Source organism: Enterobacter cloacae complex sp. 277I4, assembly GCF_050031465.1.
Lineage (GTDB): Bacteria > Pseudomonadota > Gammaproteobacteria > Enterobacterales > Enterobacteriaceae > Enterobacter > Enterobacter cloacae.
Genome location: NZ_JBLGWC010000001.1, coordinates 2,567,581 through 2,624,622, shown reverse-complemented (window position 1 = coordinate 2,624,622; position 57,042 = coordinate 2,567,581). Strand labels below are relative to the sequence as shown.

Annotated in this window: 53 protein-coding genes and 1 pseudogene (2 of these 54 cut by a window edge); 24 read left to right on the top strand and 30 right to left on the bottom strand. The window is 53.9% G+C overall.

Annotated features, from left to right (window positions below):
• From ACQG19_RS12815 to ACQG19_RS12805, 3 genes are all read right to left on the bottom strand, one after another.
• Positions 1–1,248, bottom strand: partial view of a glycoside hydrolase family 10 protein gene (locus ACQG19_RS12815; RefSeq protein ID WP_045294143.1) — the 5' portion only. It extends 45 nt beyond the left edge of the window; 1,248 of the gene's 1,293 nt are visible here — the first part of the coding sequence; its start codon is at positions 1,246–1,248; its stop codon lies off the left edge, out of view.
• 7 nt (positions 1,249–1,255) lie between these two features.
• Positions 1,256–1,543, bottom strand: coding sequence for a VF530 family DNA-binding protein (locus ACQG19_RS12810; protein ID WP_023619621.1), 288 nt, complete (start codon positions 1,541–1,543; stop codon positions 1,256–1,258).
• A 126-nt stretch (positions 1,544–1,669) separates the two neighbouring features.
• A complete protein-coding gene (locus ACQG19_RS12805; protein WP_426725921.1) occupies positions 1,670–3,157 on the bottom strand; it encodes a UbiD family decarboxylase in 1,488 nt (495 codons plus the stop codon).
• A 115-nt stretch (positions 3,158–3,272) separates the two neighbouring features.
• Between ACQG19_RS12805 and ACQG19_RS12800 the strand changes: the two genes are divergently transcribed.
• Positions 3,273–4,157: a LysR substrate-binding domain-containing protein gene (locus ACQG19_RS12800; protein WP_178328065.1), complete on the top strand. Its 885-nt coding sequence runs from the start codon at positions 3,273–3,275 to the stop codon at positions 4,155–4,157.
• Here ACQG19_RS12800 and ACQG19_RS12795 read toward each other — a convergent pair.
• The 3 genes from ACQG19_RS12795 to ACQG19_RS12785 all read right to left on the bottom strand — a co-directional run bounded on the left by ACQG19_RS12795 (position 4,148) and on the right by ACQG19_RS12785 (position 6,944).
• Positions 4,148–5,059 (bottom strand): LysR family transcriptional regulator, encoded by a 912-nt coding sequence (locus tag ACQG19_RS12795; protein ID WP_058682704.1) that lies wholly within the window; start codon positions 5,057–5,059, stop codon positions 4,148–4,150. The genes ACQG19_RS12800 and ACQG19_RS12795 overlap by 10 nt on opposite strands.
• 15 nt (positions 5,060–5,074) lie before the next feature.
• Complete coding sequence (locus tag ACQG19_RS12790; RefSeq protein ID WP_029883308.1) at positions 5,075–6,061, bottom strand: MBL fold metallo-hydrolase; 987 nt, start codon at positions 6,059–6,061, stop codon at positions 5,075–5,077.
• Positions 6,062–6,203: 142 nt separating this feature from the next.
• On the bottom strand, positions 6,204–6,944 hold the full coding sequence (locus ACQG19_RS12785) for a 5'-nucleotidase, lipoprotein e(P4) family (RefSeq protein WP_213381272.1): 741 nt from the start codon (positions 6,942–6,944) through the stop codon (positions 6,204–6,206).
• A gap of 162 nt (positions 6,945–7,106) precedes the next feature.
• On the opposite strand from ACQG19_RS12785, the gene treZ reads away from it, so the two are divergent.
• The 3 genes from treZ to glgX are packed head-to-tail and all read left to right on the top strand — an operon-like array spanning position 7,107 to position 13,447.
• Complete coding sequence (gene treZ, locus ACQG19_RS12780; RefSeq protein ID WP_246931736.1) at positions 7,107–8,891, top strand: malto-oligosyltrehalose trehalohydrolase; 1,785 nt, start codon at positions 7,107–7,109, stop codon at positions 8,889–8,891.
• Entirely contained in the window at positions 8,888–11,356 is a 2,469-nt protein-coding gene (gene treY, locus ACQG19_RS12775) for a malto-oligosyltrehalose synthase (RefSeq protein ID WP_246931739.1), read from the top strand. The genes treZ and treY overlap by 4 nt, the downstream gene beginning before the upstream one ends.
• A gap of 15 nt (positions 11,357–11,371) precedes the next feature.
• Positions 11,372–13,447 (top strand): glycogen debranching protein GlgX, encoded by a 2,076-nt coding sequence (gene glgX, locus ACQG19_RS12770; RefSeq protein ID WP_029883305.1) that lies wholly within the window; start codon positions 11,372–11,374, stop codon positions 13,445–13,447.
• 2 nt (positions 13,448–13,449) lie between these two features.
• On the opposite strand, the gene ACQG19_RS12765 is transcribed toward glgX, so the two are convergent.
• Positions 13,450–13,998: a winged helix DNA-binding protein gene (locus ACQG19_RS12765; RefSeq protein ID WP_013096572.1), complete on the bottom strand. Its 549-nt coding sequence runs from the start codon at positions 13,996–13,998 to the stop codon at positions 13,450–13,452.
• 215 nt (positions 13,999–14,213) lie between these two features.
• Here ACQG19_RS12765 and ACQG19_RS12760 point away from each other — a divergent pair, with 215 nt between their 5' ends.
• From ACQG19_RS12760 to ACQG19_RS12750, 3 genes are read left to right on the top strand one after another with little or no spacing between them, the layout of a single operon-like run.
• Positions 14,214–14,936, top strand: a complete 723-nt coding sequence (locus ACQG19_RS12760; RefSeq protein ID WP_013096573.1) for a DUF969 domain-containing protein — start codon at positions 14,214–14,216, stop codon at positions 14,934–14,936.
• Entirely contained in the window at positions 14,933–15,919 is a 987-nt protein-coding gene (locus ACQG19_RS12755) for a DUF979 domain-containing protein (protein WP_058684692.1), read from the top strand. The genes ACQG19_RS12760 and ACQG19_RS12755 overlap by 4 nt, the downstream gene beginning before the upstream one ends.
• 23 nt (positions 15,920–15,942) lie before the next feature.
• On the top strand, positions 15,943–16,938 hold the full coding sequence (locus ACQG19_RS12750) for a DUF2891 domain-containing protein (RefSeq protein ID WP_246931741.1): 996 nt from the start codon (positions 15,943–15,945) through the stop codon (positions 16,936–16,938).
• A gap of 36 nt (positions 16,939–16,974) precedes the next feature.
• Here ACQG19_RS12750 and ACQG19_RS12745 read toward each other — a convergent pair whose 3' ends face one another.
• Complete coding sequence (locus tag ACQG19_RS12745) at positions 16,975–18,384, bottom strand: MFS transporter (RefSeq protein WP_426725920.1); 1,410 nt, start codon at positions 18,382–18,384, stop codon at positions 16,975–16,977.
• Positions 18,385–18,501: 117 nt separating this feature from the next.
• Here ACQG19_RS12745 and ACQG19_RS12740 point away from each other — a divergent pair, with 117 nt between their 5' ends.
• Positions 18,502–19,413 carry a LysR family transcriptional regulator gene (locus tag ACQG19_RS12740; RefSeq protein ID WP_246931745.1) on the top strand — a complete coding sequence of 304 codons (912 nt, stop codon included), beginning with the start codon at positions 18,502–18,504 and terminating at the stop codon, positions 19,411–19,413.
• Here ACQG19_RS12740 and ACQG19_RS12735 read toward each other — a convergent pair.
• The gene (locus tag ACQG19_RS12735) at positions 19,399–20,838 is read right to left on the bottom strand and encodes a Cu(+)/Ag(+) sensor histidine kinase (protein WP_246931747.1); all 1,440 of its coding nucleotides are present in this window, start codon (positions 20,836–20,838) and stop codon (positions 19,399–19,401) included. The genes ACQG19_RS12740 and ACQG19_RS12735 overlap by 15 nt on opposite strands.
• Positions 20,828–21,511, bottom strand: coding sequence for a copper/silver response regulator transcription factor (locus ACQG19_RS12730; protein ID WP_029883300.1), 684 nt, complete (start codon positions 21,509–21,511; stop codon positions 20,828–20,830). The genes ACQG19_RS12735 and ACQG19_RS12730 overlap by 11 nt, the downstream gene beginning before the upstream one ends.
• A gap of 162 nt (positions 21,512–21,673) precedes the next feature.
• Between ACQG19_RS12730 and ACQG19_RS12725 the strand changes: the two genes are divergently transcribed.
• Genes ACQG19_RS12725 through silA form a run of 4 tightly spaced genes read left to right on the top strand, consistent with a single transcriptional unit; the run spans position 21,674 to position 27,832 of the window.
• Positions 21,674–23,059 carry an efflux transporter outer membrane subunit gene (locus ACQG19_RS12725; RefSeq protein WP_246931748.1) on the top strand — a complete coding sequence of 462 codons (1,386 nt, stop codon included), beginning with the start codon at positions 21,674–21,676 and terminating at the stop codon, positions 23,057–23,059.
• A gap of 27 nt (positions 23,060–23,086) precedes the next feature.
• Positions 23,087–23,428: a cation efflux system protein CusF gene (cusF, locus tag ACQG19_RS12720; RefSeq protein WP_246931750.1), complete on the top strand. Its 342-nt coding sequence runs from the start codon at positions 23,087–23,089 to the stop codon at positions 23,426–23,428.
• Between the two features lie 11 nt (positions 23,429–23,439).
• Positions 23,440–24,681 (top strand): efflux RND transporter periplasmic adaptor subunit, encoded by a 1,242-nt coding sequence (locus tag ACQG19_RS12715; protein ID WP_246931752.1) that lies wholly within the window; start codon positions 23,440–23,442, stop codon positions 24,679–24,681.
• A 10-nt stretch (positions 24,682–24,691) separates the two neighbouring features.
• Positions 24,692–27,832, top strand: coding sequence for a Cu(+)/Ag(+) efflux RND transporter permease subunit SilA (silA, locus tag ACQG19_RS12710; protein ID WP_246931753.1), 3,141 nt, complete (start codon positions 24,692–24,694; stop codon positions 27,830–27,832).
• A 27-nt stretch (positions 27,833–27,859) separates the two neighbouring features.
• On the opposite strand, the gene ACQG19_RS12705 is transcribed toward silA, so the two are convergent.
• The 3 genes and pseudogenes from ACQG19_RS12705 to ACQG19_RS12695 all read right to left on the bottom strand — a co-directional run bounded on the left by ACQG19_RS12705 (position 27,860) and on the right by ACQG19_RS12695 (position 30,241).
• Positions 27,860–28,420 carry a hypothetical protein gene (locus ACQG19_RS12705; protein WP_246931755.1) on the bottom strand — a complete coding sequence of 187 codons (561 nt, stop codon included), beginning with the start codon at positions 28,418–28,420 and terminating at the stop codon, positions 27,860–27,862.
• Positions 28,398–28,854 (bottom strand): annotated as a pseudogene (locus ACQG19_RS12700) (aldo/keto reductase); the annotation flags it as partial. The gene ACQG19_RS12705 and the pseudogene ACQG19_RS12700, both read right to left, overlap by 23 nt.
• 266 nt (positions 28,855–29,120) lie before the next feature.
• Positions 29,121–30,241 (bottom strand): IS3 family transposase gene (locus ACQG19_RS12695; protein ID WP_097432954.1). Its coding sequence is split into 2 segments (ribosomal slippage): positions 29,121–29,983 and positions 29,983–30,241, totalling 1,122 coding nucleotides; the frame shifts between segments, so codons are not numbered across the junction.
• 464 nt (positions 30,242–30,705) lie between these two features.
• Here ACQG19_RS12695 and ACQG19_RS12690 point away from each other — a divergent pair.
• From ACQG19_RS12690 to ACQG19_RS12655, 8 genes are all read left to right on the top strand, one after another.
• Positions 30,706–31,641, top strand: coding sequence for a hypothetical protein (locus tag ACQG19_RS12690; protein ID WP_426725919.1), 936 nt, complete (start codon positions 30,706–30,708; stop codon positions 31,639–31,641).
• Positions 31,642–31,648: 7 nt separating this feature from the next.
• The gene (locus ACQG19_RS12685) at positions 31,649–32,230 is read left to right on the top strand and encodes a hypothetical protein (protein ID WP_426725918.1); all 582 of its coding nucleotides are present in this window, start codon (positions 31,649–31,651) and stop codon (positions 32,228–32,230) included.
• Positions 32,122–33,069: a patatin-like phospholipase family protein gene (locus ACQG19_RS12680; protein WP_246931760.1), complete on the top strand. Its 948-nt coding sequence runs from the start codon at positions 32,122–32,124 to the stop codon at positions 33,067–33,069. The genes ACQG19_RS12685 and ACQG19_RS12680 overlap by 109 nt, the downstream gene beginning before the upstream one ends.
• Positions 33,070–33,609: 540 nt before the next feature.
• A complete protein-coding gene (locus ACQG19_RS12675) occupies positions 33,610–34,143 on the top strand; it encodes a hypothetical protein (RefSeq protein WP_038980719.1) in 534 nt (177 codons plus the stop codon).
• Between the two features lie 10 nt (positions 34,144–34,153).
• Positions 34,154–35,833: a hypothetical protein gene (locus ACQG19_RS12670; RefSeq protein ID WP_246931762.1), complete on the top strand. Its 1,680-nt coding sequence runs from the start codon at positions 34,154–34,156 to the stop codon at positions 35,831–35,833.
• Positions 35,834–35,874: 41 nt separating this feature from the next.
• Positions 35,875–36,408 (top strand): hypothetical protein, encoded by a 534-nt coding sequence (locus tag ACQG19_RS12665; RefSeq protein WP_246931763.1) that lies wholly within the window; start codon positions 35,875–35,877, stop codon positions 36,406–36,408.
• A 793-nt stretch (positions 36,409–37,201) separates the two neighbouring features.
• Positions 37,202–37,645, top strand: coding sequence for a PACE efflux transporter (locus ACQG19_RS12660; protein ID WP_246931770.1), 444 nt, complete (start codon positions 37,202–37,204; stop codon positions 37,643–37,645).
• Between the two features lie 31 nt (positions 37,646–37,676).
• A complete protein-coding gene (locus ACQG19_RS12655; protein ID WP_148790908.1) occupies positions 37,677–38,096 on the top strand; it encodes a DUF4354 family protein in 420 nt (139 codons plus the stop codon).
• 55 nt (positions 38,097–38,151) lie between these two features.
• Here ACQG19_RS12655 and ACQG19_RS12650 read toward each other — a convergent pair whose 3' ends face one another.
• Positions 38,152–39,756, bottom strand: a complete 1,605-nt coding sequence (locus ACQG19_RS12650) for a mechanosensitive ion channel family protein (protein ID WP_246931772.1) — start codon at positions 39,754–39,756, stop codon at positions 38,152–38,154.
• 227 nt (positions 39,757–39,983) lie between these two features.
• Between ACQG19_RS12650 and ACQG19_RS12645 the strand changes: the two genes are divergently transcribed.
• Complete coding sequence (locus tag ACQG19_RS12645) at positions 39,984–40,346, top strand: DUF4406 domain-containing protein (protein WP_023619585.1); 363 nt, start codon at positions 39,984–39,986, stop codon at positions 40,344–40,346.
• Positions 40,347–40,390: 44 nt separating this feature from the next.
• Here ACQG19_RS12645 and ACQG19_RS12640 read toward each other — a convergent pair whose 3' ends face one another.
• Positions 40,391–41,158 carry a DeoR/GlpR family DNA-binding transcription regulator gene (locus tag ACQG19_RS12640; protein ID WP_246931774.1) on the bottom strand — a complete coding sequence of 256 codons (768 nt, stop codon included), beginning with the start codon at positions 41,156–41,158 and terminating at the stop codon, positions 40,391–40,393.
• A gap of 86 nt (positions 41,159–41,244) precedes the next feature.
• On the opposite strand from ACQG19_RS12640, the gene ACQG19_RS12635 reads away from it, so the two are divergent.
• Together ACQG19_RS12635 and tam are read left to right on the top strand one after the other, a co-directional pair.
• A complete protein-coding gene (locus ACQG19_RS12635) occupies positions 41,245–41,829 on the top strand; it encodes an NUDIX domain-containing protein (protein WP_020688643.1) in 585 nt (194 codons plus the stop codon).
• 83 nt (positions 41,830–41,912) lie between these two features.
• A complete protein-coding gene (gene tam / locus ACQG19_RS12630) occupies positions 41,913–42,671 on the top strand; it encodes a trans-aconitate 2-methyltransferase (protein WP_062729532.1) in 759 nt (252 codons plus the stop codon).
• A gap of 6 nt (positions 42,672–42,677) precedes the next feature.
• Here the strand turns inward: tam and ACQG19_RS12625 are convergent, their stop codons facing one another.
• From ACQG19_RS12625 to ACQG19_RS12595, 7 genes are all read right to left on the bottom strand, one after another.
• Positions 42,678–43,868, bottom strand: a complete 1,191-nt coding sequence (locus ACQG19_RS12625; RefSeq protein WP_246931776.1) for a cytochrome c biogenesis protein/redoxin — start codon at positions 43,866–43,868, stop codon at positions 42,678–42,680.
• A 137-nt stretch (positions 43,869–44,005) separates the two neighbouring features.
• Positions 44,006–45,301: a sensor histidine kinase gene (locus ACQG19_RS12620; RefSeq protein ID WP_114518800.1), complete on the bottom strand. Its 1,296-nt coding sequence runs from the start codon at positions 45,299–45,301 to the stop codon at positions 44,006–44,008.
• The gene (locus tag ACQG19_RS12615; protein WP_246931777.1) at positions 45,298–46,038 is read right to left on the bottom strand and encodes a response regulator; all 741 of its coding nucleotides are present in this window, start codon (positions 46,036–46,038) and stop codon (positions 45,298–45,300) included. The genes ACQG19_RS12620 and ACQG19_RS12615 overlap by 4 nt, the downstream gene beginning before the upstream one ends.
• Before the next feature lie 44 nt (positions 46,039–46,082).
• Entirely contained in the window at positions 46,083–47,078 is a 996-nt protein-coding gene (locus ACQG19_RS12610) for an alpha/beta fold hydrolase (protein WP_013096598.1), read from the bottom strand.
• A gap of 145 nt (positions 47,079–47,223) precedes the next feature.
• Entirely contained in the window at positions 47,224–47,664 is a 441-nt protein-coding gene (locus ACQG19_RS12605; protein ID WP_038980697.1) for a GNAT family N-acetyltransferase, read from the bottom strand.
• Positions 47,665–47,676: 12 nt separating this feature from the next.
• Entirely contained in the window at positions 47,677–48,147 is a 471-nt protein-coding gene (locus tag ACQG19_RS12600) for a GNAT family N-acetyltransferase (protein ID WP_020688637.1), read from the bottom strand.
• A gap of 9 nt (positions 48,148–48,156) precedes the next feature.
• On the bottom strand, positions 48,157–48,744 hold the full coding sequence (locus tag ACQG19_RS12595) for a hypothetical protein (RefSeq protein WP_048972129.1): 588 nt from the start codon (positions 48,742–48,744) through the stop codon (positions 48,157–48,159).
• A 134-nt stretch (positions 48,745–48,878) separates the two neighbouring features.
• On the opposite strand from ACQG19_RS12595, the gene ACQG19_RS12590 reads away from it, so the two are divergent.
• Entirely contained in the window at positions 48,879–49,427 is a 549-nt protein-coding gene (locus ACQG19_RS12590; protein WP_013096602.1) for a GNAT family N-acetyltransferase, read from the top strand.
• Here the strand turns inward: ACQG19_RS12590 and ACQG19_RS12585 are convergent.
• The 8 genes from ACQG19_RS12585 to glsB all read right to left on the bottom strand — a co-directional run.
• A complete protein-coding gene (locus ACQG19_RS12585) occupies positions 49,415–50,329 on the bottom strand; it encodes a bestrophin family protein (protein WP_023619574.1) in 915 nt (304 codons plus the stop codon). The genes ACQG19_RS12590 and ACQG19_RS12585 overlap by 13 nt on opposite strands.
• 197 nt (positions 50,330–50,526) lie before the next feature.
• On the bottom strand, positions 50,527–51,978 hold the full coding sequence (locus ACQG19_RS12580) for a tagaturonate reductase (protein WP_246931779.1): 1,452 nt from the start codon (positions 51,976–51,978) through the stop codon (positions 50,527–50,529).
• A 117-nt stretch (positions 51,979–52,095) separates the two neighbouring features.
• A complete protein-coding gene (locus tag ACQG19_RS12575; protein WP_045294055.1) occupies positions 52,096–52,623 on the bottom strand; it encodes a GNAT family N-acetyltransferase in 528 nt (175 codons plus the stop codon).
• An 82-nt stretch (positions 52,624–52,705) separates the two neighbouring features.
• Complete coding sequence (locus ACQG19_RS12570) at positions 52,706–53,671, bottom strand: sensor domain-containing diguanylate cyclase (RefSeq protein ID WP_023619571.1); 966 nt, start codon at positions 53,669–53,671, stop codon at positions 52,706–52,708.
• 53 nt (positions 53,672–53,724) lie between these two features.
• Complete coding sequence (locus ACQG19_RS12565; RefSeq protein WP_013096607.1) at positions 53,725–54,717, bottom strand: sensor domain-containing diguanylate cyclase; 993 nt, start codon at positions 54,715–54,717, stop codon at positions 53,725–53,727.
• Positions 54,718–54,893: 176 nt separating this feature from the next.
• On the bottom strand, positions 54,894–56,333 hold the full coding sequence (locus tag ACQG19_RS12560; RefSeq protein ID WP_095439457.1) for a GGDEF domain-containing protein: 1,440 nt from the start codon (positions 56,331–56,333) through the stop codon (positions 54,894–54,896).
• A gap of 112 nt (positions 56,334–56,445) precedes the next feature.
• Positions 56,446–56,802 (bottom strand): DUF4186 domain-containing protein, encoded by a 357-nt coding sequence (locus tag ACQG19_RS12555; RefSeq protein ID WP_013096609.1) that lies wholly within the window; start codon positions 56,800–56,802, stop codon positions 56,446–56,448.
• Positions 56,802–57,042: the final stretch of a glutaminase B gene (glsB, locus tag ACQG19_RS12550; protein WP_013096610.1), read on the bottom strand. It continues 686 nt past the right edge of the window; 241 of the gene's 927 nt are visible here — the last part of the coding sequence; the start codon falls outside the window, past its right edge; it ends in the stop codon at positions 56,802–56,804. The genes ACQG19_RS12555 and glsB overlap by 1 nt, the downstream gene beginning before the upstream one ends.

Here is a 57,042-nt window from a genome sequence, read left to right as displayed (position 1 = left end):
CTGCGGCTGGTTGAGGTAATCTTCGCGGAACAGGATGGTGCCATTCACGTTCGGCAGGGAGTCGTTGAGATCGAGCTGTTTTTTCAGCTCCGGCACGCCGCCCTGAATCGTCCAGTCCGGCTCATTTCTCGACGGCTCGCCCACTTTATAGAACGCAATGCCGATGTACAGACGGGTATGGGTCGGTTTCACCACGTCGGCCCACCATTTGGTCAGCACGTCATAGCGTGCCGCATCGCGGGAGAAAGGCCAGTAGATTTGCGGGGCAATGTAGTCCAGCAGCCCCTGTTGCACCCACTGACGGGTGTCAGCGTAGGATTCATCATACGCCGCCGCGCCACGGGTGTCGGATCCTGCCGGGTCAAAGGAGCGGTTACGCCAGACGCCCGCCGGGCTGACGCCAAATTCAACCTGCGGTTTTGTCTGTTTGATCGCCCGAGAGACCTGCACAATCAGCTGCTGCGTATTGTGGCGACGCCAGTCGGCTTTGGAGCTAAACCCCTGGCCGTATTGTCTGTAGGTCTGCGCATCATTCAGCGTTGAGCGGGGCGATTCGGCATAAAAGTAGTCATCAAACTGCACGCCGTCTATCGGGTAGTTCGCCACCACCTCGGTCACCACCCGGGTTATCCAGTCACGCACCTCCGGGATGCCCGGGTCGAGCACAAACCGATCGCCTGCGATGCGAACCCACTCAGGGTGCTGCACATAGACGCTGGACGGTTGTTGGTATGAGGTGCGGTTCAGCGCGGCGATGGTTGACGGTTTGGTATTGGTTGAAACGCGATAGGGGTTGAACCAGGCGTGAACTTTCATCCCACGCTTGTGGGCTTCATCGAGCATAAACTGCAGCGGATCGTAGCCCGGATACTCGCCAATATTGCCGGTAAGCATATCTGACCACGGCAGGATTTTGGACGACCAGAGCGCGGTGCTGTCCGGTTTTACCTGGAAAAACACCGTGTTAATTCCCAGGCGTTTCAGATTGTCGAGTTTGTCGATCAGCGCCTGTTTTTGCATCGCAATACGCTGGTCAGCACTGCGGCCATTCACCGACGCGACCGGCGGCCAGTCGAGACGGGAGACAGTTGCCAGCCAGATCCCACGCATCGGCTCGTTTGCCTGCTGCGTCGGTTTGCCTGGGGTCGGGAGCGGTGTGACCAGCGACTTTGGGGGTTTTGAGGAGCAACTAACAAGTAAAAGCGCGCAGCCAAGCAGCGCACCAGTCCGTTTTACATGTCGCATCATTTGCGTATTAGCTCTTGGTTATCCGACTATTGGCCCAGGGGTTAAAGGCGGGCGCCTCGCGTTCAGCGGTCCCGTTATCATTGAGGGAATCAAGATACAGGGCCTCGACCTCCGCGCGTGCCCAGGGGGTACGGCGCAGGAATTTCAGGCTCGACTTCACGCTTGGGTCATTTCTGAAACAGTTAATTTTGATTCGATCGCCCAACTCGCGCCAGCCATATCGCGCCACCAGGGCGTTGACCATCATCTCCAGCGTAACGCCATGCAAAGGATCTTTGGAAATATGTGCAGTCATAGGCGTCCGGTGTCTCGATTTTCAGGGGATTGGGGTAAACGCTGAAAGGGTACAAGAAAGCAGGGGAAGCGGCAATTTAAGCTTGCGTTTCTTCACCCGGTGGGGCGAAGAAACGGCGACGACGGTCTATTTTTTATCGCTGAACAGCTCCGGCGCCCACGGTGTGGGATCAACCTCCATGAACGGCGCCCGTTCAAACCGCGCCTTCAGCGCCCACGGCACCGTGCAGTCGAAGATAGTCTTGCAGGAAATGCCGTTTCCACGGATCGAGGTGCTGTAGTCCGGCGACTGCGACGGATCCAGCTGGTGGCCGCGGATCCCCGGAAGCGTGGTAATGCTCACATCGCCCTGCATGCGGGTGGTCATTGCCCACAGGATATCGTCGCTGTCGAAGATATCCACGTCTTCATCCACGAGGATAATGTTTTTCAGCTCGGAATAGGTGGCCAGGGCGATAAGTGCCGCCTGGCCCTGACGTCCTTCGTCTGACGGCTGGCGTTTTTTTACCTGTAAAATGCCGAGGAATTTACCGCCCCCGGCGGTGTGCGCATAGACATTTTGCAAAAAGCCGGGAATGGCCTCTTCGACCGCGTTGCGAATGCTGGCCTCGGTCGGCAAACCGGCAAGCGTGGTGTGCTCTTCGCCCGGGCCCACCAGCGTCTGCAGGATCGCGTGGTTTCGCATCGTCACGGCTTTCACTTTGATCACCGGCAGAGATGGATTCGCCTCGCCGCAGTAGCCCGGGAACTCCGGCATGGCGTGGCCGGTGTTGGTGTGCTGATCTTCTCTTACGTGCACGCTGGGAAGCAGTTCGCCCTCGATGATGATTTCCGCCCGCGCGATCGCTTTTTCTTTTACCGCCACCCCCTGTACCAGCTCCACCGGTTGCTGGCGTAATGCCCCGGCGACGCCAAGCTCGTTGTAACCGAAGGGCGTGGTTGGCGCTTCAAAACAGGCCCCAATGTAGATAGCCGGGTCAAGTCCCATATTGATGGTTACCGGCAGCGGTTTGCCCGCCGCTTCGGCCTTCTTGCGAAAAACTTCGATATGGCGACCGGCGGCAAGGAACATAGAGAGTTCATCTCGCTCCTGCACACAGAGACGGTGAATGGTCACATCGGTCAGCGAGGTATCTTCCGGATCGCTTGCCAGTACCAGCCCCAGACAGAAGAACGGGCCTGCATCAATCGGCGTGTTGGTCGGGGCCGGAAGCAGCTTACGCAGGTCAAAGTCCGGATCGTCGGCGTAAAAGACCTGTTCCTGGCACGGTGCCTGCGAGGCCGGAATCACCACCGGTGCAACGGGGTTTTTCACCGCCTGACCAACGTGCTGCGCCAGCTTCGAGGGTTCACAACCCAGCAGAAGCGCCGCTCTTTCCCGGCTGGCGTGCATACCTACCAGGATGCGGGAGCCGGGGTAGCCCTTCACGCTATTGAACATCATGGCCGGGCCCGTGCGAGTGGGGCGTTTTACGGTACCGCCCGCGCCGATATGGCGGTAGACGCCCGCCAGTTCAGCATTGGGATCTACCGGGTGATCGGTTTCGATATAGTGACCTGGATGGCGTTGCAGCAACGCGATGGCGCTTCTGAGATCGTTGATGGGGTTTTGCATGTTTTTCTCCCTTAATGGCTGACCTCCATTGTTGGGCGAACGACAGATATCATCAATTGCATCATTGATGCTATTTTGATAAGCATTTTATTATCAATTTTCGCGGGACTTCATCATGCAATTTCGTCTGATGCGTAATTTTCTGGTGGTAGCCGAAGAGCTCCATATGCACCGCGCCGCGGAGCGCCTGAACATGGCGCAACCTGCGCTGAGCCAGCAGATTAAAGCGCTGGAGGCGCGTCTGGGCGTCACACTGTTTAGCCGGGCACATCGTCGCTTAACCCTGACGCCTGCCGGAGACGCGTTTCTGGTCAAAGCCCGGCTGGCAATTGCGATGACCGAGCAGGCCGTGCTGGACGCCAGACAAACCGCCCGTGGCGAACAGGGGGTGTTGAATCTGGGATGTGTATCAAGTGCGATGTTCGACGGTAAGCTGCCTGCAACGCTGCGCCAGCTGCACGAGAACTGGCCCGCAATTGCCATTTCGCTGATGACCGGGAACGTGCAGACGCTTTACGAAGCCGTGCAGACCAACCAGCTTGACGTGGCGATTATCCGGGCTCCGTTGCCTGCGTTACCTGACGATCTGCAATCTCGCCCCTTTACCTCAGAGAAAACGGTGCTGGCACTGCCTCGCCAACACCCCCTGGCCACGTCATCCGCACTGACACTTTCATCCATGAAGGACGAAAAGTGGATCTCGCTGCGCGATCCGCAAGGCATGGGGCTGGAACAATATTTCTATGACGCCTGTAACGGTGCGGGTTTCCAGCCGGAGGTGGTGCAGAATGCCACCGACGTGCCCACCGTCATCAGTCTTGTCGCGGCGGGATTTGGCATTGCGCTCTTGCCCGCCTCAGCAAGGGCGGTGTGCGTCGGGAATGTGGTTTACGTCGACATTATTGATCGGCTCAGGGAGAGCGAGCTGACGCTGGTTTGTCACCGAATCATTCGTTCTGAAGTCTTAAAAAAATTCCTCACCACCGTTGCTCAGGGTTGACGCCCGGCGGCCAGCAGCAGTTGTTCGCGCAGCCAGGCGTTCGCCGTGTCCTGACTGTTTTTAGGATGCCAGAACATGCTGATGGCGATCGGCTGGAGTGGCAGCGGGGGCGGGAAAATATCGAGCGTGGTGGCGAACTGCTGCAACATGCGTCCCGGTAAGGTGCAAATCAGGTCAGTCCCCGCCACCAGAGGCGGTGCCATGGCATAGCTTTGCGTGGACATCACTACGTTGCGCTGATATCCCAGCCCGGCCAGCGTCTGGTCGACAAAGCCGGTAAATGGATCGCCCTGGGAGGAGACCACCAGATGAGAGAGGGCGCAATACTGCGCCAGATCCAGCGGCCCCGTACCGCGAGGATGCCCTTTGCGCTGGGCGGTGGCAAACGCGTCTTCAAACAGTTTGCGTCTGACCCAGCCGTCATGCGCGCCCGCACTCACGCCGATGTAAATATCAACGTCGCCGCTTTCCAGCTGCTGGGGCAGGTTCACCCACTCCGGCAGGGCGAAACGCAGGCGGATCCCCGGCGCTTCACGTCTAATGTGATTCAGCAGTTCAGCCCCAAGCATCAGGGCCGGGTTTTCATGCAGGGCAATGACGAACGTGCGATTGCTCTCGCGGGGGTTAAACCCGGTGGGGGCAAGCATCGCGCTGATGCCACGCAGAACGGCCGCGATCTGAGGCCTCAGCGCCTCGGCACGGGGTGTGGGCAACACCCCACGTCCATGTGGGGAAGGGATAAACAACGGCTCGCCAAAAATGGCACGCAGGCGCGAAAGACGGGCTGACAGCGCGGGCTGGCTGACCCCCAGACGTGCGGCGGCGTGCGTGATGTTCCGGTCGGTGAGCAGTGCATCCAACGTCAATATCAAGTCAATATCCAGGTCTGAAAATGGCGTCATGTTGTTTTCCGTTGTTTATTTAGCTGTGCTGGCGTCCCGGTTGGTATAGGTAACGGGAACCCAGGCATAGCCCGCGCGTTCGCCTTTGGTGACATAACCGATACCGGGGAACGGCAGGTGTGGCGCGGCAACCAGATCTCTGTTTTTGACAAAGTCGTCAAAGGCCTGCTTGCGCACACGGGCTGCTCCGTCCTGATCTTCATCGTAGGCGATGGTCACATCAGGCTGCGGGAACTGTACCGCAGCGACGTGGATAATGTCGCCCACGAAGGTAATTTTCTCGCCTTTACTTTCCAGCGTATAGAAGGCCGAACCCGGTGTATGGCCGGGGTGAACCGTTCCGGTAATACCCGGCAGCAGCGCTGATGTACCGGTAAACGGCACCACTTTGCCGGCATCAAGATACGGTTTTAAGGTCTTCTGTGCCACGTCAAAGTAGTTCTGATCGTAACCGGTTTTTTTCTGATTCTCTTCATTGAAGAAAAAGTCGATATCCGGTTTCCCCACGAACACGCGGGCGTTGGTAAATACCGCCTTACCGTCCTTTATCAGGCCACCGGAATGATCGGAATGCGCGTGCGTCAGTAAGATTTCCGTGATGTCCTGCGGTTTGATCCCCTGCGTTGCCAGGCTCTCGATTAAACGCCCGCCGTTGCCCGGACCAAAAAGCTGGCCTGAACCGGTATCGACCAGAATTTTGTGTCCCGGCAGCGCAATCAGAAAGGCGTTAATGGAGACCTCAACCGGGTTCGCCTGGAAATTTTTCGCCAGTAACGCATCGGTTTTTTGCTCTGTGGTCCGGCGCAATAGCGTGTGCAGATCCTGCGCGACGCTGCCGTCCGTAAACGACGTAACCAGCACGTCGCCCACCTGAACGCTGTAACCGCCCGCCGGTTGTTTCACCACGTGCTGAGGCGTCTCTGCCAGGGAGTGCAGCGCAGGGTAGAAGAGCAGTGAACTGGTGATAAGCGTAGAGAGGGCAAGTTTCTTGACAGTAAGCATGATGATCTCCTTTAGAAAGTCCTCATCTTACTTATGCATCAGAATTTAAGAACCCGCTCAACAGTGATAGGACCTATAAATGGGATGGATAGCTCAGTGGGGTGGCCGGGCAACGGCAATACCGTGCCCGGCGGGCAGATTGTTACGGCTTCCAGCTGTCCGGCGTGGCTTTAGACCATGAGCCATAAGCGGCATTAGGCAGCACAATCCAGTCATTGCCAAAATGCTCTGCGCTTGCCTCAACCAGCTCGCGCTGCTGCTCACTCGGTTTTTTGTTTTTAAACTGCACGGCGAAATCCGGCAGACTGTCGCCAAACAACATAATGATCTGTTGCTTTTTAAGGATGCTCAGGCGGCGCTCTTCTTTACTCACCGTATCCAGAAGCACGCTGTCGTCCGAGACCTGCGGCAGGCCAAGGGATTTTAACGTGTTGATGGTATCTGCTTTATTTTCCTGCATGCGGTCAGAGACATAGTAGATACGCACCTTGCTTTGATTCACATGCTCAAGAAACGCCTTCGCGCCGGGGATCAGGCCGGGTTTTCCCTGTTTTTCCCAGTCGCTCCAGGTATCCCATTGGGTGTAGTCATGGCACTGTTCCATGTCGCGCACCAGCAGCGGGGTGTTGTCGAGCACGGTTTCATCCAGATCCATGACCACCGCGTAATTTTCTGGCGTTTTCAGATCTTTCACTTTCTCGTCAAAACGGCCGGTGGCAAAACGGTACGTCTGCAGCTGAAGCGCCATGATTTCAGCTGACTTCTGCTGATAGCGCAGCGCCATTTCGTAGGCTTTTGGTTCACACAGTTCATTATTTGCCGCGGTAGCGGTTGCGCTCAACATCGGTACTGCCACCAGTAATGCCTTAGCTATTGAATTCATTATTGTTTCCTTAACACCCTTGTCAAAATGACGAAAGCGTAATGAATTTAAGTGACAGAAAAATGACGGTTGCACGTTGGGGCTCTGTTGAAACGTGCTTTCGATCCTGAACTAAGCTTGTACTTCATTCCGCGTAAAATGTGGGTCATTCGAGGACAATGAATGGAATTCAGGACATTTCAAAAGCAGTGGGGTGCTGAGTTTATTTCCGGTGACGTTGTACGTTTTCGCGTCTGGGCTGAGGGACAACAACAACTTACGCTACGTCTGGCAGAACGCGATCTGCCCATGACGGCGGTCGGTAACGGCTGGTTCCAGATTGACGTACCTGGCGTGACACATGGCACCGAGTATCAGTTCGTTTTACAGGACGGCATGGCGGTACCTGACCCCGCATCGCGGGCGCAGAAAGGGGACGTTAATGGCCCCTCCGTGGTGATTGACCCCGGCCGCTATCAGCCCATCAATCCAGACTGGGCAGGGCGACCGTGGGAAGAGACGGTGATTTACGAACTGCATATTGGCACCTTTACACCGCAGGGCACCTTCCGGACGGCTATCGACAAGCTGCCGTATCTGGCTGAACTCGGCATCACTCAGCTTGAAGTTATGCCGGTTTCACAGTTCGGTGGCAGCCGCGGCTGGGGCTATGACGGCGTATTGCTGTATGCCCCGCATTCCGCCTATGGCACGCCGGAGGATTTTCACGCGTTCATCGATGCGGCGCACGGCCTGGGCCTTTCTGTCGTGCTGGATATCGTACTCAACCATTTCGGCCCGGAAGGAAACTACTTACCCTTGCTGTCACCCGCGTTTTTTGATGCGCAGAGAATGACGCCGTGGGGTAACGGTATCGCCTATGAACGGGAGCCGGTCAGACACTACATTCTTGACGCGCCCCTGTTCTGGCTGACCGAATACCGTCTGGATGGCTTACGGTTTGATGCCATCGACCAGATTAAAGATACGGCGTCGAAACATATTCTTCAGCAGATCGCGGAAACGATCCGCGAAGCGCTCCCGGATCGTCATATCCATCTCACCACCGAGGACAGCCGTAACGTGATTTTCCTGCATCCTCGGGATGAGAAGGGAGCCACGCCGCTGTTTACCGCCGAGTGGAATGATGACTTCCACAACGCCGCCCACGTCTTTGCCACCGGCGAAACGCATGCCTACTATCAGGATTTTGCCTTCGAACCGGAAAAAAAATTCGCCAGAGCACTCGCAGAAGGGTTTGTCTATCAGGGTGAGGTCTCTTTGCAGACCGGACACTCACGCGGGGTGGAATGCCACACCCAGCCGCCGACCTTCTTTGTCGATTTTATTCAAAACCACGATCAAACCGGTAACCGCGCCCAGGGCGAACGGCTTATTACCCTGGCGGGCGCGGATAAAACCCGCGTTCTGCTCGCCGCGCTGCTGCTGTCCCCCCATATCCCGCTGCTGTTTATGGGCGAAGAGTATGGCGAAACCAACCCGTTCCTGTTCTTTACGGATTTTCATGGCGATCTGGCGAAAGCCGTGCGGGAAGGGCGGGCAAAAGAGTTTACCGGCCACAGCGGACACGATGGTGATGTACCGGATCCGAATGACGAGCAGACTTTTGCCCGCTCAAAACTGGACTGGCACAACGTGACGACTGCGCAGGGTAAATCCTGGCTGCGCTTCACGCGAAGCCTGCTGGTCCTGCGGCATCGCTATCTTGTGCCGTTACTTCGCCCTGGCGGCACCGTTGAGGGCAAAATCGTTAAGACTGCTCCCGGTATGGTGGCGGTGAGCTGGTCTTTCCCGACGGGGACATTGTCGCTGGCGCTGAATATCGGTAATAAGCCCGTTGACGTTCCTGCGCTGGCAGGCGAAACGCTCTTTAGCTGGCCGGATGCCGCTGAGGTGTTAGTGCCAAACAGCATTGTCGTTCGTTTTGCAGATGGAGACGCATCATGATCCCTTGTGCCACATACCGAATACAGTTCCGCAATGGCATGACCTTTGACCGCATGGTGGAGCTGGTGCCATACCTTAAAGACCTCGGGATCAGCCATCTCTATGCCTCACCGATATTTACCGCCACCACCGGTTCAACCCACGGTTATGACGTCACCGATCCTAACGAAATCGATCCTGCCATTGGCGGGCGCGCCGGTTTCGACCGCATGACGGCGGCACTCAGGCAGGCGGGAATGGGGCTCATTCTTGACATCGTCCCTAACCATATGTCGACCTCGCTGGAAAACCGCTGGTGGCGGGACGTTATCGCGTTTGGTCAGCAAAGCCGTTACGCGCACTATTTTGATATTGACTGGTCGCGCCCGCTGACGCTGCCGTTCCTTGGCGACACCTTTGAGGCCGAGCTGGAGAAGGGGGCAATTACTCTGAAACGTGACAGTGTCACCGATGAGGCCGCGCTGGTCTACTATGACACAGCCTATCCGCTTAACCCCGGAACATGGGCTGCGGAGAAAAGCATCGAGGCGATCCACGAGGCGCAGAGCTGGCGGCTGATGTCCTGGCGGGAAGCGCCGAAACAGCTCTCATGGCGGCGCTTTTTTGAAATTACCGGCCTGGTGGGCGTCAGAGTGGAAGACGAGGGGGTGTTTCAGGATACGCATCGCCTGATCCTCGAGCTCGTGCATACCGGCATTGTCGACGGGTTGCGCATTGACCATATCGACGGGCTGGCCGACCCGCTGGGTTACCTGCAGCGGTTACGGCAGGCAACCGGTCCCGACTGTTATATCACGGTGGAAAAAATTCTCGCCAAAGGGGAACAACTGCCTGTGGAATGGCCGGTCTCCGGCACCACCGGATATGAGTTTATCGCCTCGCTGGCCGAAGTGCTGGTCGACGATAATAACCTCGGGCGGCTTGAAAAAATCCACGACGAGACGCTGGGCGTGACGGTCGATCGCCATGCGGAACTTCGCAACGCTAAAGGGCTGATGACCGATCGCAATTTTGAGGGTGAATTCACCACGCTGCTTAACATTGCCACCGACCTTGCCCGATGCAACGACATTGACGTGCCGCAGGACGACATACGCTACACGCTGCGCGAACTGCTGATTGCGTTTCCGGTCTACCGCACCTACGGCACCACCGACGGGTTAACCGCCCCGGATGTCGCGCTGTTGAACCGCGTTGTTGCCAGCGTCGACGCACCGGAACCGGCGTTAAGCCTGTTGGTGAGGATCCTCACCGGCGACCTGGACGCCAGCAGCCGCGATGCGGCCTCGCTGTTCAGAACCCGCTTCCAGCAGCTTACCGGGCCGCTGATGGCGAAATCGGTGGAAGATACGCTCTTTTTCCGCCATAACCTCGAGCTCGCCCTGAACGAAGTGGGGGCCGATCCCACCCCGCGCGCGTTCTCGTTATCCCGCTTTCACCAGGAGATGCGCATCCGTCTGGCCCGTCAGCCCGATGCGCTGCTGGGGACCTCCACGCACGACACCAAGCGCGGGGAAGACGCGCGGGCACGCCTCTACACCCTGACGGAAGCCCCGGAACAGTGGGGCGAAAATCTGGCGCGCTGGCGACAGATGAACCAGACCCAGGTGCGTTTTCTCAATGACGGTACCGCGCCAAACGCGGCCGATACCTGGATGATCTACCAGGCGCTGGCGGGCGTCTGGCCTGCAACGTTGTCGCCTGACGATAGTGAAGGGCTGAAGTCTCTCGAAGCGCGTTTCCTCGGGTTTATTGAGAAAGCGCTGCGCGAGGCCAAACAGCGTACCGACTGGATCGACAGCAATGAGAGCTATGAGAGCGTGGTGCTGAATTACGTCCGGCACTTGCTGTCCCCTGAGAACACGCTGTTCCTGCATGATTTCTCGTCCTCCCTGCAACCTTTTATCCGCGCCGGGCTGATGAACAGCCTGAGCCAGACGGTGATCAAACTGACGGCGCCGGGCGTACCAGACATCTATCAGGGAAGCGAGGCGCTTAATTTTAGCCTGGTCGACCCGGATAACCGGCTGGAGCCGGATTTCGCCACGCTGATGCAAAACCTGAGCAGCGCCGACGCAAAGCTCTTTGCCGACGAACAGCAGTGGCGAAACGGCAGGGTGAAGCAGTATGTCACCGCCACGCTGTTACGCGTCCGGCAGCACTATTTATCGCTCTTCCAGTACGGCGACTGGCTGCCGCTGAAGGTCAGCGGCGAGCGCGAGGAAAACCTGATTGTCTACGCGCGCGTGAAGGACGGGGAGGCGCTGATTGTTGCCGTACCGCGTCTGGTTTTTGCTACCCCCACAAACGAAACGCTGTGGGCCAACACTTCGGTCGTCATCCCCGAAGAGCTTTCCGGGAAACGCTACCGGGATCTGTTTACCGGTGAACGTCGGGCGCTGCGGGAGACGCTGGATTTAACGTCTGAAACAGGAAGTTTGTTAGTTCTGCTTACCTGCGAATAATCGTGGAGAACGAAAATGGCAAAGGAAAATACGTTTGACATACGGGCCGGTCATGGCCAGCAGCTGGGTGCAAATTATGACGGGAAAGGGGTTAACTTCGCGCTTTTTTCAGCTCACGCCGAGCGGGTGGAGCTCTGTCTGTTTGACCCCTCCGGTAAAACGGAAATCGCCCGTCTGGAGCTGCCTGAATATACCCACGAGATCTGGCATGGCTATGTGCCCGACCTCCAGCCCGGCGCGCTGTATGGCTATCGCGTCTACGGGCCTTATGATCCGGAAAACGGGCATCGCTTTAACCCGCATAAGCTGCTCATCGATCCCTATGCTCGTGAACTGGTGGGCGATATCGACTGGAATGATGCCCATTTTGGCTACGAACTGGGTCATGATGCGCTGGATCTGAGCTTTGACACGCGGGACAGCGCGCCGTTCACTCCAAAATGCAGGGTTATCGATCCGAATGCGTTTGACTGGCAGGACCATCAGCGGCCAGCGATCCCCTGGCCGCATACCGTGGTCTATGAGAGCCATGTGAAAGGTTTCACCCAGCTCAACCCGGCGATACCGCCCGAGCTGCGCGGCACCTTTGAAGGCATGGGGCATAAAGCCTCGGTCGATTACATCAAAAGTCTGGGTATCACCGCCGTCGAGCTGCTGCCGGTTCACTGGTTCCCGGACGATCAGCACCTGCTGGACCGCGGCCTGAAGAATTTCTGGGGCTATAACACGCTGGGCTTTTTTGCGCCCGCGTCACGTTATTACGGCCCGGCAGGGATCCAGGGTTTTCGCGATATGGTCCGCGCCTACCATGACGCGGGTATCGAGGTGATTCTGGATGTGGTCTATAACCACACGGCAGAGGGCAACGAGCTTGGCCCGACGCTCTCGTTCAAGGGTATCGATAACTACAGCTATTACCGCACCTTGCCGGATCAGCATCGCTATTACATCAATGACACCGGCACGGGGAATACGGTGAACACCTCACACCCGCGTGTGCTGCAGATGATCATGGATTCGCTGCGCTACTGGGCGGAATCGATGCATATCGACGGTTTTCGCTTCGATCTGGGTACGATACTGGGGCGCGAGCCAGAAGGGTTCGATCCGCGCGGCGGCTTCTTTGATGCCATGACCCAGGATCCGGTTTTATCAAAACTCAAGCTCATCGGTGAGCCCTGGGATATCGGCCCCGGCGGCTATCAGGTGGGCGGCTTCCCGCCCGGCTGGGGCGAGTGGAACGACAAATATCGCGATACCGTTCGCGAATACTGGCGGGGCGATAACGTTCCCACTGATTTTGCCGCCCGCCTGCTGGGCTCGGGCGATCTCTATGATTTACGCGGGCGTCGCCCGTGGGCCAGCGTCAACTTTATTACCGCGCATGACGGCTTCACGCTGAACGATCTGGTGTCGTACAACGAGAAACACAACGCCGATAATGGTGAAGAGAACAACGACGGGCATAACGATAACCGCGCGTATAACTATGGCGAGGAAGGCCCGACCGAGAACCCGGACATTATTGCCACCCGTGAACGGCAGAAACGGAACTTCCTCACTACGCTGTTGTTCTCCCATGGTACACCGATGCTGCTGGCCGGGGATGAGTTTGGCCGGACGCAAAAAGGGAACAACAACGGCTATTGCCAGGACAGCGAGATCTCCTGGATCAACTGGAAAGGGTTGTCAGAAAACGACGTCGCGCTGCGCGAGTTTACCCGGCACCTGATTGCGCTTCGCGCCAAACAGCCGCTGCTGCGCCGGGAGAGCTGGCGAGACGGTCTTGAGATCCGCTGGTTTAACGCCGGAGGAGGACCGCAGCAGTCTGAGCAATGGGAGGAAGGCTCGACAATCGGCGTCTCCATCAGCCGGCCCGATCTCATCCAGGAGGAGGGGATCTGGCACGACGTGCTGATGCTGTTCAACCCCTTCGAAGGCGCCGTGTCGTTCCAGATCCCGCAGTTTGGTGAAGGAGGCTGGGTGCTGGAACTCTCCACGGCGGGGGAAGTTGCCACGGGCGAGGTCATCACCCGGACCGTGGATTACGAACTGGCGGGGCGCAGTATTACTCTCTTCAGACGCCCGTGATGTCAAAGTGATGCCGCCGCCCGTGCGGCGGTGTCATACAGGGATGAAATGGTGCGCAGCAGCTGGGCGGTGTCACCGATAGCGGCACCCGAAATCCCGCTTTCGGCATGTATGTTGATCAGACACGCTTCGCGCACATCCCGGTATTTCATGCACAGTGCTTTTCCCGCCTCGGTGGTGGAGAAGAAAAGCTCTTTTCCTGCCTTTTCACTGGTGACGTAGCCCGCCTTGACCAGCTTTTTCAACGCGTAGGTCACCACGTGGGTGTCTTCCACGTTGAGCACAAAACAGATATCGGCCAGCTTCTTCTTGCGATTGCGGTGATTCACATGATGCAAAAGCGAGACGTCAAAGGCCCCCATATCCGGCTCACCGGCCGCGGTCATGCAGCGCACCATCCATTTATTGAACGCGTTACTGGTCATGATCAGCGCGTACTCCAGCTCCGATAGCTCCGCGCAGCGCTCGGAAACCAGATGGCGGGAGGAGACGATCCGGCCGTCGTTAATGTCGTCGTGATTCATTGATGCAGCACTTTTCTTCAGGGTCATAACGTTCCTTACGGGAGTGTGGCTGTTGCCCGGAAATGTAAACTCATCGATAAAATAAGAACATTTTATTGATAAATTGTTTACATGTTTTTGCGGTTCAGATATAGCTTTTTAACGCAGGTTTTCGAAGCCTGACGGAAAACACAACATCGCTCGCCGCAAATTAAAAAAATAGCCGTCGGCGCGCAACGCTCACTTTGGATAGGGTAACGTTTATGGACGGTTCTACACTGTTGCCGCTTATCGGGATCCCGGTGGTGGTTATTGGTTTTGCCCTGCGCTTCAACCCGCTACTGGTGGTCGTGGTAGCGGGGCTGACGACGGGTCTGCTGGTTGGGATGGATTTCGGCATGCTGCTGGAAACCTTCGGCGAGAAGTTCGTCAACAGCCGCTCTCTGGCTACATTCATTCTGATCCTGCCGGTTATTGGTCTGCTGGAATATTACGGTCTAAAAGAGCGCGCACAGGCGTGGGTGGCGAAGATCGCCAGCGCCACTTCGGCGCGTATTCTGATGATCTATTTTGTCGCCCGCGAGGGGACGGCCGCGCTGGGGCTGATGTCGCTGGGCGGTCATGCCCAGACGGTGCGTCCGCTGCTGGCACCGATGGCCGAAGGGGCGGCGCTGAACGAGTACGGCGAACTGCCCCAGCATATTCGCGACAAAATCAAAGCCCATGCCGCCGCGTGTGACAATATCGCGGTGTTCTTTGGCGAAGATATTTTTATCGCCTTCGGGGCGGTGCTGCTGATCGACGCCTTCCTGAAGGAGAACGGTATTCAGGGGATTGAACCGCTGCATATCGGCCTTTGGGCGATCCCGACGGCGATTGCGGCATTGATTATTCATATGACGCGTCTGCTGCGCCTGGATGCCAGCATCCGTCGTGACGTGATGGCCTGGAAAGCCGGGCAGGGAACGCAGGAGATCGCGCCATGATGACGCTGCTCACCATTAATCGCGTGTACTACCTGATCGGCTTCGTCGTAATGCTGCTGGTGGTCATGACCCTGCGCGATCGCGCCAACCCCAAACGTTTTACCACGGCACTGTTCTGGTTTCTGTTCGGTGGGATCTTCCTGTTCGGTGACCTGATGGTGCAGGAGCTGGGCCGCTCGCTGGCGTACCGGATCATTGGCGGCGCCGTGATTGTAATTGCCCTTCTGGCAGGCTTTGGGCTGGTCGGTAAAGGGCAGTACAAAATGGCCAGCGAGCCCGAGCGTGTTGCCTCCTCAAACCGGCTGAAAAACTGGCTGTTTTTACCGGCCCTGATGATCCCGGTGGTGACGGTTATCGGCACGCTGTTCCTGAAAGGGGTGTCGATTGGCGGAGTTTACCTGCTCGATCAAAAACAGCTCACGCTGGCGGCGCTGTGCGTGGCCTGTGTGGCGGCCATCCTTACCGGCTGGTGGCTGACAAAAGGTACGCCGCTGCATGCCGTCCGTCAGTCTCGCCGCCTGGTGGATACCATTGGCTGGGCGGTGATCCTGCCGCAGATGCTGGCCATGCTGGGCGGGGTTTTTGTGGTGGCCAATACCGGCAACTCCGTGCAGAAGGTGGTCAGCCTGTTTGTGAACCCGGACAGCCGCTTTATGCTGGTGGTGATTTACTGCGTCGGCATGGCGCTGTTCACCATGATCATGGGTAATGCCTTTGCGGCCTTCCCGGTGCTGAGCGCCGGTATCGCCTTACCGTTCCTGATCCACGTGCATCACGGTAATCCGGCACCGCTGCTGGCGATTGGTATGTACGCTGGCTATTGCGGCACGCTGATGACGCCGATGGCGGCGAACTTCAACATCGTTCCCGCCGCGTTACTGGAGCTGAAAGACAAATATCAGGTCATTAAGATCCAGATCCCGACCGCGTTAACCCTGCTGGTGGTCAACGTGTTCTTAATGTATTTCCTCGTGTTTCGCTAAGCGTGGCAACCTAAGGAGCTGTGATGGAATTAACGCAACACCAGGCTGATGCTTTTGCCAGAATGCCTTTGACCTATCTGCGCCAGGAATACCCGAACCACATTATGCATCTGCTCAATGATGACGGGGACGTCCTGCCGCCGCGCGAACTGCATCCCATTTTTTATGGCTGTTTTGACTGGCACTCGGCGGTACACGGCTACTGGCTGCTGCTGCGCTGCCTGCGCCTCTACCCGGAACTGTCGTGCCGGGATGACATTATCACGCTGTTTGCCGACCATCTCACGCCAGAAAACGTGGCGCAGGAGTTGGCCTATTTCAACGCGCCGTTCCGCGCCTCGTTCGAGCGTCCGTATGGTTACGGCTGGCTGCTGGCACTGGCCCAGGAGCTGAAACAGTCATCGCTGCCGCAGGCGGCAGGCTGGTATCAGACGCTTGCGCCGTTAACGCAGGACATTCGCAACCGTCTGGTGGATTACCTCAGTAAGCTGACGTACCCGATCCGGGTTGGCACGCATTACAACACCGCGTTTGCCCTCGCGCTGGGGATCGATTACGCCCGGGCGGTGGAAGATAACGCGCTGGAGAGTGCCATTCTGGAGGCGGCGACGCGGTTTTATCACGCGGATACCCAGTATCCGGCTCACTATGAACCGGGTGGTGATGAGTATGTGTCCGGCGCGCTGACAGAGGCTCTGCTGATGAGCAAGGTCGCGGAGAATTTCCCGGCCTGGTTCGACGCGTTTCTGCCGAATATCGGGGCTGTTTCAGCGCTGATGAACCCGGCAGAAGTGAGCGACCGTACCGACCCCAAAATTGCGCATCTGGACGGATTAAACCTCAGCCGCGCCTGGTGCATGAAGCATATTGCCAGTGCGCTGCCGGAGGATCATCCGGCGCAGCAGGCGCTGCGTGATGCGGTGGCGAAACACCTGACGGCGAGCGTCGAGCATGTTGTCGGCAGCCACTACAGCGGTGGGCACTGGCTGGCGAGTTTTGCGCTGCTGGCGCTGGAGTAAATATGGGGGCAGCGTCGCAGGACGCTGCCCTGGCATTTATGCCGTAGCCTGTCGAGCGCGACGCAGTCGGCTAACGCTAAATAATACTGACGCAGTTGACGCGATCACCGCGATCCACAGCGCAAGATGAACGGCACCGTCATCCAGCATTTGATGATCTGACCCTGCGGTCGCAGCCAGCAAAACTCCCACCACGGCGGCACCGAGACACTGGCCGAACGTTCTGACGATGGACAACACCCCGGATGCATAGCTGGCGTACTCCCGGGCAACGTTAGAGAGCATTTCACGGTTATTGGGACTCTGGAAACAGCCAAAGCCGATGCCGCACACCAGGCTCCTGAGGCAGATATCCCAGGCAGAAGGGCTGGCAGGCAGCGTCGCCAGCAAAATCAACCCAACGACAAAAATCATCAGTCCAAGCGTGGAGATCAACGGGGCGGAGATCGTGTCTGCCCAACGGCCCGCATGCGGCGCAATGAGTACGATACCTATCGGCCAGGGGGTGAACAGTAAAGCGGAGATCGCCGGGCTATAGCCGTACACGCTCTGAAACAGAAACGGCAGCGCGATAAAGGTAATGCCCTGACTCACAAACGAGGCCAGCGAGGTTAGCGCGGCGAGGGTAAACCGTCCGTTGCTGAATATCACCGGCGGCAGGATGGGGCTCCGGGCACGGCGGATATGCCAGACAAAAGCGATGAGGCTGACCGTGGCGACAAATGCCCAGCAAACGGTGCTGATGGCGTGCGCTCTATTCTCTACGCTGTTTGCCGCCATGATCATCGACCCCAGCAGGATCACGGACAACAGGGCACCGGGCACGTCGAACGGGGACCTATCAGAGGCCGTCGCCCGCGGCAGCGCTTTCCAGGCCAGCATCAGGGCAACGGTGCCGGGAATAATGTTGATCGCGAACAGCCATTGCCAGCTCAGTACGTCGAGTATTGTTCCACCCAGCACCGGCGCAATGGCGGTGCTGGCGGCGATAAGCAGGGCGTGTAACCCCAGAATGCGGCCAAGCAGCCGTCCCGGGAATACCGAGCGCAGGATCGCCGGGGCAATACTCAGCGTGGCCGCGCCGCCGATACCCTGCAAAATACGCATCCCGATCAGCATTTCCGGCGTTGTTGCCAGCGCGCAGCCGAGCGAGGTCAGGGTAAACGTAGCCAGTCCTGCCAGAAACACCGGGCGGTAACCCACGCGCGCGGCGAGTGCGGCGAAGATGGCTAACGTCATTGCCGCAGACAGCAGGTAACCGTTAGCGAACCAGACTGCGACATTTGCGGGCACCTGCATCGCGCTGGCCATTGATGGCAGGACAATGTTGATCATGGTGCCATCGAAGACGCCCATCAACGTGGTGGTCATCACCGCAGCCATCACCCGGGCGCGTTCATGTCCCGGTAACCCTTCGTCGCCGGGTTGGTTTGAAAAGAGCGTCATCGTGTTATCTCCAGGCAAGAATGTTGATGACGACACTATAGTAATGGGTTATACAGGGCGGAAGACGCAGCATTTGCACTTATACGTTGCATCAAACGCCCTGTATGAGGAGGTTTTGTGACCGATCCTGATTTCAACTTGCTTGTCGCGCTCGACATCCTGCTGGCTGAAGCCAGCGTGGCGGGGGCGGCGCGGCGTCTTAACCTGAGCACCTCAGCCATGAGCCGCACGCTGAGCAGACTTCGTGAGGTCACCGGCGATCCGATTCTGGTGCGGGCCGGGCGTCAGATGGTGCTGACTCCGTGGGCCGAAGCCACCCGGGATCGCGCCAGAAATGCGCTGCATGAGGCAAGGGCGGTGCTACAGCCTTCAACGGACACCTTCCGGGCAGAAAATCTTGAACGGGTGTTTACTGTCAGAGCCAATGATGGCTTTGTGGTGGCGTTTGGCCCATTGCTGATTGCGGCCGTTGCGGAAGCGGCGCCGGATGTCTGCATCCGCTTTGCCCCAAAACCGGAGAAAACGTCGCGTTATCTGCGGGAGGGGCTGGTTGACCTGGAAATTGGTGTGCAGAGCAACATGGGGCCCGAAATTCGTCTGCAGCGGCTCTTTGAGGACCGCTTTGTAGGCGCGGTGCGCAAAGGGCATCCACTGGCGGCGCTGCCAGCAGTCAGCCTTGAGGATTATGTCGCCTGGGGTCATGTGGTGACCGCGCCAAATGGCTCATCACACGGTTTTGTTGATGATGCCCTGGCCGCGCGGGGGATGAAACGCAAAATCGCCAGCGTAGTGCCCGGTTTTCCGACGGCCTTATCCGTGGCGCTGGCGTCCGATCTGATTGCGATGGTCCCGGCGTTGTATCTGCTCAATCAACCGATGAGCGAGAACGTGCACATCTTTGAACTGCCGTTCAACACCCGGACCATTACCGTATCGCAGATGTGGCACCCGCGGATGGAACAGGATCCGGGCCACCGGTGGCTCAGAGAGAAGGTGCTAGCGGTGTGCCATCAGTCACGGCACCGATAATATAAAACGGGTCGACACAGCATCGGATTCCACACGCACGTTGCCGTGATGCGCGGTGATGATGGATTTCACAATCGCCAGGCCGATCCCGCTGCCTTCGCCTTTTCGCTGTCTGGACGGATCCACCCGGTAAAAGCGGTCGAACAGCCGGGGCAAATGCGCCTCAGGGATCGGCTTGCCGGGGTTGGCAACGATCAGCTCGCACGCATTTTCCTTTTCGCTTACCGACACGGTCACCGTTTCTCCGTCCGGCGTATAGCGCAGGGCATTGGAGAGCAGGTTATTGATGGCTCTCCGGAACATCTGCGGATCGCCGTCTATCAGGCAGGGCGTGCCGTTAAAACGCAGCGTGATATGGCGTTCTTCCGCCCAGGCCTCGAAAAAATCAAAGACTTTCATCACTTCTGCGCTCAAATCAAAGGTTACCCTGTCAGGGATCAGCTGATTATTATCCGCCTGGGCCAGGAACAGCATATCGCTGACCATGCGGGTCATCCGGTTGTACTCTTCAAGGCTGGAGTACAGCACATCCTCCAGCTCTTTCGGCGAGCGGTTCTGGCTTAACGCAATTTCCGTTTGCGTTACCAGATTGGTGATCGGGGTTCTGATCTCATGGGCGATATCGGCAGAGAAATTTGCCTGACGGGTAAAGACATCCTCAATTTTTTCAATCATGTGGTTAAACGAGATCACCAGCTGCTCCAGCTCAACCGGCACCCGCGACGGCTCAAGCCTCGCATCCAGATTCTCTGAGGTGATATTTTTTATCGCATTGCTGACGTTACGCAGGGGCAGGTGTCCCTGACGTACCGCGATGCGAATGAGCAGGATAATCAGCAGGCTGATCGCCACCGCGATGGCAATCAGGTTCTTTTTCAGCGCCTCGAGGTAGTGAAGATGAAAATTAATGGAGAGGCCGATCAGCATGACATAATGTTGTTCTTTTCCCTGCAATGTCGCCGTGCCGGACGAGGCGATAATCCGGTATGTATCCATCTTCATGTCGGACCCGGCGTGCATCGCCTTGCCAGCGTCCTCCACTGACCAAAGAAACACATCCTGCGCGCGGCGATGGGCGCTGAAATCCGCAGTATTCACCGCTGGCCGGATGGCCTCGCCCTGTGAGCTGAAGAGCACATTGCCACGGGGATCGAGCAGCAGGACGGCAACGTTGCGATAGCTGGCCAGCGACTCTTTTATTTTGCTGATTTTCTTTTCATCCGGATCCGCGGGCGATTGCAGTATACGGTGCATGGCGCGGCTGATTTGTTGCAAATCGCTGATATCCTGCTCGGCAAAGTGCTTTTCAACGGAGTGGAGCATAAACCAGGTAAACGCGAAAAAAGCCAGAATGGTGGAGAGGCTGATAAAGAACGTCAGGCGCATAGCCAGGGAGAAGGGGCGTCTGGCGGGCTTACTCTGCATCCGGAACCTCCAGCATATAGCCCACGCCGCGTACCGTCTGGATCAGCTTCGGTTCATAATCGTTGTCGATTTTGGCGCGTAACCGCTTCACCGCGACGTCAATCGCGTTGGTGTCGCTGTCGAAATTCATATCCCAGACCTGCGCGGCAATCAGCGAGCGGGGCAGCACTTCACCCTGATGGCGAACAAAAAACTCCAGCAGGCTGAACTCCTTGCTGGTGAGCAGAATGCGGTTTCCGGCGCGGTTTACCTTCCTTGATACGAGGTCGATGCTCAGATCTGCCACCGTAAACTGGCTCTCGGCGATCACCGTATTGCCGCGTCGTAACAGCGTTCTGACCCGGGCGAGCAATTCAGCAAAGGCAAAGGGCTTAACCAGGTAATCATCCGCCCCCAGTTCCAGGCCTTTCACCCGGTGTTCAATGGTGCCGAGAGCCGACAGCAACAGGACCGGCATTCCCTTTCCGGCAGAGCGGAGCATGCGGATGATATCCCAGCCGTTCACATCAGGAAGCATGATATCCAGAATGAGCAGGTCATAATCGGCGGTCATGGCGAGATGGTAGCCGGTCAGGCCGTTGTCAGCGCGATCCACCACAAAGCCCGCTTCCGTAAGCCCTTTGCTGAGGTACTCACCGGTTTTAATTTCGTCTTCAACAATCAATATTTTCATCACGCTTCCCCGACTGGCTGCTCAGCACATTCTATTGCACCCGCGACCGTTAACAATGACTTACGCCATAAATGACAACATTGTCATTATCCTGTCACCCGTCAAACAGGACGCGTTCAGTAGAGTAGCCCTAAAAATACTCTGGAATTCATCTGAACCGCTATGTTCCTGCTAAAACGACTAAGCATCACTACGGTATTTATCCTGACAGGATGCGTCTCGCTGGCCCCTGAATACCAGCGCCCGACGTCACCGGTACCCCAGCAGTTTTCGCTGTCGCGTAACAGCCTGACGCCCGTGGAGGGCATGTATCAGGACACCGGCTGGCGCAACGTCTTCGTCGATCCGCAAATCGCGGGATTGATTACAGAGGCCCTGAAGAACAACCGCGATATAAAAATGGCCGCGCTGAAGGTTGAAGAGGCCCGGGCGCAGTTCAACGTGACGGATGCGGATCGTTATCCTCAGCTGAACGCCTCCTCGGGCATCACTTACAGCGGGGGGCTTAAGAGTGACAAACCCACTTCCCAGCAGTACGACGCGGGACTTGCGCTTAGCTACGAACTCGACTTTTTTGGCAAGCTAAAGAACATGAGCGATGCCGACCGACAAAACTTTTTCGCCAGCGAAGAAGCCCGTCGTGCCGTGCATATTTTGCTTGTCGCTAATGTGTCCCAGAGCTATTTCAACCAGCAGTTGGCCTACAAACAGCTGCGTATCGCGCGGGATACGCTGTCAAATTATCAGCAGTCTTACGCCTTCGTTGAGCAACAGCTGGTGACGGGAAGCACGAACGTGCTGGCGCTGGAACAGGCCCGGGGGCAGATCGAAAGTACCCGGGCAGAAATTGCCAAAAGAGAGGGGGAGCTGGCACAGGCTAATAATGCCCTGCAGCTGGTCCTCGGAACGTATCGCGCGCTACCTGGCGACGGCGGAATGAACGCCAGCGATATTGCGCCGGTAATACTGCCGCCCCATCTTTCATCGGCAATATTGTTGCAGCGCCCGGATATTATGGAGGCGGAGTATCAGCTTAAAGCGGCCGATGCGAATATTGGCGCGGCGCGCGCTGCCTTTTTCCCGTCCATCTCCCTGACCAGCGGGCTTTCAACGGGCAGCACGGAATTATCTGGCCTCTTCACGTCCGGCAGCGGCATGTGGAACGTTATTCCTAAAATAGACATTCCCATTTTTAATGCGGGCAGGAATAAAGCCAACCTGAAGCTGGCCGAAATTCGCCAGCAGCAGTCGGTTGTAAATTACGAACAAAAAATTCAGTCCGCCTTTAAACAGGTCGCCGACGCGCTCGCGCTGCGGGACAGCCTCAGCCAACAGCTTGCTGCGCAACAGCGGTATCTTGATTCGCTAAACATCACCCTGCAGCGTGCCAGAGGGTTATATACCCGCGGTGCGGTCAGTTATATCGAAGTATTAGACGCGGAACGCGCGCTGTTTTCCACGCAGCAAAACATTCTCGACCTTATTTATGCCCGACAGGTTAATGAAATTAATCTCTTCACCGCGCTGGGCGGCGGTTGGGTCGAATAACCTTAATTAACTCAACAGGAAAATAATATGCGTAATTCAATGAAGGCCGTTGTATTCGGTGCGATCTCCATGATTTTTTCTGCCGGCCTGCAGGCCGAGGTTCATCAGCATGCAGAGATGAGTGCTGCCAGCGAAGGGGCCACAGAGCAGGTTGTCTCCGGGACTGGCATCGTAAAGGACATTGATCTCACAAACAAAAAGGTAACGATCGCTCATGAAGCCATCCCGGAAATTGGCTGGCCCGCCATGACCATGCGTTTCACCTTTACTGACGCAGACGAAAGTATTAAGGCCGTAAAAGTCGGCAACCGCGTTAATTTTTCTTTTGTGCAGCAGGGCAATATCTCTTTACTCAAGAGCATTAAATAGCGAGACACGGCATGGCATCGTTAAAGGTTAAATATGCTGCAATGATAATCGGCAGCCTTCTTGCGGGAGGGCTGATTGCAGTGACGGCGTGGCAGTATATTTATGCTGCCGAAAAAACAGAAAATACTCCGCCGGAACGAAAGGTGCTTTTCTGGTATGACCCGATGAAGCCCGACGTTAAATTCGATAAACCCGGTAAATCGCCGTTTATGGATATGGATCTGGTACCTAAATACGCAGATGAGAATGACGATAAAAACGGTGCCGGTATCCGTATTGATCCGACGCAGGTTCAGAACCTGGGATTAAAAACGCAAAAAGTGACCCGCGGCACGCTGAATTATGCCCAGACCCTCCCGGCCAACGTCAGTTATAACGAATATCAGTTTGTGATTGTGCAGGCACGATCCGAAGGCTTTGTGGAGAAAGTGTATCCCCTGACGACAGGCGATCGTGTGAAGAAAGGCACGCCGCTCATCGACATTACTATTCCGGAGTGGGTGGAAGCGCAGAGTGAGTTCCTCCTGTTGTCCGGCACCGGTGGCACGCCCACGCAGCTGAAAGGGGTGCTTGAACGGCTTCGTCTGGCAGGCATGCCGGAAGCGGATATTCAAAGGTTACGCTCGACCCGCACGGTCCAGACCCGGTTTACCATCAAAGCCCCCATTGACGGGGTGATCACCGGCTTTGACCTGCGTACCGGGATGAATATTTCGAAAGATAAGGTTGTGGCACAGATTCAGGGGATGGATCCGGTGTGGATCAGCGCGGCCATACCTGAATCCATCGCGTATCTGCTGAAAGACTCCTCGCAGTTTGACATTTCGGTCCCGGCGTACCCGGATACATCGTTTCACGTTGAAAAATGGAACATTTTGCCAAGCGTCGATCCTGCCACCCGTACGCTGCAGGTTCGCTTGCAGGTTTCCAACAAAGACGAACGGCTTAAGCCGGGCATGAATGCATATCTGAAGCTGAACACCCAAAGCCAGGAGATGCTGTTGATCCCCTCCCAGGCCGTTATCGATACGGGTAAAGAACAGCGGGTCATCACCGTTGATGCGGAAGGGCGGTTTGTGCCGAAGCAGATCCACGTTCTGCACGAATCCCAGCAGCAGTCCGCCGTAGGATCCGGCCTCAACGAAGGGGAGTCGGTGGTGGTTAGCGGTCTGTTCATGATTGATTCCGAAGCCAATATTACCGGTGCGCTGGAGCGTATGCGTCAGCCTGAAAAGAATCATTCAGGCCATTGAGGAGACGACGATGATTGCATGGATTATCCGGCGCGCCGTCGCCAACCGTTTTCTGGTGATGATGGGGGCGCTGTTTCTTAGCGTCTGGGGAACATGGACCATCATCAATACGCCGGTGGATGCCTTACCCGATCTGTCTGATGTTCAGGTGATTATTAAAACGAGCTACCCCGGCCAGGCACCGCAAATTGTCGAAAACCAGGTGACGTATCCGCTCACCACGACCATGCTGTCGGTGCCGGGTGCGAAGATCGTGCGTGGGTTTTCACAGTTTGGTGATTCCTATGTGTACGTCATTTTTGAAGACGGGACCGATCTCTACTGGGCCCGCTCGCGCGTTCTGGAATATCTCAATCAGGTTCAGGGGAAGCTGCCTGCTGGTGTCAGTTCGGAAATTGGGCCAGACGCTACGGGCGTGGGCTGGATCTTTGAATATGCGCTGGTGGATCGCAGCGGTAAACACGATCTGTCCGAACTGCGTTCCTTGCAGGACTGGTTCCTGAAATTTGAGCTGAAAACCATACCGAACGTGGCGGAGGTGGCCTCGGTAGGCGGGGTGGTGAAGCAGTATCAGATCCAGGTCAATCCGCTGAAACTGGCGCAATACGGCATCAGTCTGGCAGACGTGAAGCAGGCCCTGGGATCCTCTAATCAGGAAGCAGGGGGCTCATCGGTCGAAATGGCGGAAGCAGAGTATATGGTTCGGGCCAGCGGCTATCTTCAGAGCATTGATGATTTCAATAACATCGTCCTGAAAACCGGCGAGAACGGAGTACCGGTTTATCTGCGTGATGTTGCTCGCGTACAAACCGGGCCTGAAATGCGGCGCGGGATCGCCGAGCTTAACGGGCAGGGAGAGGTCGCGGGCGGCGTGGTGATCCTGCGTTCGGGTAAAAACGCGCGTGAAGTGATTACCGCGGTAAAAGATAAACTGGAGACGCTGAAGGCCAGCCTGCCGGAAGGTGTTGAGATTGTTACCACGTACGATCGCAGCCAGCTGATTGACCGGGCCATTGATAACCTGAGTTATAAACTGCTGGAAGAGTTTATTGTGGTGGCCATCGTCTGCGCGCTGTTTCTCTGGCATGTGCGGTCTGCGCTGGTGGCGATTATCTCTCTGCCGCTAGGCCTGTGTATTGCCTTTATCGTCATGCATTTCCAGGGGTTGAACGCCAATATTATGTCCCTGGGCGGGATCGCCATTGCCGTGGGGGCGATGGTGGATGCCGCCATCGTAATGATTGAAAACGCGCATAAACGGCTTGAGGAGTGGGATCATCAGCACCCTGGCGAGCAGATTGATAACGCGACCCGCTGGAAGGTGATCACTAACGCCTCCGTTGAAGTTGGCCCCGCGCTGTTTATTAGCCTGCTGATCATCACCTTATCGTTCATCCCTATTTTTACCCTCGAAGGTCAGGAAGGGCGTCTGTTTGGTCCGCTGGCCTTTACCAAAACGTACTCCATGGCAGGCGCAGCCGCGCTGGCCATTATCGTCATTCCCATTCTGATGGGCTTCTGGATCCGGGGGAAAATTCCTGCCGAGAGCAGTAACCCGCTGAACCGGCTGCTGATTAAAGCCTATCATCCGCTGCTGCTGCGGGTGCTTCACTGGCCAAAAACAACCCTGCTGGTGGCGGCCTTGTCGATCTTCACGGTTATCTGGCCGCTGAGTCAGATGGGCGGCGAGTTTCTGCCGAAGATCAACGAAGGCGATCTGCTGTATATGCCATCAACACTGCCGGGCGTTTCTCCAGCTGAAGCGGCTGCGCTGCTGCAGACCACAGACAAGCTCATCAAAACCGTTCCTGAAGTGGCGTCTGTATTTGGCAAGACCGGTAAAGCAGAGACTGCAACGGACCCCGCACCGCTTGAAATGGTGGAAACCACCATTCAACTGAAACCCGAGGATCAGTGGCGACCCGGGATGACGATTGACAAGATTATTGACGAACTCGATAAAACCGTCCGTCTGCCGGGTCTGGCTAACCTCTGGGTGCCGCCGATCCGTAACCGCATCGACATGCTTTCTACCGGGATTAAAAGCCCAATCGGTATCAAGGTGTCAGGCACCGTTCTGTCGGATATCGACGCCACGGCGCAGAGCATTGAAGCGGTTGCCAAAACCGTACCCGGCGTGGTGTCTGCTCTGGCAGAGCGGCTGGAAGGCGGGCGTTACATTGATGTGGATATTAATCGTGAAAAAGCATCCCGCTACGGTATGACGGTGGGGGATGTGCAGCTGTTTGTCTCCTCCGCCATTGGTGGCGAGACAGTAGGGGAAACGGTTGAGGGCGTGGCCCGGTACCCGATCAATATCCGTTATCCTCAGGACTACCGGAACAGCCCGCAGGCATTGCAAGAGATGCCGATCCTGACCCCGATGAAGCAGCAAATCACGCTGGGGGATGTGGCGGACATACGTGTCGTTTCCGGCCCGACGATGCTGAAAACGGAAAATGCCCGACCAACCAGCTGGATCTATATTGATGCCCGCGGCAGGGATATGGTGTCGGTGGTCAATGACCTTAAGACGGCCATCAGCCAGAACGTGAAGCTGAGACCGGGAACCAGCGTGTCGTTCTCCGGTCAGTTTGAACTGCTGGAACATGCCAATAAGAAACTGAAGCTGATGGTGCCGATGACGGTGATGATTATTTTCATTCTGCTGTATCTGGCATTCCGCCGCGTTGATGAAGCCTTGCTGATCCTGATGAGTCTGCCGTTCGCTCTGGTCGGGGGGATCTGGTTCCTGTACTGGCAGGGCTTCCATATGTCTGTCGCCACCGGCACCGGGTTTATTGCCCTGGCCGGGGTGGCCGCCGAGTTTGGCGTGGTGATGCTGATGTATCTGCGTCATGCCATCGAAGCGAACCCGGCCTTATCCCGACGGGAGACATTCACCGCACAAGCGTTGGATGACGCCCTGTACCATGGCGCGGTTCTGCGTGTCCGACCCAAGGCGATGACGGTGGCGGTTATCATCGCGGGTTTGCTGCCCATACTCTGGGGAACCGGCACGGGGTCAGAAGTTATGAGTCGGATCGCCGCGCCGATGATTGGCGGGATGATAACAGCGCCGCTGCTGTCGCTGTTTATCATTCCGGCGGCGTATAAGCTTATCTGGTTGCGCAGGTATAAAAAGCAATAAACAGACCCCGCCAGAGATGGCGGGGTTTTACGTTTTACGAGTCTGGTGCAAAAGTTTACGCCAGGCACGATTGTGCAGGGTAAAGAGCAGCATCTTATAGAAAGAAATAGAGTGGATGCAGTAACCGCTGAGTAGCAGCATAAAGATGCTTATCAGCGCCGCGATGAGACTGACGCCCGGAACACTCGCACCGCTTAGCGCAGTCAGCAGATAGACTGTCGTTAACACAAGGCTCATAACCGCCAGCGTAAGATGCACCTGCACGGCACGCATGAGGCCTTTGCCAATCAGAAACATCGTCATGCCATTAATGCCTGAGAACAGCAGGGCGATCAAAACCACCCATATAAATAAGCTTTCTTCAGGTAGCCCGAGGGCGGCGCTGACTTTGTAACCTAACCACAGCTGCGGTATCCCAAAACTGACGATCACCCCAAGGGTACTGAGAACAGCTGGAATGCCCATGGTATAGCATCCCGTGGGTGTCCCGATCAGTTCGGCCAGTTCCGCTTTTAACTGTTGCAGTTGTGCAGTATTGGCCTTGCTGATTCTTACCGCCAGGTCGTTTTCCTGATTTAACGAGGTCATGCAGAGCCTCCATGGTCTCTTCAACAGGCGTGGAGTGGTCAAAGCGGTGAATCTGAAAGAGATCCACATAATCCATACCTAAGCGCATCAGGCTATCGTCAATAGACTGAAAAATGGCCTTGCGGGAAAGAAACCCGGTATTGGGTGAGTTGCGCCACGGAAAGAAGGTCTTTGTCGCCACAACAATCTCATCGCGTCTGGCCATTTCTCTCAGCGCTTTTCCAGTAATCTCTTCAGAACTTCCGCCCGAGTAGATATTCGCGGTATCAAAAAAAATTAATGCCCGCTTCAAGCGCCTGACGAATGAGCGGACGTGACGCCTTTTCATCCAGGGACCAGGGTTGAGGCAAGCGTTCAGGTTCACCATAGCTCATACAACCGAGACAAAGACGGGAGACTTGCAAACCGCTACGACCCAGATTCACATACTTCATTCTGTGTTCCTTCTTTTATTGCCAGCAATTCTGTATGTGACAGGGTATTGCACTGACATGAAGGGAACCAGCATGCGCCATCGAATGGTGTTATGAGTTTTTTTCACAGATGAGCGTAATCGTCAGTGAAAGACGAGAAACGAGAGGGAGGTCAGACAAGCCGACTTGGTTCATGAAGTAAGTTATCAGTTAATGGTATTTAACTTAAACGGGATAAACCCGAACCACATAACCCGGTGACCTGCCCCCAGGATTAGATACAACCTTCAGTTAGTAATGTCGGTTGGTTTTTCTTCATATTTCCTGTTTCGCCAGTCCGTTGCGAATTCAGCTGGTGTCTGGTAATCCAGCGATGAATGGGGACGGCACTCGTTATAATCCTGCCGCCAGTCATTAATCGTTTTCCGGGCATGAAGAATATCACTGAACCAGTGTTCATTCAGACACTCATCGCGAAAGCGTCCGTTAAAACTCTCAATAAATCCGTTCTGCGTTGGCTTACCTGGCTGGACAAGACGTAGTTCCACACCATGCTCAAAGGCCCATTGATCGAGCGCGCGGCAGGTAAATTCCGGGCCTTGATCGGTTCTTATTGTCGCCGGATAGCCCCTAAACAGCGCGATGCTGTCCAGAATACGCGTGACCTGAACGCCTGAAATACCGAAAGCAGTGGTGATCGTCAGACACTCCTTCGTGAAATCATCCACACAGGTCAGGCACTTGATCCTCCGGCCGTTGGCCAGTGCGTCCATAACGAAATCCATCGACCATGTCAGGTTCGGCGCATCCGGGCGCAGAAGCGGAAACCGTTCGGTTGCCAGCCCTTTACGGCGTCGTCTGCGTTTTACGCTCAGTCCATTAAGGTGGTAAATACGGTATACCCGCTTGTGATTGACGCGAAGGCCCTCCCGACGCAGCAGCTGCCAGATGCGGCGGTAGCCAAAACGCCTGCGCTCCAGTGCCAGCTCAGTGATGCGCCCTGATAAAAGCGCATCAGCTGCCGGACGCTGAGCCTCATAGCGGCAGGTCGACAGAGACAAACCTGTAAGCCTGCAGGCACGACGTTGCGACAGACCGGTCGCATCACACATAAACTCAACAGCTTCCCGCTTCTGGCCTGTCGTCAGTACTTTCGCCCCAGAGCCACCTGAAGTGCCTCCTTATCCAGCATGGCTTCGGCAAGTAGCTTCTTGAGGCGGGCGTTCTCCTCTTCAAGAGATTTAAGCCGCTTAACCTCGGGCACCTCCATACCGCCATACTTCTTGCGCCAGGTGTAAAAGGTGGCATCTGAAATGGCGTGCTTACGGCAGAGCTCGCGGGCAGAAACTCCGGCTTCCGCTTCGCGGAGAATACTGATGATCTGTTCGTCGGAAAAACGCTTCTTCATGGGGATGTCCTCATGTGGCTTATGAAGACATTACTAACATCGGGGTGTATTAATCAACGGGGAGCAGGTCACCGGCCCACCACATTTTAGGATGTGTCTGATTTTTTTCTTGAATAATTCATGAAGTTAGATGACATTTATATACACCAATACTTATCAGAATTGATTATTCTGAGGGCGGTAGCGTTGTCAAGGCTGGGTTTGCCTGAGGCGTATCTGTCCTATCTATTAGATTGATATCTATGTAGGTCGAGAGGGGTGAAGCGAGCGCCAGTGGCATGTTGGTACATTTTGATTAAGTGGCATTACCGACCAGGCCCCAGTATTAGATACAACCATCAGTTAAGGATGTCCTCATGTGGCTTATGAATACATTACTAACATTGCGGTGTATTAATCAACGGGCAGCAGATAAGGTATGAGCACTTCATCCTGATAACATAATCAAGAAAGAGAGTTTAATTTTGAAAAACTACTCAGAAATGAAAGGGTATAAAAAATTAGAGTTTAGAGTTATTCCAACACTGGTTGATTCATTAAGTTCATTTTTTAGTGCAAGAATAAGATACGACCCTTCGCCGATGAATTACTTAAAGGATGAATATGGTCTTGATGTTAGCCTATTGCCAAATAGAGGTGTTTATATTATTGATGATGAAAAAACAGTTGTTTTGGGAAAATTCATACAAAATAAAACAGTTGAATATATTTTTTCGATAGAAATACTAGGTGTGAATTTATCATACGTACCTAGTTTTTTAAATTCACTGGAAGCAGTGATTGCTCGCAAATTAAGCAATAATACTTGCCTTCAGTTAGCTGAGGATTATTTTTTCTTTGGGGATCAATTACTGGAAAGAACTATTATACACTTCTTAGGTAAAGGACATTATAATCAGAGCGCGTTGCAAGTGTTGATGCAATCATTTCATAAAATATCCTCCTTTCAATATGAAGGAAATCCCTTCACAACAGGTTTACTTCTAACGAAATCATATGTCGATTTTATAAAGAATAAAAGTCTAAAAGAAAGAGGGGGGTTTTTATCTGAACTTCGTTCAAAGTTGGTAATTATAGGTAGTACTACAGTGAATAAGCGGCTTTGGTTTTTAGTAGATGGTGAGTCGACTTTTTTCCTTGCAACGATGTATCGCGGTAAAACGTTAATACAAAATTATTTCACTCTTGAGTCTAGCGATGTCAGAAACAACGGATTTGTGGATAATTACAACCTAGTCAAAACAATGAAGGGTAATGATATTCTTTTCAGAGTTACTGGTTGTGCTGAATTTTCAATTACAACCCCTAAAGGAATAGATTTTAATTATAAGGAAGGTAAATGGATATTTCGTAATTTAGAATGGTACATATTCCATGCTTTGCTCGTTATTGAAAGGTGAACGTACTGTGATGGAAAGCTTATTGAATTATCTTTTTTTATTATCCAAAAGAAGAACTAGTAGTACTTATTTTTGGATGCCAGAAAAAGAGAAAGAAATAACAAATATCACAAATAATATTAATGTTCTTACAAAGGATGAAATCACCATAACAAATGTAAATCACAAGGCAATTATAACAAGGATTTTTTCAAGTGATGGAACTATTATTTTATCAAAAAATGGCAGCCTAATTTCATTCTCCACGATGATTAGTTATGATAATAATATTGCGGGACCACTTAGTGGAACAGGTGAAAAAGTTGCAGGGTATTTATCAAAAAACGGAGTAGCCATTAAAGTATCACAGGATGGCAGCATAAAAATATTCATCAAGGAAAAATCAAAACCACCTTATAACTCAATTATATTTAAATTTCTAAAAGTGAAATTTATAGTGTATTTTCGTGTGCAGTTGTTAAAAATTAAGCTGGAGTCGAAATGGTTAAGTTTACGGGAAAAGATAATGAAGGGCAAAAATTTCGAATACTTTCTTTGGACGGCGGTGGAGCAAAAGGTTTCTATACTCTTGGCGTACTTAAAGAGATAGAGTCTTTGATAGAAACCCCATTGCATCAAAAATTCGATTTAATTTTTGGTACTAGTACTGGAGCAATAATCGCATCTTTAATTTCTTTGGGTTATAATATTGACTCAATTTTAGAGCTTTATCGAAAATATGTCCCCGCTATAATGTCAAAAAAGAGCGCTTATGAAAAATCTGTCGCTTTAGAGGCGTTAGCACACGAGGTTTTCGGTGATGCAATGTTTGAAGATGTAAAAACAGGCATAGGAATTGTGACTGCTAAGTGGTTAACTGAACGCCCTATGATTTTCAAAGGAAATATAATGCAGGCTCATGGACGGAGAAAATCTTTCATTCCGGGATTTGGTGTTAGTATCGCCGATGCAGTCAAAGCGTCTTGCTCCGCTTATCCATTTTTTGAACGTACTATCGTTCGGACCTTCTTAGGAGAGGAGATAGAACTTATTGATGGTGGATACTGCGCTAATAACCCTACTTTATATGCTATCGCAGACGCAATCAAAGCTTATAATATTGACCGGCATAATGTTCGTGTTGTCAATATTGGTGTCGGTAATTACCCAGAACCTAAGCCTAGGTTACTCATGCATCTGGCTAAAAAATACTTGGTTAGTGTACAATTATTGCAAAAAACATTAGAGATAAATACGCAGTCTATGGATCAACTTCGTCAAATAATGTTTGATGATGTTCCAACTATTAGGATTAGTGACTCATATGTTGCACCTGAAATGGCAACCGGCTTACTCGAGCATGATATCAAAAAACTTAATATTCTCTTTCAACGAGGAAGAGAGTCATTTTCTTCGCATGAGAATGAACTCTTAAGATACGTGATGTAAACAAATTTTTAGTGAATTTAACCACCTAAATCGAGGTGATATGCTCACCCCAGAACAACACTGGTGCTGAACTAGGCGAATCTGTGTCACATGCATTGCCTGAATCGCCGCTGGTTTAACTCGATGTTCGTTTGCAGATTAATGATGATTTTCATGACTAACTATATGCGGTTTGCCCGGTGGACAGAGCTAAAAGGGAAAACTGACACTCCATAAACTGCTGGACGCATATGGCTGTGAATCACAAATAGCCGTAGCGACCGTGCCGCTTGGGCGAAAGAGGGTAGCTGGAGTATGGAGGTTCTTAGATCAAAACGACTGATGCTGTCGACTTCGTGTTTCCCGTCTTAACCAAGCAGTGCTTTAAATTTCGCTTCAGAAAACCTTACGAGACTAGTGTGCAGCATAACCTTAGCCGATGCCTCATCAGGGCGCTCGAAACCGCTTTAACAGGCCTTGATTTGCTTCAGAAAAGGTTGCGAGATAACCAATTAAATATATGGTCTTTTTGTTTGATAGCGCTTGAATGAGAGGCTGAAAATGCAATTATTATTCAGAATTATTGCTGGCGTGGCAACCGCCGTCGGCGCAGCCGTATCGGGTAAGCTCCTTTACAACAAGGGCAAGAAAAACGGCGTGGCTGAAGAGGCCCAACGGGCTAAAGCAGAGTATTCTCAGCAACTGTCTGAAACTTTAAAGGATTTATTCAGCATTGCCGCAAGAGAAGGCAAACGAGATACTTTTATCCTGATAGGTTTTGCGCTGGGGCTTCGTTGCCTTAAAAGCTTTGACCTGTACACGCCTGGCAACATTGATTTTCTGGATGAGTATGTATCAGGCTTGAGTGGCAGCGGTATGCTCGCACCGTTAGTTCGAGCAAAAATGAATGAATATATAGTTAGCCCGCCTAATCTGCCCACCATTTGGGCGATGATTGAAGATAATGAGCTTATGGCCAAATACTACACGGACAGGTTCAGCGCTGTCATAGATGCTATGTACGAGATGGATGAGACTAAAGGTAAAGCAGCTTCAGACTTTATCGCTGCCTGGCAAACACTTGTTGCGGCCTGAGGACAAAAAAATGAGCGAAAGAAACGATCGCCAGGTTAGAAGTATTAAACGGCGTATGAGGGGTTCATTACCCAAGCTCCCCCCTCTGGCTTCAACGGACTCAATAGCAGTCCATTTATCTGGTGAGATCGATGCTGAACTTGTAGCAAGCAATAATCTGAGTAAGCAATACAGCCAAAAATTCAGCCTGGAAAATTTGAATAGAGCCATCAGTAACGACGAAGTGCTGTCGCGTCTGGAGTTTATTTCGAAAGGCAATGCTATCGACACCGTTCTTGAGCCGGTGTTTATGAGTTTAATAGACGGCACCATGCGGGCCTGCAATATCGGTGTGCGCCAGGGCATAACCCCGTCTAGGCTGTACCAGGAATGTAAGTTCTTTGGATATGACTCTGACCCCAAAACTGATTTCATGTTTGACGGTTACACTGAGCAGCTTTTAGAACGGGAAAATATCACTGCTTACGGTAAAACCGCCAGTTATAACGAAGGAAAAATGACGCGAAACGGCGAAACTGTCGACCTCCGTAATGGTAAGAAAATGGATAAGCACAAAGAAGCTTACTTCGGTGATAGTTGGACTGGCTCTGACGAATACGGCGGTGAAGACATTTACAAAACAAAAACGTATGCCAAAAGTAAGGAGCAGGATGGTCAGGCCGCAGAAACTGACCATGCTATTTCTTGTTCAGAAATATTTGAACAGCTTAAAGGCAATAAAGCGCTTAATCCTGAGGACATCAAAAACATTGCAAATATTGATGAGAATTACGCCGTCACTTCCAGGACAAATAATCGTGGAAAAACAGTAGGTAAGTTTGCAAAAACAGTCAAAGAAATTGAGCGGGAAGTAAAGGAAGGATATGTTGAGGATAAAAATGGCAAAAAAAAACCTCTCACCCCGGAACAGATTGAGACCAGGAAGAATCAAATTTACAAAATGAATGCCTCGCAAGAAGCGGTAAATAAAAAAACAAATGAAATAGTTGCGAAAAATATCAAATCTGACCGGGGAGTACAAAAGGTACTTTCGACTGACGCGGCTAAAGGTTCCGCTCACCAGTCGCTGGGTGATTTGATCATGTTTGCTATCAAGCCGCTCTATTACGAGCTACGCTCATGCTTTTCAGAGGGTATCGAGGCCGGGGTCGGGGCTAAAGATTTCAGCGAAGCTCTTAAGATCCGTATGGCCCGTATGAAAAAATACGTGTTGGTAAATGCGGTTGCACTTATTAAAGATGTCGCTGTCGGTTTTATTAAGAACTTCATTTCACTGCTTGCCGAAGGCATCGTTAATTGTTTTGTTGGTGCATTCAAAAACATCATGAAACTGGCAAAAGAGGGGCTGAGAATATTAATTCAGTCAGTCTCCATTTTTGCCAGCAAAACAAGCTCAATGGCTGAAAAAGGCGATGCCATACTGAAACTCGTGGCAGGCTCTTTATCAATATTCAGCGCAATAGGAATTGAAACATGGCTATGCAGCCTGGGGCTTCCTGGTCCGATATCAATCCTGCTGGCATCAGTCCTGACCGCCGTTATCACGTCCATTCTCATGCTTTCTCTGGATAAACTAGATTTGTTCGGCACAAATAAAAAACTAAAAGGGCAACGTATAGACGAATTGCTGACTAAGGAAATCGCTGCCACCCAGGCCGGGATTGACGTCCTAAAAGCTCAACTAAGTTAGTGACATTCGTTGGTACCTTGTCATATAACAATCGTCACCTAATGTCGATTCGTGGTGCAGCACCTATTTTGGAGAAACTTTCATATATGACAAAGCTAGGTACCATCAATTTTGACGATCGTATTATTGACGCCCTTCGTGATGGTCAGATTGTTGTCTTCGCTGGTGCCGGTGTTTCAATGGGGCCGCCGTCGAATCTTTCCAGTTTTTGGAAATTGACCAGTGATATTGCTCAGGGTAGTGGATACGTTCCCTGCGAACCATTGGATCGGTTTCTAGGACAATTGCATCCACACCTTGGAGACGAATTTCCGGAGGCCGTGGCTTTGGCTATTCGCAGCCCCAAAATCCGAATAGGGCACAGTCATGTTTTTTATGACTTGCGCACCAGTGAGCTGGTAACAAGATTCCCAACTGAAACAGCAGAGCTGCTGGTTTATCTTTCAAGCTGTACTTTTGGTTATAATGCGAATGACCTGATAAAAATCGAGATGCGTTTACCCCTTATACCTGCAAATGTTCGTCGTAGCCTCGATGAAGCATTTGCCCACGCAGGTCTGATAAGGGGGGAATAGCTACAGCCGATTTTATGCCGCTGACCGGAGGACAAAGTCTTTAAACTGATCTGCATGATCCTGGCGGTGAGCGGCCTGATAACGCAACGCAATGGACAATTTTATGCTCCGACGCGGGGGTTGATCTGAATTGAATTTCTCCAGAGGGGAAGGGATTAATAGGATTTGGCTTGGAAGATGATTCTGGCCTAATAATCTCATAAAATTTCCTGACCATGTCTGATGTAAGGCTATTAAAAAGTCTGTGTGAATGCTTTTGCTTGCTGGAACGAAAATCAGCACGATCGGTCGACAAACGCTTGGATAATTGTGAAACATAACGAGAAAGCTCTTTTGGGGTGCCATCCATATAACGATGAGAAACGTAAGTAGTGATCAGATAGCTAATAAAACGGCAGAGCGCATGTTTAAAGGGGGACTTAACCCTATGATTTTATGTGAACCATCTAAGTTCATGAAGTAAGTTAACAATCAATATGATTTAACATAATATACATTATGCGCACTAAGGTTGTAATGGCTCAATAGTAATGTCCGCCTGTGGCTCAATTCAGATGTCCGCGCTATGGTAAGCTTCACTGGTCCGTTTAAACTACCGGGAGGCATATCATTATAGAGTCACACATGTAATTGCCGCATGTGCGGTAATCGGGTTGATTTTACATCTTTTCCTCAGAACATAGAGCAAGGCCCCGAATAACCGGGGCCTGATAGTGATTCTAACCTTCACGTTTAAAGAAAGTTGAAGCACGTCTGATATACTTCAGTTTTTTTAAAAAGCCGTACTAAGTAAATGGAAATTGAACTGGATAAAAGTTTTAAAGAACGCGTTTTGCATGCTCTTCTTTTCGAAGTGACGGCCAACGTCATCATTGCGCTGTCACTTGCGTGGCTGATGAACGTGTCGGTGCTTCAGTCGGGTTCGTTGTCCGTGATATCTGCACTTGCCGCGACGGCATGGAATTTTGTGTTTAATAAATTCTTTGACGCCTTGCAGAAAAAATATGCGTTTCAACGAACATTTTTCGTCCGTGCAATCCATGCTGTCTGCTTTGAAACAGGACTTATCATTACATTAATTCCTGTCGCGATGGTAATGCTGAATTTAACAGTCACTGAGGCATTTTTTGTCGAGATCGGTCTGGTACTGTTTTTTCTGCCATACACGATGCTCTTTAACTGGCTTTATGACTACCTGCGTTGGACATTTGTTGGGCGGAAACGGTCCGCCATTTAGCGGCTCTGTATTTTAACAGGAGGAAGGAAAAATGCGTTGTAACTTAATTAAAGCAGTATGTCTTACTTTAGCGGTTTTTGCAGCCGGAACTGCCCTGGCAGCTCAGAAAGCGTCTCAGGGCGGTATTACTCTTTTTGCTGAAAAACAATCCCAAGGAAGTCAATGGGATAGCACAACTGGCGAAGCGCAGTACATGGTCAGCTACAAGGTGACACTGAATAACGCGTCTGATAAAAGTATTGAGCCGGGCAAAGACAATAAAATGTGTTTCTTCCTGTTTGATAAAAACGGCAAATCATTTATGAGTACCGGTATCGAACTGGAGATGCTGAAAAAATACAAGCCGATGGATAACCGTACGGGAATGGTGTATTTCAGCAGTTCGAACCCTGACGTTTTGAATATGCCATTTGTCCGTTTCGGCATTGGACAGGATTGCACAAAAGGATGATGTTCGCCGCCTGACGGCCATAATATCGAGGCTGTCTGTCATGCACCGGACTGATTCATGATGGCTTTTGTGCGGGTTTCTCTGCCGGTGCTGCGAACCAGTTTTCTTCCGCGACGACGACCGCACCTTCCGGCTGCATCACGAAGTTTGGCGACATGATCTGCACGTTGAACTCGTTGAAAACGTCCTGAATGTTACTGTGGAGCTCATTGCGGGCTTCGGCAAGTGACTGTCCGGGCTGCAATTTTACCTGCAGCTCATAGGCAATGTACCAGTCCATCAGCCCCAGCTGACGCACCAGGGGCTGCTGCGAAGGGTCAACACATTTCGACCGTCTCGCCGCCATCTCCAGCATGGCATGAACCTGTCGCCACGGCGTGTCATAGCCAATCGTCAGGTTCACGCCACCGTCAGGATTCTGTACGCTCAGATTGGTGATTTTTCCGCTCACCACCACCGCATTGGGTACGGTCACAACATAGTTCTCGCGGGTGATGATCTTGGTCGCCAGCATGCCTATCTCCGTGACCAGCCCTTCGTTATCCGCCACCCGTATAACGTCTCCTTTCCTCAACGCTCGTGAGTAGATCAGTACCAGTCCGCTCATCGCATGGTTCATCACGCCTGCCGAACCCAGGGTAAGCATCAGGCCAAAGAAGACGCTAATGCCTTTAAACGCCAGCGAATTCGCTCCCGGTAAAAACGGATAGGCCGCAGAGAGGGCAAATAACCACACCACGACAGAAATCAGTTTACGCGTAGCTCCCACGGTTTCAGGATGAATGCCCGGCAGCTGCAGGCGCCCTGCTTCCACCTGATTTAACAACACCTTCAGGAGCTTCAGAATAAAGGCGGTAATCACAAAGATGATCAGGACAATCATTATTCCCGGCATGGCTGAGACAATCGACAGCGCAATATCCCGCAGAACGCGCATGGTCCAGTCGCCTAACGATGCACCCCAGACGCGTGTCCAGGGGAACAAGCTGAACGCCCAACTCAGCCAGAGATACAATCCGAGAATGCCCAGTAAAATCATCAGCAAAGCATACAAACGAGCCTCAATTGCGCCGACAAACTTACGCCAGCTCTGCGGGATAACGCTGCGGTTTTCAAGAATGCGGCGACGGCAGACATTGCGAACCCAGCGCCACGACCGCCACGCCCCGTACCAGAAAAGAGACAGAACAAGCAGCCCGACGACCGTTTTCCCGGCGGAGAGCGCCAGCCAGCCGGTGTCATATTGATCGCGAAGCGCCGTACGTTGCGCCTCCATCCGCGCCAGCACGCGCTGAGCGGCCTGGTCGAGAGTCAAATCGTCCCCCTCATCCAGGTCCGCCTGCGTAAGCAATAAAACAGGCTTATTGTTCATGACAATCAGCCTTCCCTGCTGGTTGTAACGGGTGACGGGAACAATTTTCAGCGGCTCACGTACGTCCTGCTGCGTGAAATTGCGCAGGGTATGGCGAATACGTAACACGCGTTCTTCAGGCGTCGTGAGACCAAATTTGGCCTGCAACATCACAATCGGTTGATGAAAAATATAAACGGTTCGGGCCCGCTCCTGCTCAGTAGGCTCCTGGCGTGGCTCGGCTGCGACGCCAGTAAATGAGATGACCGAGAGCACGCAGGATAATAATGCGAGCAGGACCTTATTCATTTCCACCCCCTGAAACGCAACTTATTGTTATTTTTCAATTGCCCCAGAGAATGGCGAGTCTCTGCATGTTGAGCATAGACCAGCGTCGCGCTTATGCAACATCACCATTATGCATGATACTGCTTGTGTTTGCACGATGGTGCCTATTAAGATACGTTTCAGAGCTGAAAGCCGATACTTCAATTATTAACGTGCAAATTCATGCACCATCACGCAACGAGGTATGTATGACACAACAGTTGATTTTAATAGCGGGCCCCTGGCGCAGCGGGACTGATGGCGACCAGGCCAAAATGGATGAAAACCTTGCCCGTCTGGAAAACGCAGCGTTAGCCGTATACCAGCGTGGCCACGTTCCGGTGATTGGTGAATGGCTTGCGCTACCGCTGGCAAAGGCCGCTGGTTCAACGTCCATTGGGGATGAAATCAGTGAAGCGATGCTCTATCCCGTTGCACACCGGCTTATTGGGAAATGCGACGCGATTTATCGTATTGCCGGTGCGTCTAAGGGAGCTGATATGGATATCGAGGTTGCCCGTAAGCTCGGGCTGAACGTTTACACCTCATTAGAAAGCATCCCTCAGGCCTGAGGACGCGCCTGAACCTGCCTGCTGATCACAGGCAGGTTCAAGGGTTATTCTGGATCTGAGGTCGTCACCACGGAGACGCCCTTCTCCTTTACCGCGCTAATCCAGGCGCGATCGGTATCGTCTTCCACGACAATCGTATTGGCCAGCGATAGCTCGCCAATCACAAACGATGACGCGGTGTTAATTTTTTCTGGCGATGCCAGGACCACTGTCTCGGCGGCCCTGCCGGAAAATGCACGTTTGATGCACGCCTCTTCGAAATCCCCGGTGGTAAGCCCCGCTTCAGGATGGATGCCGGTAACCCCCATGAAGAACAGATCCGCATGGATATTGTCGATGCCTTCAATGGCCGCTGCGCCTACCGTCACGATGGAGTGTTTGTACAGACGTCCTCCGATCAGGATCACTTCAATCGAAGGATGCTCGACGAGCCCAAGGGCGATGCTCGGGCTGTGTGTGACCACGGTAATGCGTAAATCCGCCGGTAAATACGCGATCAGTTCCGATGTGGTGGTGCCGCCGTCGACGATCACCACCTGGCCCGGGGAAATGAGCTTTGCGCCTTTACGGGCCACATTTTTTTTCGCGTCCATCTTTACCGATTTACGCTCGGCAAATGGCACAGTAGCCGACGAGGCCGGCAGCGCACCGCCATGGACACGCTGCAAACGCCCTTCCGCCGCCAGTTCGCGGAGATCACGACGAATGGTGTCTTCTGACACCGCGAAATGTGCACTGAGCGCTTTAGACTGGACCTGGCCTTCAGCGGCAAGCTTCTCGAGGATTAATTGTTTTCGCTGACTGGTGAGCATTGTGGATTCCTGATGTTGCACGTTTTATCTTGAATGTGCATGATAATGCTGTTTATGACGATCACTCTACGTAAGGAGCAGCAAACGTGCAATCGAAACGTGCAGATGTGCGCATCATTGAAAATGAAACCCTGTCGGATAACTGGTACATCCTGAAAAAGTACACCTTTGAGCTGCAGCGACGCGACGGCGAATGGCAGCGGCAAAGCCGCGAAGTGTATGACAGGGGAAACGGGGCCACGATACTGCTCTATAACCGTGATAAAAGAACGGTGATCCTGACGCGCCAGTTCCGTTTTCCGGTCTTTATCAATGGCCATGAGGACGACCTTATCGAGGCCGCTGCCGGGCTGCTGGATAACATGGATCCCGAAAGCCGCATCAAGGCGGAAGCGGAAGAAGAGACCGGATATCGTGTCTCCCGTGTTGAGAAAGTCTTTGAAGCCTACATGAGCCCAGGCTCCGTCACGGAAAAACTCTATTTTTATATCGCAGAGTATCACCCGCAGGATCGGGCCAGCGCAGGCGGCGGCATCAAGTCAGAGGGAGAAGATATCGACGTGCTGGAAATGCCGCTGGATGAGGCCTTGCGCGGTATTGATACCGGCAGGATTGTCGACGGCAAAACGATTATGCTGCTTTACCATATCGCGCTGAAAGGCGTTCTGTAGTCACTGCGTCGGTCGAGACCTGCCCCAGTGCGGGTCTCTGCCTGTGCTATTCTTGCTGATGAATTCAACACGGAGAGGCAAAAATGGCCGACTGGAACCCTTCGCTTTATCTGCAATACGGTGCCGAACGCACGCGCCCTGCTGCTGAACTGCTCGCCAGAATTCCACTGGATGAGGTGTCCACCATCGTTGATTTAGGCTGCGGACCGGGAAACAGCACCGCGCTGTTGAAGCATCGCTGGCCTTCCGCCCACATCACCGGTGTTGATAACTCACCGGCGATGCTCGAAGAGGCGCGCCAGGCGTTGCCCGATTGCCACTTTGTTGAGGCCGATATTCGCCAGTACAAGCCAGGCCAACCGCTGGACCTGATTTATGCGAATGCCTCGCTACAGTGGATCCCTGACCATTACGATCTCCTGCCGCATCTGGTTTCGCTGCTGAAGCTAAACGGCGTGCTGGCGATCCAGATGCCCGATAACTGGCTTGAACCGACACACGTTTCGATGCGTGAAGTGGCTGTTGAACAAGGTTATCCGGATCGTGGTCGTGAACCTCTGCCCGGTGTCCATGCGTATTACGATATTCTGACGGAGGCAGGCTGCGACGTGGATATCTGGCGCACGACCTACTTTCATAAAATGGGATCGCATCAGGCGATTATTGACTGGGTCAGCGCCACGGGGCTGCGTCCGTGGTTACAGGAGTTGAACGAAAGCGAGCAGAAGCAGTTCCTGCAACGCTACCATGAACTGCTGGAAGAGCAGTATCCGCTTCAGGAAAACGGGCAGATACTGCTGGCATTTCCACGCTTGTTTATCGTTGCGCAACGTCAGCCATAAGTCGGCTCAGGAGCGGGCCTCTTTCAGCAACTGCTGAATGACTTTTTCCTGCTGGTCATAATTGCCTTCGCCAAAGGAGGTGTAGCGCAGCTGTCCTTTGGCATCGAAATAGTAGTGTGCGGGCCAGTACTGATTCCCGAAGGCGTTCCAGATCTTATAGTTATTATCCGTGACCACCCGATACGGGAGCTGCCATTTCGTCACCGCTTTTTGTACCGAGGCGAGCGGTTTTTCCCACGGGTATTCCGGCGTATGCACACCTATTACCACCAGACCCTGCGCCTGGTACTTTTTGGCCCAGTTGCGAACGTGCGGGAGCGTATGCTGACAGTTGATGCAGTCCCACGTCCAGAAATCAATCAATACTACCTTCCCCCGCAGAGAGTCAGACGTGACAGGGTCACCATTTACCCATCCTGTTCCGCCGCTTAAGGAGGGTAACTGGCTGCTGGGTTCGGTCATCACCACTGGCTGAAGCTTCACCGGTGCCGTTGCGGGTTTCGCCAGCGTCAGGAGCGAATTTTCCAGACGGTCTGCGACCCCGTTAGCGCCTTTCAGAACGGACGTCATCCCGGTGGCGTTAAACGCAACGGTCGCTAACATCACCACGCCCGCCCCCTTGCGTAACCTTTCCATCAATGCCGATCTGGCACGCAGGGGTGCCATCAGCGCGCGACCACCGATAACCAGCAGCCCCAGCATCAGCGCGCATCCGCTGCCGTAAGCGGCCAGCAGTGCCCCCGTGGCAATGGCGGAGTGACCGGCAATATTCAGGCTGAAGATGGCACCCAGAATCGGTCCGGCGCACGGCGACCAGAGCAACCCAACGGCCAGCCCGGCCAGAAACGCGGAGAGAGTACCGCGCGTCTGCCCGCTGCGTGTGTTGAGGAGATTACCTGCGCTGACGGCCGGTCCGGCAATACGCTGGGCGAATGTCGGGAAAATGAGTGCCAGCGCGGCTATTGCCAGTACAACCAGTGCGACCCAGCGCCCTGCTATCGTCGCCTGGGCGATCCAGTTGCTGGCTGCGGTAGCCACCAGTGCCACGAGGGTGAACATTACAATCATCCCCGCGAGCAACGCCAGAATATGCCGTCGTTGCCCCTGGAACCCGGCAAACAGCAGTGGAATAACCGGGAGTGTGCATGGGCTGAGCAGGCTTATCATCCCGCCCAGAAAAGCGATTATCAGAAACATAGTGACCTCACATTACAGATGCCCTGCGAAGCTGCAGTGAGGTTATTTCACCGTGTTGGTATGTTCAGGATGTGTGCAAATCAGCGCGAATTGTCTGTGCGCGTATCATGAAGGCTGACCGATACAAAACCGTACAATTACCCGCGCGGCAGCGTAATCGAAACGTCCAGCCCACCCTCGGCGTGGTTCGCCAGATGCAATTTCCCGCCTAACTGCGCAGTCAACTGGGCGGCGATTGCCAGCCCTAATCCGGTGCCCCCGGTGTCGCGGTTTCGTGAGGTTTCCACCCGATAAAACGGCTGCAATACCGCCTCCAGTTCGGCGTCCGGTATCCCCGGCCCCCCATCGCGAATAGCGATCGTAACATGATGGGCATCTGAATGAATCGTAATGATGGCGTAGTCGCCAAATTTCAGCGCATTATCCAGCAGATTGGTCATCACCCGGCGTAGCGCCTGCGGACGCGTGACCACGGGCAGACGGGCATCGGTTGCCTGAAGCTGCACGTTTTTCCCGATGTCCTGGTAATCACTGGCGATGCTGTTTATCCAGGCATTCAACTCCAGCTTGAGCGAGGTCTCTTCCAGCGATTCTGATGACCGGGCATACGCTATTCCTTCCCGCACCAGGCGCGTCATATTGTCCAGGTCATTGAGCAACTTGTCCCGCAGTTCCGGCTGGTCCGCCATTTCGACGCGCAACTTCATGCGCGTTATCGGGGTCTGAAGGTCGTGCGATACGGAGGCCAGGATCTGCGCGCGCTCGCGCAGGTAAGACTGGATACGCGCCTGCATCGCATTAAAGGCGTGCGCGGCCCGTTGCACCTCGACCGGCCCTGCCTCGGTCATTGGCGAGCTTGCTGCCGGGTCGAGGGAATCCACCGCCCGGGTAAACTGAGAAAAGGGTCGAATAACCTGACGCACGGCAATCCATGAGCAGAACGCCAGAAGCAGTAGCTGCAACACAAGCACTACAGGCAGCCAGCTGGCGACCGGAGGCATTCGGGGGATAAGGTCAATGGTTAGCGGCGAACCATCGCTCAGCGTAAGGTGGGCCTGAATATGGGAAACCGGCCCCGGCACGGCAGTAAACGTCAGTGGCCAGGTTGCCGACAGCGCCTCTGTCAGGGTGCGGATGGCATCCTGCGAGCGTTTGTCATGCGGTGCGGGCCCCGGTTCACCGGTGCCCAGAATGTAACGATAGTTCCCCCGCGCCAGTCGTTCCAGCCAGGCTGGACGCTCCCTTGCGGGAAGCCGGTCGAGGATAGCCACACTGGTGGAAACGTCATATTCCAGGTTGCCGAGCATCACCGTGCGGGCGCTGCGCATTCGCTCAAGCATGACCAGCGTGAGGCTGAGCGCGTTGGCCAGCAGGAGCCCCAGCATCACGATGATCAGCAGTCGCGTCAGTAACGAGCGTGGCCAGAGCCTCATTCATTGGCCTCTTTGATGATCACCGGCATGGTAAAAACGTACCCTTCGCTGCGAACGGTCTTGATGTAGGCCGGCGTGCGGGCATCTTCATTCAGTCGCTGACGAACCCGGCTGACCAGAAGATCAATCGAGCGCTCAAAGAGTTCAGCCTCTCGCCCCTGGGTCAGGTTAAGCAACTGATCGCGGCTCAGCACACGCTGAGGATGGTCAAGGAACACGCGCAGAAGACGGTATTCCGCCCCGCTGAGTGCCACAATCATCCCCTCGCTGTCGATCAGGTGACGAGCAACGGTGTCCAGTTGCCAGTCGCCGAACATCACCAGGCGCCCGGCCTCGGTCACCTGCAGATTGGGTGGCATGGTACGAAAACGGCGCAAAATGGCTTTGATACGCGCCAGCAGTTCGCGCGCAACAAAGGGCTTCACGACATAGTCATCGGCCCCCATTTCCAGCCCCAGGATCCGGTCTGTCTCTTCGTTGCGCGCGGTCAGCATCAGGATCGGCAGATCTTTCTGTTTACCGCTGCGCAGTCCCCGGCAGAGCGTTAATCCGTCATCGCCTGGCATCATCACGTCCAGCACCACCAGATCGACATGCTGTTTATCTAGCACGGCCCGCATCTCTTTGCCGTTCGCCGCGCCAGACGCGCGATAGCCCGACTTGACGAGATAGTCGACAATCAATTCACGAATATCCCTGTCGTCATCGACGACAAGGATATGATCAATATGCTCCACCGGGATCTCCTGACTGAGGGGTAACGTATTGAAAATAGCACATATCACAGCTTATCCGCGTCGATAACCGCCTTGACGAAATCCTGCGGATCTTCCTGCGGCGGGTTGTGCCCCACGGTGGCCCCAAAGGTGCGGTGTTCATATTTACCGGTGAATTTACCGGCATAGGCTTGCGGCGCAGGATGTGGCGCCCCGTTGTTACCGCCTTCGATGGTGATTGTCGGAACGGTGATATTTGGCAATGTCGCCAGCTTCTGCTCATAGCTGTCGTATTTACGCTCGCCTTTTTCAAGCCCTAAACGCCAGCGATAGTTGCTGAGCGTAACCGCGACGTGATCGGGGTTATCCAGGGATTTTGCGCTGGCGTTAAAGGTCGCATCGGAAAACTTCCAGTCTGGTGAGGCCTGGGACCAGATCAGACGGGCGAAGTCATGGGTATTCTTGGCATAGCCTTCGGCACCGCGTTCTGTTGCGAAATAGAACTGATACCACCACTGCTGCTCTGCTTTTGGCGGCAGCGGCTGTTTACCAATCTGCTGGCTGCTGATGAGATAGCCACTTACCGAAACAAGGGATTTGACGCGTTCAGGCCACAGCGCCGCGACAATGTCCGCCGTACGGGCGCCCCAGTCATATCCCGCAAAAACAGCCTGCTTAATGTTGAGGGCATCCATCAGGTTAACGATATCTTTCGCCATGGCTGAAGGCTGGCCGTTACGCGGCGTGCTTGCTGACAGGAAGCGCGTGGTGCCGTAGCCGCGCAGCGAAGGCACAATGACCCGGTAGCCTTTTGCCGCCAGCGCGGGTGCGACTTCGGCATAGCTGTGAATATCGTAGGGCCAGCCATGTAACAGAATCACCGGCTGTCCCTCTTTTGGTCCGATATCGACATAGCCGATATTCAGATCGCCAGCGTTAATTTGCTGAGGGTGATCGAAGGCTGCGGCAACATCTTTGCCGGTGACTTCGGCCTGACAGGACATGACGGTGCCAAGAGAAACGGTTAACGCCAGGGTTGAATACGCGAGTTTGCTGAACATGTTGGTATCTCCGGTTAAGAACAGTTGACGGGGATATAACAACACGCGTTTGTATAGCGGATATGTGCGAAAGGGGGTTTATTGCAATCCTGTGTATGTATCCGGTACGCAGATACAGTGTGATACAAACACAGGTGATTCAGGCTTACAGCGAGAGGCGGTAGCGTACGTAATCGTCAGCTTCACCGTATTTGTCATAGAGTTTACGCGCCGGGTTGTTCTCCCGGGTCACCCAATACAGTTTCGACCAACCTTCGCGCTTGCCTTCGGCTATCAGGGCATCAATGAGCGCCTTCCCGGCCCCCGCACCGCGTTCGGTGGCATCGACAAACAGATCTTCCAGGTAGCAAACGGGGGCCGTTGACCAGGTGCCTTCGTGGAGAATGCACATCGCGAAACCAATGATCTTTTCGTCTTTCTCTACTACGCGGCAGAACATCGGTGAATGCGCTGAGAGCGCCCTCTCCCATGTCGATGCGGTAACCGATTCATCAAGAAAACAATCATAAAAATGGGTATACCCGTCCCATAGCGGTCGCCACTGGGCGTAATCGTCTGCGCTTAAAGGTCTTACCGTGACAGCCATGCGTTCCTCACATTACAAGTTGATCGCCATTTCAAAACAGCGTAAATCAGCGCCCGCCATGCGCGAGTGATGATACTTTTCGCTCAGCGTGACAAACCCCAGCTTCTGGTAAAACGACCGGGCGTTAGGCGTTGCATCGAGCGTCAGGCGGGTTAACCCCCGGCTATGGGCCTCCTGTTTGAGCGCCTCGATAATCCGGGTCGCCATGCCTTTTCCGGATGCCGCCGGCAAGGTGAATATCGCCTCCAGACAGTGGGTATCCAGATCAAGATAGCCAGTTGCCGCAATGTCGCCCTTTTCATCTTCCACCACGTAAAAAGGGTATTCAATGACCATTTGCCGGTAATGCTCCGGCATGTCGTCGGGCGTCCAGCGCGCAATGACGTCCGCGTCGTAACTGGTTTTACAGCCGTGACGAATCGCCTGATTGCGAATATTCCAGAGTATTTCAGCTTCCTGCGGATGCGCTTTTCGTAACGTCATATCACCTCTTTAATGGTTTTTTAACCGGATTTCACGTGCAACTCTGGCAAGACGCTGAGTGCGACAATAGAGGGTAAACAGCACAAAGCCGCTGCTATTCATTACCATCCGACAAAGTATCAGCGCGAAGGATGCGGTGACCAGTGGCCAAAGGTTTCCGCTATGAGAAAACAGAAGATGCAGAACCTGAACGAGAGTTATGACCAGCAGAATGATGAACACTGCCATAAACCCCAACAATCCTGACGTTACCCCTCGGGCCAGAAGCACGCTGATTACAATGAGCGCGCCTGTCATTATTAATGATGGTACGAAAAAACACAGTGCATGATGTAAAGGTGACAAACCCTGCAACGCGCTGAGAAAAGGCAGAAGGTTTAACGCAAACGCCACTAAAAAAAGAGGTAACAGCGCCGCTACCGGGTAAGGATTTTGACGCGGAAGCTCGCTGAGGGGGCGAGAAAAATACCCTTCCAGCTCGGGGGTGGAATGATTCAAAACACGGGTATCACGACGAGCAATGGCCTCCTCTATCTCTTTGCCATGCTGCAGGAGATCCTGGAAAACACGTCCGGTTAAAAGAGACCACAAGCGCATTAAAATTTCGCCATTGAAGAAATGATGCCTATTTTTGGTAGGGTATAAACTCAGCACGCCTCAACTGAATGTGATAGAGATGAAAATACCAGAACGCAAACAAAATCATAACGCTTAAATATGGAGATCTGCGGATGACGATACCGACGCTCACGACAGAACGCTTGCTGCTAAAACCGCTGGTTGCCGAAGATGCCGTTCAGATTCAAAAGCGCTATCCGCGCTGGGAGATCGTCCGCTATCTGGTCTCTTCCGTGCCCTGGCCCTACCCGGATAACGGCGCGGAGAACTATGTCAACAACGTGGCGCTGCCGGATATGGCGAAAGGGATTGCCTGGTTCTGGAGCATCCGCCGTCGTGAAGCGCCGGACGAACTGATGGGGGTTATCTGCCTGTACGATGTGGAAGATAACAACCGCGGGTTTTGGCTGGCGCCGGAGTTTCAGGGAAAGGGATATATGCGCGAAGCCAGCATTGCGGCAACGGATTACTGGTTTAACACGCTGAACAAACCCGTATTGCGCGCGCCGAAGGCGGCCGCCAATAGCCGCTCCCGTCGTATTTCAGACAGTAGCGGCATGCGGCTTATCAGAACGGAAAAGAAAGCGTACGTCAGCGGTATGCTCGATTCTGAGCTGTGGGAAATCACCCGGGACGAGTGGAACGCCCGTCAGGTCAGCTGATAATACTTATCCGGCATCAGCCTTTCCGGAATGTTCTCTTCATCGTTCATCTGCAGCAGATCGCGTTCCATCATGTTGCAGATGGCGTCCAGCGGCAGGTCGTTGTCTTCGGTACCAAACGGATCTTCCAGCTCTTCTGCCAGCGTATCCAGCGAAATGAAGGTATACGAAATCAGCGCAGAGACAAACGGCGTCATGTAGTGCAGGTCAACAACCAGCGCGAACGGCAGCATGATGCAGAACAGATAGACCGTACGGTGCAGGATAAGCGTATAAGCAAACGGCACGGGCGTGGTGGCGATGCGCTCGCAGCCTGACAGGACAATCGACATATCGTTGAGACGGTTGTTCAGGCTGTGGAACAGAATATCGGAGAGGTCTCCGTTACGGCGTCTGACGGCCAGCCATTCACCCATGATCAGCAGAATACGGTTCGCCGGGGAATTGGCGGCCATGACGTTGCGTAAATCCTCCGCCGCCAGATAGCGCGCCAGTTGCCCTTCCCCCTTTTCACGACGCAGGGTCATGCGCAGACAATGGGCAAAGGCGATCTGCAGGCGGACGAACTCACCCAGATGTTTATCATCCGGCAAGGTGTTTTTAACCTCGCGAAATAACGAGCGTGCCGCTATCATCAGTTGCCCCCACAGCTGGCGAGCCTCAACGTAGCGCGAATAGCAGGCGTTGTTTCTGAACCCCAGAAAGATAGCGATGGCCACCCCCAGGATGCTGAACGGCGCAACGGTAAATTTAATGCCCAGCGAGGTATACCACGGCAGCATCAGAATAACGGCGATGGATAGCAGGAAGTTAAGTAACAACCGGGTATAGATTTTAGGAAGTACCGAACCGTGCCAGACGAAAATCAGTTGTAGCCAGTGCTGTTTGGGACGAACAATCATAGTCAGCTTCAGGAAAGGAAAGAGCCGCGTTATTAAACGTGATCCCTGTCACGGTTGCAAGCTTGTTAATAAGAGATTGCATTTTATCACCTGATAAGCAATAAACCGCACGGTGCTAGAGTTTGCTTTACATAAACGAGTCCATAGTATGTTGTAACTAATAAAGTATAAAATACCCGGCCGAAGCCGGATATGGTTTAACAAAGCGGTTTTACTGCGGCCCGCATCCCCTGTTGCAGAATCGCGTCGAGATCGCGCGAAACCTGACCGACAAGACCCTCTACCTGAGTTAAATCCTGCTCCCAGTGCTCAGTAACGCTTAAAACGGAGGCGACCAGCTCGCGGGTGGTGATCTGTTTATCGTGATGCTGCGCCCACAGCTGTTGGTAACGAGCAAGCCAGTGCGCGTCATCCTGCACCGGATAGTTCTCCCCGTTACGCTCTGCACGGTAGAACGCGATCAGTGCGGCCAGCGCGAACGTCAGGCGAGCGGGCAACGTGCCAGATGCCCTCACCCCCGCCAACAGCTGCGGCAGAATGCGCGTGCGATACTTGGTCATGCCGTTAAGGGCAATCGACAGCAGCTGATGCTTGATATACGGATTGCGGAAACGACCCGTAACGGCGCTGGCGAAAGACGCCAGTTCATCACGCGGCAAATCCAGGACCGGAATGATTTCCTCATAGATCGCTTTTTCGATGAATGCGCATATGTCGGCATCATTCATCGCCTCGCCCACCGTATCCAGCCCCGCCTGGAACGCCACCGGCACCAGCGCTGTGTGCGCGCCGTTGAGAATCGCCACTTTGCGCTCCTTGTACGGCTTAATGTCATCCACAATCCGCACGTTTAGCGGGAATTTGTCCAGACGCAGTTCGCTGGCCAGGGATTCAGGCCCCTGAATAACAAACAGGTAGAAATGTTCAGCGGTATCCAGGAACGCATCGTGATAGCCAAGCCCGGCTTCCAGCGTCGCCGCTTCGTCGCGCGGATACCCCGTTACAATGCGGTCAACTAACGTGGAGCAGAAGCTGTTATGCGCATTCAGCCACTGAATAAATTCCGCTGGCAGTGCCCATGCCTGTGCATAGCGCAGCACCAGTTCGTGCAGCGCTTCGCCGTTATAGTCAATTAGCTCGCACGGAATGATGATCCAGCCTTTGTCCGCTGCGCCGTTAAAATGGCTGAAGCGCTCAAACAGCAGCCGCGTGAGCTTCGCTGGATAGCTCACCGCTGGCGCATCTTCGAAACGATCGCCCGCGTGCCAGCTAATCCCCGCCTCGGTGGTGTTGGAGAAGACAAAACGCATCTCCGGATTGTGCGCCAGTTTCAGAAATTCATCGTACTGGCTGTAGACGCTGATCTCCCGATTCACCGAGCGGATAAGACGCGCTTCGCTGACCGCCTCGCCCTGCTCATTCAGACCACGAATGATCGTGGTATACAGGCCATCCTGAGTGCTTAATGACGGCGGGAAGTCGCTTTGAATTGGGCGTACGACCACGACGCCGGTATTGAGATCGGTATGTTCGTTTAACAGGTCGATTTGCCAGTCGACAAACGCACGCAGGAAATTGCCCTCGCCAAACTGAATGATTCGTTCGGGGTAGAGAGCACCGGGGAAATCACGACGGTTAAGTGTGTTCACAATGGGGTCCTTTTATGATTAGTCGTACAACCTGATTAAATTGGTATGATAACTTACCAAAGGTTTTCGACCAGAACCCCGCTTTTGATCAATTCATCACGTCATTGAGGGAAATAATCACAAGAACTTATAGAAGACCGATGTGGCAGTCATCGCGCCATCCGGCATTAGCGCATAACGCGGGATCTCCCCCACTTTTTGCCAGCCAGCACGCTGGTAGAAGGTCTCCGCTCCGCTGCCGGTTGAGGTATCCAGCACCAGCACCGAGATGTCTCTTGCTCTGGCCTGCACTTCCAGCTCCTCCATTAGCGCCATCGCGGCACCTTTACGACGCGCTTTTTCATGCACCAGCAGCTTTGCCACATCGGCACGATGCGGCTGGTTTTCCGGCTGATCGGTAATGAGTTGCACGGTGCCAATCACGCCATCCTGAGAATCGATGCAGGCCAGCACAACGCGTTCGTTACGCCCTACGCTCCCGGCAATATCCTGCCAGAAAGCACGAGCTTTATCGGTACTGAATGGCAACATAAAACTGACGGAAGCGCCGCCCCTGACACAGTTTTCAAGGATATCGGCCAGCGCATCGAGGTGGGTGAGAATATCGTCCCGGGTGAGGGTTTTGATCTGCAGTGAGGTATTCATGGGTTTTCCTTACGTTGAATACGCTCACTGTGCATTTAACATTTACGTAACGCAATCACATCAGACATAGGCTTTTGTTATGTCATGTTGCGCGCTTGCGCTGCTGCTTCATGGCATACATTTTTTCATCCGCGTCTTTCATCCACTGCTGCAGATCGTTGCCGTTATGATCGAACTCGCTCAGCCCCCAGGAAAAATGGAGTGACCAGGGATGCAGCCTGCGCGCATTGTACTGTTCGACCTGCTCGGCCAGATACTGCATGGCAATCCAGGCCCCCTGCTCGTCGGTATCGGCAAACAGCACAGCAAACTCATCGCCGCCAAAGCGAACCAGCAAATCCGCTTCACGGAAAGAGGTGCGCATCAGTTCCGCCATCACTTTCAGCGCGTTGTCGCCCTCTTCATGCCCGTAGCGATCGTTAATCTCTTTGAAGCGATCCAGATCCAGCCAGCCCAGAGTTAACGGCTCCGCCCGACGTCTGGCTACGGAGAGCGTGAACCGGAGCAGCTGGTTAAAGCCCCGACGGTTAAACAGACCGGTTAATTCATCGGTTGTCGCCGCGCTGACGGCAGCAAACTCGTCTTCCGCCAGCGCGCTCAGGTCGCCCAGCACGGCAAGATCGGCTGCGGAAAATTCACGAGGAGAATAATCAATCAGGCACAGCGATCCCACGCTCGCCCCGTCACGTAAACGCAGTGGAAAACCGGCATAGAACCTTACGCCGGGCTCACCGGCCACCAGCGGGTTATCGGCAAATCGATCGTCCTGACGCATATCGGCAACCACCAGCGGCGCTTCGCTGAGGATCGTATGGCCGCAAAACGAGATATTACGCGGAACGGTTTCAGGCGCCTGACCATCGGCCGACTTCACAATCAGCGAGTGTTCATCAATAAGATTGACCATCGCCAGGGGAACCTGGAAGAAGCGTTTTGCCAGACGTGTCAGCCGGTCAAACGCCGGGGAACTGTCGATCTCAAGCAGGCCTGACTCGCGCAGCGAGTTCAGACGTTCCATTTCATTTGCTGGGGTTGCAGGTGTTTTCATAACGTCTCCTGACGCAAAGCGTTACTCAAAGCGTAGCCTAAACAGAGACATTGTCAGTGCGCGAATATTCTGTTCTTACCGTCCCGCTTGGCGCGGTACAGGGCGTTGTCCGCGGCCTGTAGCCAGTCGGTTACGCTTATCATTTCTCGCGTGGCACAGGCGATACCGATGCTGAGCGTGCAATGCACCGTCTCCTGAGCCACCTCCTTTTTCATTGCAGCCGCATCCATAATGCGTCTGGCGACAACTTGCGCCTCTTCAAGGGTGGTATCCGGCAGCAACACCACAAATTCATCGCCGCCAAGGCGTGCGGGGGTATCGTTCGGGCGTGTCGACAAATGCAGTATTTGCGAGACGGCCGCCAGCAATGCATCCCCAACCTTATGACCAAAACGATCGTTAACGTCTTTAAAATTGTCGATATCGATGAACATCAGGGCCGATTCCCGGCACGTCTGGCGCAGTTTATTCAGTTCGTGGTCAATGCGCTTTTCGAGCAGACGTCGGTTCGCGATATCCAGTAGCGGATCCATCATCGCGATCCGCTCAAGCTCCCGGCTCTTGATCCGCAGGCGCAGCGCAATGCTGTCCGTTAATATGCTCAGCGCCAGCAGATAAATTGCAATCAGCGGCAGCGTGGCAAACATGGTGCGCTGCGAAACGTACATATCCACCGCCATTCCCTGCGTCAGCCAGGTCACCAGAAAAACGCCCACCATGGTGATGGCCGCCTTTCTCATCAGCGTAACGCCCCCTGCCGAGAGCCGGTCGGTCAGCATGATGGTGGCAATGACCACCGACGGCAGCGGATTAACCGCCATCATGGCGATCCAGAATCCCCCCGCCCCGGCGTCCAGCACCAGATTCTGATGCTCAGTCACCAGCGGCATGGCCGAATTTCGCGCCCGATACCAGGCAAGCGTAGGCCAGATAAACGCGTTCAACGCCAGCAAACACATCAGCCAGATTGAACGATTCTGTTCAATCAGCACAGAGAGGATGGGAATAAAACAGAGAAACGTGCCGAGAATACGCATCAGATACATACGTTTGACAAACCGGCTTCCTGGTACACGAGAGGGTCTACTGAGTTTGTCAGCTGCATTCATTCTGCGAATTTTCCGATAGCTTTCTTGCGGTATCTTATTGACGTTAAAAATACCTAGCAAGCAATTTATCTGCTATTCGTTATGATTCATCCCCGGCAGAATGCAGGCTGCGCTCAGGTTTCACCCTCCGGGGTCGGGGTAATGGGATCGTCTGACACACGCGCACTGGTGCGATTTCTCCCCGCTTTTTTGGAACGATAGAGATGATCGTCTGCTTCGGCCATCAGCCTGTTGAATACCTCGGTCAACTGCCACGACGCCGCCTTCCCGCTCCCGAGACCAATACTCACGGTCAGATAGAGCGTTTGCTGGCGCCAGGTAAACGGATGAGCGGCAATGGTGAGTCTGATACGTTCCGCCAGCGCAAAGCCGTGCTGCGCGTCACCGGTGTTCACCACAACCGCGAACTCTTCGCCGCCCATACGCGCCACCATACCGTCGTCTCCGACAACCTGCTGAACCTCGCGGGCAAACGCGGCCAGCACGCGGTCGCCACACTCATGCCCATAGTTATCATTGATGCTTTTGAAGTAATCGATATCCAGCAGCATCACGGTCAGAAAACGTGTCTGCCGCTGCGCCTCTTCCCGCTTTAACGCCTCATAGAGCCCGGAGCGTGAATAAACGTGGGTCAGAAAATCATAATCCGCGCGCAACGACACCTGACGGATGAGCGAATTAATGGCCGCCATACTGACGGAGACCATAACCGGACAGATCGCCATGGTGGCAATCCCCAGCCGGGCGGAGAACATCATCGGGGTAGAGAGCGGCGTGCCCACGGCGATATTGATAATGGAGTTAGCGACCAGAACGATCTCCAGACCGCCGGTCAGAAACGTCAGCAGACAGGTCGCGGGCAAGGAGTAGCGGACCGCACACCAGATCAGCGCCGGCAGCGGAAAGGCAAGGCTTCCCGCCCCGCCAATCACCACCGATGCCATCACCGAGACAATCAGCGCAATGACCGGTAAAAGTTGCTCCAGACGCAGCTTGAATGCCCGCGTCGGCATACTGACCGTGAGCATGCAGGGTAAAATGAGCACGCCGGTTGAGAACTGCTCGCTGAACCAGTCGGCAAACAGCGGCCAGAAGGTATGGCTGTCGATCCCCACCGACCCGGTCGCGCCGAGCAGCGCACATAATAAGGCGGCGAACAGACAATAATTGAACAGCCGCAGCGCATTAATGGGATCGGGGGTTTTCTTCATCAACCGTTTATCACGCACCACCAGCAATGCGACAACAACGATAAAGACCATATTCGACAGGTTGATGACCACCGAGGCCATTCCCCAGTTGGTTGTGACCGCGTCGTACATCAGCATGGCGACATACGACACCGCGTAGTTATGCAGGCGATTGAGATAGGTATAACGGGCAAAGACGCCCGCCATCACGCCATTCAGCGGCCAGAACAGCGACAAGGCTTCGACCAGACGTAATTCCGCACCGATAAAGTAGAACAAGGTGGTGAGAATAAAGATACCCGCCGCATTACGCAGCGGCGATTCAGGGCGAAAAAGCGTGAAGGCAGCGGGGTCTGAACGCATTAAATATCATTCCATATAATAACTTATGGCAACTAACTGACCCGTCACCACGCGGGGGATCTCATAGCGTGCATCTATAACACAATTACAACAGGATCAGCACCCATCAACATCAGGCGTTCATCTGCAATACCAGCCAGTGGTGGATCACGCCGACGATATAGTGCTGTTGCTGCGCGGTGAGCTGAACACCTTGCGGAATGTTGTGCCATTTCGCCAGACAGCCGCGACAGCAGGTGGCGGTCGCGTGCTGGGCAATGAACACCGGATGGCCGCGCATGGGGGTCTGTTTACCGTCGTTGACGGGGTGCGCGGGGGCAAGACGCTTCGCAATAAAGTCGGCAGCATGCTGGTCAATGGTATCGGCACCTTTGTCCCAGCAGTACTGTCGTTCTTTTGTGCCTAAGCGAAAGCGCGACCGAAAGGTCGATCGCGCCAGGCGAGAAAAAAGAGGATCCAGGTCAGACATCAGTAAACGGAACGTCCCAGGCGTTGGGTCAGTTTCTCCAGAACCGCCACACCGGCCAGTGAATTACCCGTCTCATCCAGCTCCGGGCTCCAGACAGCAATGGCCATCTCATGCGGTACAATGGCAACCACCCCACCCCCGACGCCCGACTTGGCCGGAAGACCGACGCGCCAGGCAAATTCGCCCGCGTTCTGATACATCCCGCTTGTCGCCATCAGGGCATTGACCTGACGCGCCTGC

What these genes read in the sequence shown, in the direction of transcription:
- ACQG19_RS12735 (WP_246931747.1), bottom strand. Translation starts at nt 20,838, where the DNA reads ATGCAGAGTAAGCCCGCCAGACGCCCCTTCTCCCTGGCTATGCGCCTG.
- ACQG19_RS12790 (WP_029883308.1), bottom strand. Translation starts at nt 6,061, where the DNA reads ATGCTTACTGTCAAGAAACTTGCCCTCTCTACGCTTATCACCAGTTCA.
- ACQG19_RS12750 (WP_246931741.1), top strand. Translation starts at nt 15,943, where the DNA reads ATGGAATTAACGCAACACCAGGCTGATGCTTTTGCCAGAATGCCTTTG.
- ACQG19_RS12555 (WP_013096609.1), bottom strand. Translation starts at nt 56,802, where the DNA reads ATGTCTGACCTGGATCCTCTTTTTTCTCGCCTGGCGCGATCGACCTTT.
- silA (WP_246931753.1), top strand. Translation starts at nt 24,692, where the DNA reads ATGATTGCATGGATTATCCGGCGCGCCGTCGCCAACCGTTTTCTGGTG.
- glgX (WP_029883305.1), top strand. Translation starts at nt 11,372, where the DNA reads ATGGCAAAGGAAAATACGTTTGACATACGGGCCGGTCATGGCCAGCAG.
- ACQG19_RS12645 (WP_023619585.1), top strand. Translation starts at nt 39,984, where the DNA reads ATGACACAACAGTTGATTTTAATAGCGGGCCCCTGGCGCAGCGGGACT.
- treY (WP_246931739.1), top strand. Translation starts at nt 8,888, where the DNA reads ATGATCCCTTGTGCCACATACCGAATACAGTTCCGCAATGGCATGACC.
- ACQG19_RS12575 (WP_045294055.1), bottom strand. Translation starts at nt 52,623, where the DNA reads ATGAATACCTCACTGCAGATCAAAACCCTCACCCGGGACGATATTCTC.
- ACQG19_RS12625 (WP_246931776.1), bottom strand. Translation starts at nt 43,868, where the DNA reads ATGTTTCTGATAATCGCTTTTCTGGGCGGGATGATAAGCCTGCTCAGC.
- tam (WP_062729532.1), top strand. Translation starts at nt 41,913, where the DNA reads ATGGCCGACTGGAACCCTTCGCTTTATCTGCAATACGGTGCCGAACGC.
- ACQG19_RS12805 (WP_426725921.1), bottom strand. Translation starts at nt 3,157, where the DNA reads ATGCAAAACCCCATCAACGATCTCAGAAGCGCCATCGCGTTGCTGCAA.
- ACQG19_RS12665 (WP_246931763.1), top strand. Translation starts at nt 35,875, where the DNA reads ATGTCGATTCGTGGTGCAGCACCTATTTTGGAGAAACTTTCATATATG.
- ACQG19_RS12800 (WP_178328065.1), top strand. Translation starts at nt 3,273, where the DNA reads ATGCAATTTCGTCTGATGCGTAATTTTCTGGTGGTAGCCGAAGAGCTC.
- ACQG19_RS12715 (WP_246931752.1), top strand. Translation starts at nt 23,440, where the DNA reads ATGGCATCGTTAAAGGTTAAATATGCTGCAATGATAATCGGCAGCCTT.
- ACQG19_RS12595 (WP_048972129.1), bottom strand. Translation starts at nt 48,744, where the DNA reads ATGCGCTTGTGGTCTCTTTTAACCGGACGTGTTTTCCAGGATCTCCTG.
- ACQG19_RS12725 (WP_246931748.1), top strand. Translation starts at nt 21,674, where the DNA reads ATGTTCCTGCTAAAACGACTAAGCATCACTACGGTATTTATCCTGACA.
- ACQG19_RS12730 (WP_029883300.1), bottom strand. Translation starts at nt 21,511, where the DNA reads ATGAAAATATTGATTGTTGAAGACGAAATTAAAACCGGTGAGTACCTC.
- ACQG19_RS12765 (WP_013096572.1), bottom strand. Translation starts at nt 13,998, where the DNA reads ATGACCCTGAAGAAAAGTGCTGCATCAATGAATCACGACGACATTAAC.
- ACQG19_RS12560 (WP_095439457.1), bottom strand. Translation starts at nt 56,333, where the DNA reads ATGCGTTCAGACCCCGCTGCCTTCACGCTTTTTCGCCCTGAATCGCCG.
- ACQG19_RS12810 (WP_023619621.1), bottom strand. Translation starts at nt 1,543, where the DNA reads ATGACTGCACATATTTCCAAAGATCCTTTGCATGGCGTTACGCTGGAG.
- ACQG19_RS12655 (WP_148790908.1), top strand. Translation starts at nt 37,677, where the DNA reads ATGCGTTGTAACTTAATTAAAGCAGTATGTCTTACTTTAGCGGTTTTT.
- ACQG19_RS12585 (WP_023619574.1), bottom strand. Translation starts at nt 50,329, where the DNA reads ATGATTGTTCGTCCCAAACAGCACTGGCTACAACTGATTTTCGTCTGG.
- ACQG19_RS12760 (WP_013096573.1), top strand. Translation starts at nt 14,214, where the DNA reads ATGGACGGTTCTACACTGTTGCCGCTTATCGGGATCCCGGTGGTGGTT.
- ACQG19_RS12680 (WP_246931760.1), top strand. Translation starts at nt 32,122, where the DNA reads ATGGTTAAGTTTACGGGAAAAGATAATGAAGGGCAAAAATTTCGAATA.
- ACQG19_RS12660 (WP_246931770.1), top strand. Translation starts at nt 37,202, where the DNA reads ATGGAAATTGAACTGGATAAAAGTTTTAAAGAACGCGTTTTGCATGCT.
- ACQG19_RS12670 (WP_246931762.1), top strand. Translation starts at nt 34,154, where the DNA reads ATGAGCGAAAGAAACGATCGCCAGGTTAGAAGTATTAAACGGCGTATG.
- ACQG19_RS12610 (WP_013096598.1), bottom strand. Translation starts at nt 47,078, where the DNA reads ATGTTCAGCAAACTCGCGTATTCAACCCTGGCGTTAACCGTTTCTCTT.
- ACQG19_RS12565 (WP_013096607.1), bottom strand. Translation starts at nt 54,717, where the DNA reads ATGTATCTGATGCGTATTCTCGGCACGTTTCTCTGTTTTATTCCCATC.
- ACQG19_RS12795 (WP_058682704.1), bottom strand. Translation starts at nt 5,059, where the DNA reads ATGACGCCATTTTCAGACCTGGATATTGACTTGATATTGACGTTGGAT.
- ACQG19_RS12745 (WP_426725920.1), bottom strand. Translation starts at nt 18,384, where the DNA reads ATGACGCTCTTTTCAAACCAACCCGGCGACGAAGGGTTACCGGGACAT.
- ACQG19_RS12640 (WP_246931774.1), bottom strand. Translation starts at nt 41,158, where the DNA reads ATGCTCACCAGTCAGCGAAAACAATTAATCCTCGAGAAGCTTGCCGCT.
- ACQG19_RS12600 (WP_020688637.1), bottom strand. Translation starts at nt 48,147, where the DNA reads ATGACGTTACGAAAAGCGCATCCGCAGGAAGCTGAAATACTCTGGAAT.
- ACQG19_RS12675 (WP_038980719.1), top strand. Translation starts at nt 33,610, where the DNA reads ATGCAATTATTATTCAGAATTATTGCTGGCGTGGCAACCGCCGTCGGC.
- treZ (WP_246931736.1), top strand. Translation starts at nt 7,107, where the DNA reads ATGGAATTCAGGACATTTCAAAAGCAGTGGGGTGCTGAGTTTATTTCC.
- ACQG19_RS12590 (WP_013096602.1), top strand. Translation starts at nt 48,879, where the DNA reads ATGACGATACCGACGCTCACGACAGAACGCTTGCTGCTAAAACCGCTG.
- ACQG19_RS12755 (WP_058684692.1), top strand. Translation starts at nt 14,933, where the DNA reads ATGATGACGCTGCTCACCATTAATCGCGTGTACTACCTGATCGGCTTC.
- ACQG19_RS12605 (WP_038980697.1), bottom strand. Translation starts at nt 47,664, where the DNA reads ATGGCTGTCACGGTAAGACCTTTAAGCGCAGACGATTACGCCCAGTGG.
- ACQG19_RS12705 (WP_246931755.1), bottom strand. Translation starts at nt 28,420, where the DNA reads ATGACCTCGTTAAATCAGGAAAACGACCTGGCGGTAAGAATCAGCAAG.
- ACQG19_RS12620 (WP_114518800.1), bottom strand. Translation starts at nt 45,301, where the DNA reads ATGAGGCTCTGGCCACGCTCGTTACTGACGCGACTGCTGATCATCGTG.
- ACQG19_RS12650 (WP_246931772.1), bottom strand. Translation starts at nt 39,756, where the DNA reads ATGAATAAGGTCCTGCTCGCATTATTATCCTGCGTGCTCTCGGTCATC.
- ACQG19_RS12570 (WP_023619571.1), bottom strand. Translation starts at nt 53,671, where the DNA reads ATGAAAACACCTGCAACCCCAGCAAATGAAATGGAACGTCTGAACTCG.
- cusF (WP_246931750.1), top strand. Translation starts at nt 23,087, where the DNA reads ATGCGTAATTCAATGAAGGCCGTTGTATTCGGTGCGATCTCCATGATT.
- ACQG19_RS12785 (WP_213381272.1), bottom strand. Translation starts at nt 6,944, where the DNA reads ATGAATTCAATAGCTAAGGCATTACTGGTGGCAGTACCGATGTTGAGC.